At 71.8% G+C, this 57,671-nt stretch carries 43 protein-coding genes (2 of these 43 running past the window's edge); 18 read left to right on the top strand and 25 right to left on the bottom strand.

What is annotated here, in order from left to right:
• From OG594_RS32625 to OG594_RS32575, 11 genes are all read left to right on the top strand, one after another.
• Positions 1-202: the 3' end of a cytochrome P450 gene (locus tag OG594_RS32625; RefSeq protein ID WP_266605911.1), read on the top strand. The gene continues 989 nt to the left of window position 1, outside the view; 202 of the gene's 1,191 nt are visible here — the last part of the coding sequence; the start codon falls outside the window, past its left edge; its stop codon occupies positions 200-202.
• Positions 203-653: 451 nt separating this feature from the next.
• Positions 654-806, top strand: a complete 153-nt coding sequence (locus OG594_RS32620) for a thiazolylpeptide-type bacteriocin (protein WP_266605909.1) — start codon at positions 654-656, stop codon at positions 804-806.
• A 109-nt stretch (positions 807-915) separates the two neighbouring features.
• Positions 916-3,612 (top strand): hypothetical protein, encoded by a 2,697-nt coding sequence (locus OG594_RS32615; RefSeq protein WP_266605907.1) that lies wholly within the window; start codon positions 916-918, stop codon positions 3,610-3,612.
• A complete protein-coding gene (locus tag OG594_RS32610; protein WP_266605905.1) occupies positions 3,606-4,697 on the top strand; it encodes a hypothetical protein in 1,092 nt (363 codons plus the stop codon). Before OG594_RS32615 ends, OG594_RS32610 begins: the two co-directional genes overlap by 7 nt.
• Position 4,698: 1 nt before the next feature.
• Positions 4,699-6,237 carry a hypothetical protein gene (locus tag OG594_RS32605; RefSeq protein ID WP_266605903.1) on the top strand — a complete coding sequence of 513 codons (1,539 nt, stop codon included), beginning with the start codon at positions 4,699-4,701 and terminating at the stop codon, positions 6,235-6,237.
• A complete protein-coding gene (locus tag OG594_RS32600; RefSeq protein WP_266605901.1) occupies positions 6,234-8,312 on the top strand; it encodes a YcaO-like family protein in 2,079 nt (692 codons plus the stop codon). The genes OG594_RS32605 and OG594_RS32600 overlap by 4 nt, the downstream gene beginning before the upstream one ends.
• 163 nt (positions 8,313-8,475) lie before the next feature.
• On the top strand, positions 8,476-9,366 hold the full coding sequence (locus OG594_RS32595; RefSeq protein ID WP_266605899.1) for a hypothetical protein: 891 nt from the start codon (positions 8,476-8,478) through the stop codon (positions 9,364-9,366).
• Positions 9,267-9,890: a hypothetical protein gene (locus OG594_RS32590; RefSeq protein WP_266605897.1), complete on the top strand. Its 624-nt coding sequence runs from the start codon at positions 9,267-9,269 to the stop codon at positions 9,888-9,890. Before OG594_RS32595 ends, OG594_RS32590 begins: the two co-directional genes overlap by 100 nt.
• A complete protein-coding gene (locus OG594_RS32585; RefSeq protein ID WP_266605895.1) occupies positions 9,887-10,942 on the top strand; it encodes a lantibiotic dehydratase C-terminal domain-containing protein in 1,056 nt (351 codons plus the stop codon). The genes OG594_RS32590 and OG594_RS32585 overlap by 4 nt, the downstream gene beginning before the upstream one ends.
• Positions 10,939-11,688 (top strand): ABC transporter ATP-binding protein, encoded by a 750-nt coding sequence (locus OG594_RS32580; protein ID WP_266605893.1) that lies wholly within the window; start codon positions 10,939-10,941, stop codon positions 11,686-11,688. Before OG594_RS32585 ends, OG594_RS32580 begins: the two co-directional genes overlap by 4 nt.
• Positions 11,685-13,334, top strand: coding sequence for a DUF6297 family protein (locus OG594_RS32575; RefSeq protein WP_266605891.1), 1,650 nt, complete (start codon positions 11,685-11,687; stop codon positions 13,332-13,334). Before OG594_RS32580 ends, OG594_RS32575 begins: the two co-directional genes overlap by 4 nt.
• Before the next feature lie 87 nt (positions 13,335-13,421).
• On the opposite strand, the gene OG594_RS32570 is transcribed toward OG594_RS32575, so the two are convergent.
• Positions 13,422-14,240, bottom strand: coding sequence for a hypothetical protein (locus OG594_RS32570; protein ID WP_266605889.1), 819 nt, complete (start codon positions 14,238-14,240; stop codon positions 13,422-13,424).
• A gap of 128 nt (positions 14,241-14,368) precedes the next feature.
• Here OG594_RS32570 and OG594_RS32565 point away from each other — a divergent pair, with 128 nt between their 5' ends.
• Positions 14,369-14,593: a hypothetical protein gene (locus tag OG594_RS32565; protein WP_266605887.1), complete on the top strand. Its 225-nt coding sequence runs from the start codon at positions 14,369-14,371 to the stop codon at positions 14,591-14,593.
• Positions 14,594-15,197: 604 nt separating this feature from the next.
• Here the strand turns inward: OG594_RS32565 and drmC are convergent.
• The 7 genes from drmC to OG594_RS32530 all read right to left on the bottom strand — a co-directional run bounded on the left by drmC (position 15,198) and on the right by OG594_RS32530 (position 26,348).
• Complete coding sequence (gene drmC / locus OG594_RS32560) at positions 15,198-15,959, bottom strand: DISARM system phospholipase D-like protein DrmC (RefSeq protein ID WP_266605885.1); 762 nt, start codon at positions 15,957-15,959, stop codon at positions 15,198-15,200.
• Entirely contained in the window at positions 15,956-17,866 is a 1,911-nt protein-coding gene (gene drmB, locus OG594_RS32555; RefSeq protein ID WP_266605883.1) for a DUF1998 domain-containing protein, read from the bottom strand. Before drmB ends, drmC begins: the two co-directional genes overlap by 4 nt.
• Positions 17,867-17,868: 2 nt before the next feature.
• Complete coding sequence (gene drmA / locus OG594_RS32550; protein WP_266605881.1) at positions 17,869-21,735, bottom strand: DISARM system helicase DrmA; 3,867 nt, start codon at positions 21,733-21,735, stop codon at positions 17,869-17,871.
• A 121-nt stretch (positions 21,736-21,856) separates the two neighbouring features.
• On the bottom strand, positions 21,857-24,079 hold the full coding sequence (locus OG594_RS32545) for a hypothetical protein (RefSeq protein ID WP_266605879.1): 2,223 nt from the start codon (positions 24,077-24,079) through the stop codon (positions 21,857-21,859).
• A gap of 156 nt (positions 24,080-24,235) precedes the next feature.
• Positions 24,236-24,988 (bottom strand): hypothetical protein, encoded by a 753-nt coding sequence (locus OG594_RS32540; RefSeq protein WP_323185360.1) that lies wholly within the window; start codon positions 24,986-24,988, stop codon positions 24,236-24,238.
• A 329-nt stretch (positions 24,989-25,317) separates the two neighbouring features.
• Positions 25,318-25,521: a DUF397 domain-containing protein gene (locus OG594_RS32535; protein WP_266605875.1), complete on the bottom strand. Its 204-nt coding sequence runs from the start codon at positions 25,519-25,521 to the stop codon at positions 25,318-25,320.
• Positions 25,497-26,348, bottom strand: coding sequence for a helix-turn-helix transcriptional regulator (locus OG594_RS32530; protein WP_266605873.1), 852 nt, complete (start codon positions 26,346-26,348; stop codon positions 25,497-25,499). Before OG594_RS32530 ends, OG594_RS32535 begins: the two co-directional genes overlap by 25 nt.
• 114 nt (positions 26,349-26,462) lie before the next feature.
• On the opposite strand from OG594_RS32530, the gene OG594_RS32525 reads away from it, so the two are divergent.
• Both OG594_RS32525 and OG594_RS32520 read left to right on the top strand, forming a co-directional pair.
• Positions 26,463-26,690: a hypothetical protein gene (locus OG594_RS32525; protein ID WP_266605871.1), complete on the top strand. Its 228-nt coding sequence runs from the start codon at positions 26,463-26,465 to the stop codon at positions 26,688-26,690.
• Between the two features lie 145 nt (positions 26,691-26,835).
• On the top strand, positions 26,836-27,066 hold the full coding sequence (locus OG594_RS32520) for a hypothetical protein (RefSeq protein ID WP_266605869.1): 231 nt from the start codon (positions 26,836-26,838) through the stop codon (positions 27,064-27,066).
• Between the two features lie 28 nt (positions 27,067-27,094).
• Here the strand turns inward: OG594_RS32520 and OG594_RS32515 are convergent, their stop codons facing one another.
• The 5 genes from OG594_RS32515 to OG594_RS32495 form a co-directional block, all read right to left on the bottom strand.
• Positions 27,095-31,294: a type IIL restriction-modification enzyme MmeI gene (locus tag OG594_RS32515; protein ID WP_266605867.1), complete on the bottom strand. Its 4,200-nt coding sequence runs from the start codon at positions 31,292-31,294 to the stop codon at positions 27,095-27,097.
• Complete coding sequence (drmD, locus tag OG594_RS32510) at positions 31,291-34,551, bottom strand: DISARM system SNF2-like helicase DrmD (protein ID WP_266605865.1); 3,261 nt, start codon at positions 34,549-34,551, stop codon at positions 31,291-31,293. Before drmD ends, OG594_RS32515 begins: the two co-directional genes overlap by 4 nt.
• Before the next feature lie 127 nt (positions 34,552-34,678).
• Positions 34,679-35,830, bottom strand: coding sequence for a hypothetical protein (locus OG594_RS32505; protein ID WP_266605863.1), 1,152 nt, complete (start codon positions 35,828-35,830; stop codon positions 34,679-34,681).
• A complete protein-coding gene (locus OG594_RS32500) occupies positions 35,827-36,327 on the bottom strand; it encodes a DUF4365 domain-containing protein (protein ID WP_266605861.1) in 501 nt (166 codons plus the stop codon). Before OG594_RS32500 ends, OG594_RS32505 begins: the two co-directional genes overlap by 4 nt.
• A 144-nt stretch (positions 36,328-36,471) precedes the next feature.
• Positions 36,472-39,057, bottom strand: coding sequence for a DUF262 domain-containing protein (locus OG594_RS32495; RefSeq protein ID WP_266605859.1), 2,586 nt, complete (start codon positions 39,055-39,057; stop codon positions 36,472-36,474).
• Between the two features lie 100 nt (positions 39,058-39,157).
• On the opposite strand from OG594_RS32495, the gene OG594_RS32490 reads away from it, so the two are divergent.
• Positions 39,158-41,290, top strand: a complete 2,133-nt coding sequence (locus tag OG594_RS32490; RefSeq protein WP_266605857.1) for a UvrD-helicase domain-containing protein — start codon at positions 39,158-39,160, stop codon at positions 41,288-41,290.
• 392 nt (positions 41,291-41,682) lie between these two features.
• Here OG594_RS32490 and OG594_RS32485 read toward each other — a convergent pair whose 3' ends face one another.
• On the bottom strand, positions 41,683-43,020 hold the full coding sequence (locus tag OG594_RS32485; protein ID WP_266605855.1) for a class I SAM-dependent RNA methyltransferase: 1,338 nt from the start codon (positions 43,018-43,020) through the stop codon (positions 41,683-41,685).
• A 103-nt stretch (positions 43,021-43,123) separates the two neighbouring features.
• Entirely contained in the window at positions 43,124-45,187 is a 2,064-nt protein-coding gene (locus OG594_RS32480; RefSeq protein WP_266605853.1) for an APC family permease, read from the bottom strand.
• A 220-nt stretch (positions 45,188-45,407) separates the two neighbouring features.
• Here OG594_RS32480 and OG594_RS32475 point away from each other — a divergent pair, with 220 nt between their 5' ends.
• Together OG594_RS32475 and OG594_RS32470 are read left to right on the top strand one after the other, a co-directional pair.
• The gene (locus tag OG594_RS32475) at positions 45,408-46,076 is read left to right on the top strand and encodes a TrkA family potassium uptake protein (RefSeq protein ID WP_030016272.1); all 669 of its coding nucleotides are present in this window, start codon (positions 45,408-45,410) and stop codon (positions 46,074-46,076) included.
• Positions 46,073-46,735 carry a TrkA family potassium uptake protein gene (locus tag OG594_RS32470; RefSeq protein WP_266605851.1) on the top strand — a complete coding sequence of 221 codons (663 nt, stop codon included), beginning with the start codon at positions 46,073-46,075 and terminating at the stop codon, positions 46,733-46,735. The genes OG594_RS32475 and OG594_RS32470 overlap by 4 nt, the downstream gene beginning before the upstream one ends.
• Before the next feature lie 820 nt (positions 46,736-47,555).
• Here OG594_RS32470 and OG594_RS32465 read toward each other — a convergent pair.
• The 7 genes from OG594_RS32465 to OG594_RS32435 form a co-directional block, all read right to left on the bottom strand.
• On the bottom strand, positions 47,556-48,296 hold the full coding sequence (locus tag OG594_RS32465; protein WP_266605849.1) for a DUF3159 domain-containing protein: 741 nt from the start codon (positions 48,294-48,296) through the stop codon (positions 47,556-47,558).
• A gap of 3 nt (positions 48,297-48,299) precedes the next feature.
• Positions 48,300-48,719, bottom strand: a complete 420-nt coding sequence (locus OG594_RS32460) for an OB-fold nucleic acid binding domain-containing protein (RefSeq protein ID WP_094744607.1) — start codon at positions 48,717-48,719, stop codon at positions 48,300-48,302.
• 24 nt (positions 48,720-48,743) lie between these two features.
• Complete coding sequence (locus OG594_RS32455; protein WP_266605846.1) at positions 48,744-49,430, bottom strand: response regulator; 687 nt, start codon at positions 49,428-49,430, stop codon at positions 48,744-48,746.
• The gene (locus tag OG594_RS32450) at positions 49,427-52,135 is read right to left on the bottom strand and encodes a sensor histidine kinase KdpD (RefSeq protein WP_266605844.1); all 2,709 of its coding nucleotides are present in this window, start codon (positions 52,133-52,135) and stop codon (positions 49,427-49,429) included. Before OG594_RS32450 ends, OG594_RS32455 begins: the two co-directional genes overlap by 4 nt.
• Before the next feature lie 209 nt (positions 52,136-52,344).
• Positions 52,345-53,118 carry a DUF3710 domain-containing protein gene (locus OG594_RS32445; protein ID WP_266605842.1) on the bottom strand — a complete coding sequence of 258 codons (774 nt, stop codon included), beginning with the start codon at positions 53,116-53,118 and terminating at the stop codon, positions 52,345-52,347.
• Position 53,119: 1 nt separating this feature from the next.
• Positions 53,120-53,665, bottom strand: coding sequence for a dUTP diphosphatase (dut, locus tag OG594_RS32440; protein ID WP_266605840.1), 546 nt, complete (start codon positions 53,663-53,665; stop codon positions 53,120-53,122).
• Positions 53,665-54,249: a PaaI family thioesterase gene (locus OG594_RS32435; RefSeq protein ID WP_266605838.1), complete on the bottom strand. Its 585-nt coding sequence runs from the start codon at positions 54,247-54,249 to the stop codon at positions 53,665-53,667. The genes dut and OG594_RS32435 overlap by 1 nt, the downstream gene beginning before the upstream one ends.
• 58 nt (positions 54,250-54,307) lie before the next feature.
• On the opposite strand from OG594_RS32435, the gene OG594_RS32430 reads away from it, so the two are divergent.
• Positions 54,308-54,772: a DUF3093 domain-containing protein gene (locus OG594_RS32430; RefSeq protein WP_266605836.1), complete on the top strand. Its 465-nt coding sequence runs from the start codon at positions 54,308-54,310 to the stop codon at positions 54,770-54,772.
• Positions 54,773-54,825: 53 nt separating this feature from the next.
• Here OG594_RS32430 and OG594_RS32425 read toward each other — a convergent pair whose 3' ends face one another.
• The 3 genes from OG594_RS32425 to OG594_RS32415 form a co-directional block, all read right to left on the bottom strand.
• Entirely contained in the window at positions 54,826-55,758 is a 933-nt protein-coding gene (locus tag OG594_RS32425; RefSeq protein WP_266605834.1) for a hypothetical protein, read from the bottom strand.
• Between the two features lie 12 nt (positions 55,759-55,770).
• Positions 55,771-56,067, bottom strand: coding sequence for a DUF4193 domain-containing protein (locus OG594_RS32420; RefSeq protein ID WP_030008769.1), 297 nt, complete (start codon positions 56,065-56,067; stop codon positions 55,771-55,773).
• 381 nt (positions 56,068-56,448) lie between these two features.
• On the bottom strand, positions 56,449-57,671 hold the 3' portion of the coding sequence (locus OG594_RS32415) for a HAMP domain-containing sensor histidine kinase (protein ID WP_266605832.1). The gene runs 25 nt beyond the window's last position; 1,223 of the gene's 1,248 nt are visible here — the last part of the coding sequence; the start codon falls outside the window, past its right edge — the gene reads right to left on this strand; the stop codon is at positions 56,449-56,451.

Here is a 57,671-nt window from a genome sequence, read left to right as displayed (position 1 = left end):
CGCCGGCGGCCACCTCTCCTTCGGCCACGGCATCCACCGCTGCGCGGGCGCCCCCCTGGCCCGGGCCGAGGCGGAAGTCGCCCTCCGCGCCCTGGTGACCCGCTTCCCGAACACGCGCCTGGCCGTCCCCGCAGAATCCCTGACCTGGCGCCGAACCCGCCTCACCCGCGGCCTGACCACCCTCCCCCTCACCCTCGCCTGACCCGCCCCCGCCACTGCGCCGGCGCACCGGGAAGGCAAAAGCCCGCCGCGGACTCCCCGTTGAGGTGATCCGCGGCGGGCGTGGGAGCGGGGCACCGGGGATCGGCCCCTCGCCCGTGACCTCGAGGTGCATCCGTAGACGTCCCCCGAGCACGGGGCGGGCCTCCGTGCGCCCTGCGGGTGACTGAAATGGCATGCATCATTCCAGAAATTTCCGGCGGAGTTCAGCCATCCCCGAGCACCTTGCATCACTCAGGCCCCGGCCATAACGGCCCGGAAAACCGGGAGATCTCGGGCCTTTACGGACAGAAGCGGAATGTCTGATACGCCTCTTGGTCGCCAAGATCACCGGATCGTAGCGTCGGTGACCTGTCCACAAGAACCGGTCACCGGCCGCTCGTCGAGAACCCTTGACGTACCCGGTCGTGGGCCCACGAATCCAAGGAGGCGTCATGGACGCTCTGGACATCGACTTCGAGGAGTTCTCCCTCGAAGAGATCGCCATCGAGGATGTGCCCGACACCACCGGTCTGCCGGTGATGGGGGCCTCCAGCGGAGCCTCGTGCTGTCGGGCCAGCTGTTCCTGCTGCAGCAGCAGCAGCTGATTCGCCGCCGGGGGCCGGTCACGGCCCCCGGCGTGCCAGCCGACAGGAACCACTCCCGGCCGGGCCCCGCTTCCGGTGGGCCGGGCAAGCCAGAAGGGCACCGCCTGCCATGCGGCGATTCGTCGTGGCCGACACGGCCACCACACGGGTCAACCCCCTGCCGTACACCCCGCTCGTACGGCCACAGACCGCCGCCGCGTGGGACCGTCTCGCCGCGGCCGCGGACCGCGCCCTGGTGGCGGCACGCCTCGCCGACGGTTCCCTCGCGGAGTCGGCCGGCGCGGTCGGCGCCCCCGCCGCACACCTGCGCGTGCGCCGCAGGATCCGCGAAAAGCCCCTCACTCCGCTCCCCGCGGCGGCCCCCGGTGGTGACGCCGCGACCGTTCCGGCCGTCGCGGACTGGCAGGCAGCCGCCGAGGCCTACCGCACGCTGCTGGAGCAGGTCGCGCACGACCGGGCGGCCGCCGGGGCCCACGAGCGCCGTGCGCTGAGCCTGCTCTGCGCCGAGGAGGCGCTCGCCTCCTCCGTCGAACTGATCAGCCCCTCCCTGGGCGCCGCCGTCCGGCGGTACGCCGACTCCGGCGGCGACGACACCGTGCGGGCGGACCGCAAGTCCGAACCGCGCATCACCGCGTACGCACTGCGGGCCATGACCCGGACCAGCCCGCGCTCCCGGTTCACCGCGGTCGCCCTCTCGGCCGCGGAGGACGGGCCGGCGTCCGAAGCGGGGCCTGTGCCCGAAGCGGAGCCTGTGCCCGAAGCGGGGCCTGCGCCCGAAGCGGGCTCGGCGTCCGTGCCCGGGGCGTCCGCCGTCCGCTGGGCGACCGCGCCGCCCACCGTCGCGCTGCGCACGGTGGAGGTCCAGCGCGGCGCCGTGTTGTCCGCCCTGGAACCCGCGCCGCAGCCCGGGTGCCCCGTACGGCTGGCTCCGCTGCTGCCGGCCGCGCCCGGCGAGCTGGCGTTCATGGCCATCACCCCGGCGCATCCCCGCCCCCGCAAGGTGACGCTGCGCCGAGCCCGCGAACTGATCGAACTCACCGCCGTCGCCCGGTTCGGCGTCCACGCGTGGGAGGAGGTGGCCGGGCGGCTCGCCGAGGCCCTCGACTGCCCGGCCGCCCGGGCCGAACAGGTCATGCGCGCGGCGCTCCGGGCCGGGCTGCTCGGCTCCGCGCTGCCCGTGGACGACCAGGACCCCGACTTCCTGACGGCATGTCACGACGCTCTGCCCGAGACCGCGACAGGAGAGACCGGGGGCGCGGTCGAAGACGACGCCGCTCACGGCGGTCTGCGCGCCGTCGTCGCGGAACTGGCCGAGACCACCGCGCTCCTGGCCACCGACACCGCGGCCGACCGGCCCGCCCTGCACGCCCGGTTCCGTACGGCGGCGGCCCGGCTGCCGCACGCCGACGCGCTGGCACCGCAGCTGTACGAGGACGCCGTCGCCGTCCTGCCGCCCCTCCCCGGACCCGAGGCGTCCCCGGCCGCCGCTGCGACGGCCCTGCTGCCGGTGCTCGGGGCCTTCGACCTCAAGGCCGACCTGCGCATCGGCCTCCAGGCCGCGGTCCGTGCCCGCGGCGGGGCGGTCCGGCTGGTGGCCGAGGCCGAGACCCTCGCCGCCGAAGCCGCCCGGCTCGCCACCTCGGCCGCTGCCGGGGACGCCGACGCACCGCTCGACCCGGACAGCCGGGCGGCGGCGGTGGGCCTGTGGACCTTCCGGCGGCGCGTGCTGGCGGACCTGGCCGACCTGTTCGAGGCTGCCGTCGCGGCGGGGGACGGCGTCGATGCCGTCGTCGAGGACGAGCACCTGAGGACCTGGGCCGCCGCCCTGCCCGATCACCTCCACGCGGACGGCGCCTCGTACGCCCTGATGGCCCAGTACGCGGACGGCCAGTGGGCCGCCAACGGCTGGTTCGGGGGCTACGGCGCCACGGCGGCCCGGTTCCTGGCGGCCGATGCCGCCGCCGGCGGTGCCGCCACCGCCGGGCTGCGCGCCCGGCTGCGCCGCGTCCTGGGCCCCGCGGTCGCCGAGGACCGGGCCGCCCACGGCTTCAACACCGGCTGTCACCCCCCGCTCCTCGAGCAGGAGATGACCGCGCACGACTGGGCGGGCGCCGTCCTCGTCGACGAGGGTCCGGCCGGCCGACTGCGCTGGCGGACCCCGCGCGGCCTGCGCCCGATCACCGTCGGCTCCACCCGCTGGGACCTGATGCCCGCGCCCAGCCGGATCGCCCTGTGGCTCCAAGGCGGGGGCGTGATCGCGTGCGCCTACGACCACGTCTTCCGCGAGCGCGCCCGTCCCGGCGCCGACGGCGTGATCGCCGTGCCCCGGCTCCGCCACGGCAACCTGGTGCTCCAGCGCCGCCGCTGGTACCTGCCGGACGCCGGCGTCCTGACCGGGACCCACCGGGGATCGTCCGACGACCTGCACCGGCTGGTGCGGCTGCGGGCCGAACACGGCGTGCCCGCACGGTTCTTCGTCAAACAACTGCCGGAATGGGAGCGCGGCGAGGCGCTCGTGCCCGACGTCACCTCCCGCCCCGTGTCCCAGCCCAAGCCCCGCTACGTGGACACGGCCGGTGTGCTGGGCCTGGCCTCCTTCGCCAAGGACGCCGCCGACTTCACCCATCCGTACCTGGAGGAATGCCTGCCCGGACCGGTGGCGGGCCACCACGTGCGCGAAGCGGTCTACGAGTTCGACCTGGCCGGGGCGGACACGCCCCGCGCCGACGCCGCCTTCGGGTCCGAGGCCGGTCGAAGCGCCGGTCCCGGTACCCCTGCCTGCCACGAGGAGGGCTCCGCGTGCTGACGACCCTGCGCGTCCACGACTACCGTGCCGACACGCTGCCGCTGCTCACCGAGGGGGCGCTGCCCCTGGTCGCCGGTCTCGCCGCCGACCCGGCCCTGGAGGTGTGCTTCCCGACCCGGCACTGGGACGGCGGACCCCACCTGGCCCTGCACCTGGGCCACGCGGCCCCCGCCGCCGACGTCCTGGCCCAGGCTCGCCGACGGCTCGCCACCGCTTCCGGGCACGGCCGTGCCTGGACGCCCGAGGAGTACGCGCGCCGGGCTGGCGCACTCGCCCGGGCCGAGGGCGTGGCGGTCCGCCACGAGCTGCCCCACCCGCACGGGTCGGTGCTCGTGTCCACCGACACCGTGGTACCGGGCCCGGTGCAGGCCGTGCGGCACCGGTTCCTGACCGCGCTCGCCCGTGAGCTGGCCGGCCTGCTGCCCGCAGACCCGGCGGCCGCGCGGTCCAGGGCCCCGGGCGCCGCGCTGCGCTGGATGGCGGCTCTGGCGGCCTCGTACCCCGGGGGCGCGCGGTTCGGATCCCTGTCGTTCCGCTCCCACACCGAGGCGTTCCTCGCCTCCCGGCCCGACGGCGAAGAGCTGCGGGGCCGTTTCGCCGCCGCGGCCGGACGGTACGCGCCGCAGACCGGGCAGCTGGTCGACAGTGCCCTGCACCGGCCCGAGGAGCTTCCCGGGTACGCCGCCTGCGCCACCGCGCTCGCCGAGCTGCGCGACCCGCGGCTGCACGGGGACCTGGAGGAAGTGCTCGGAGGCCCGGCCGGCCCCGCCGGAGCCGGAGCCGACCCGGATGCGGGTGGTCCGGATGCGGGTCGTCCGGACGCAGGTCGTCGGGGCACCGGTCGTCCGGGCACCGACGGAGCGCCGAGCGCCTTCCACCGGCGGCTCGCCGAACTCGGCTTCGGCGAGCGCACGCCTCCGGCCTTCCAGGCGTACCGCGTGCTCGTGAACTGGCTCTACGAGACCCTGCAATGGCTCGGCGTCACACCGCTCAACCGATACCTGTACTGCCACTGCCTGGCCCACGCCGTCGACGAGCGGCTCGGCGAGACCTGGCAGGACCGACTCACAGCGAGGCCCTCCTGACATGCGCGTGAAACTCCGCCCCAGCACCGTGTACGGGGCCTACTCGGAGGGGGTGTTCGTGCAGACCCCGCGCGGGGCCTTCACCCTGCGCTTGCCCGCGCCCCTGGCCGAACCCGCCTGCGCCTGGATCCGGGCCCTGGAGCAGCCGCGTACGACGGCCGACCTGGTGGACGCGGCCGGAAACCCGAAGGCGGCGCCGTTCATCGAGCGGGTCATCGCCCAGATGCGGGCCCAGGGAGCCCTGATCGACGCGTACGAGGCGCCGCCCGGCCTCCCCGAGGAGGCGGTGGCGTACGTGGAGAGCTACAGCGACGACCCCGCCGCCGCACTGCGCGCCCTGGCGGCGGCCGAGGTGTCGGTCGGGGCGGCGTGGCCGCAGGCGGCGACCGTCGAAGCCGCCCTCGTCGCACGGGGCGTGCGCGTACGGCTGGTCGGCGGGACGGAGGAGGGCGACCGGGGTGCCTCCGGGGCCGCGGCCGTCACCGGCCCGGGGCTGGCCGTCCGGGTGGAAGCGGCCGGCAGTCGCACGTGGGTCGTCTCGTCCGCGCTGGCGGCCGCCCCGGCAGCCCTTGCGGCCCTGCGCGACCGGCTGACGACCGGAACGTCGGCCGCCGGTGCGCCTCCGGTGCCGGACGCGGCGGCCGCCGAACCCGCCGCCCGGCTCGCCGCCCAGATCGCCGCCGAGCAGGCGTTCAAGGAGATCACCGGACTGGTCGACCGCGGGTCGCGCACCGTGCACGTGGTGGACTCCCGTCCGCTGGGCTGGCGTTCGCTCGACCTCACCGACGCCGGCGACGCCGACGGCCCCGATGCGGCGGCACTGATCGGCCGGTACCGGACGGACACCCCGGCCGATTGGACCCAACTGCCGGTATGCCTGGCGCGTGTGGTCCCCGGGCCCGGCACGCCGGACGGTCGCGCCGCCGCGGGCTGGGGAGCCACCGGCGGAGAGGCGGACGACGCGGCGCTACGGGCCTTCCTGCGCGGCCCCGACCCGGAGGGCGGGGCCGGTACCACCGAAGGCGCGGCCCTGCTGGACGCGGCACTGCGGCTCGCCGCCCTCGACCGGCAGGCGGACGGGCGTGTGCCTTGGCAGGAGGGCGATGCGGGACGGACGGCTCCGCCCGGCGCCTCCTGGCGGTACCGCCTGCACGAGGCCCCCGGCGGCCTGGTGTGCGCCGAGGCCGCGCTCGTCCTGCCCGTCGGGGCGGAGGGCGACCGGGACGGCGGCGCGGCGGGACGGCCCGCGGAGTGGCACGGCACTGCCTGGGGCCGGGACCGCGCGGCCGCGTCGGAGGCGGCACGGGCCGCCGCCCGGGCCCGCGCACAGCTCGCCGGGCACGACCCCGAGCTGGCCGGGGCGCTCGGCCCGGACTGCCGCATCGCCGAGGAGCTGGCCGCATCGGCGCGGCCGCACGAACTGGCCGCCGAACTGCTCGGTCACGGCGTCGGGTTCCGGCCCGCCGCCCACGACCCGCTGCTCGGCGCGCACCCGTTGGTGCACGGCACGCTGGTCCGTGACGCGCGGGGCGACCGGTGACCGGGCGGCTCGCGGTGCACGCCGCGACCGGGACCGAGTGGCCGCAGGCCGCCGCCCTGCTGGCGGAACTGGTCGGAGAACGGGCCGCGCTGGTGGCGCTGGTGGCCGGCCACGACGCGGACTGGGAGCAGCAGCGGATGGCCGAGGCCCAACGCCTGGGCCTGCCCCTGCTGCCCGTGCGCCTGTGGGGCGCCGAGGTGGAGATCGGACCGCTGTGGCAGCGGGACGCGGCCGTCGGCTGCCCGCTGTGCCAGGTCTCCGCCCACCTGCGGACGCGCGGCATCACGGACCCGCCGCGACGGCTCTCGGCCGGGCCCGGCCTGGCCCGCGCCTCGGCCGCCGCGCTGGCCGCCGCCTGCGAGCTGGTCCGCCGACAGCCGCCGGGACCGGGGGAAACGGTCGTGGTGGGGCCGGCCGGTAGCTCCCGGCACCGGGTGCTGCCGCAGACCGGCTGCCCGGGCTGCGGGGGCGCCGCGCCGGGGGCTGATGCCGGCGCCGTCCTCGGTCGGCAAGCGGACGAGGTCCCGGGTCCGGATGCCGACGCGGAGTGTGGCGTGTACGCGGACGCGGACGCGGACGCAGGCCGCGGCACAGACGCAGGCCGCGGCACAGACGCAGGCCGCGGCACAGACGCAGGCCGCGGCACAGACGCCGACGTGGACAGCGGCGTGTACGACGGCGCCGGCCCGGGCGTGGACGACGGCGCCGGCCCGGGCGCGGGCTCCCGCCGCGGCGCGGACCCTACGCTCGACGGGGCGCTGCGGCAGGTACCGGGGCCGGACCTGTCGGTGTCGACGCTCACCGCATTGCTCGTCGACAGCCGCTACGGCCCGGTGATCGGCCTCCAGCCGGTTCCCGACAGTCCGGCCTCCCTGGTCGCGGCCGTCCACGCCCGGCACGGCAAGGCCTCCGAAGCCGCCGGCTACGGCCGTGGCCGCACCGTCGCAGCAGCCTCCCGCCTGGCGTTGCTGGAGCGCCTGGAGCGTTCCGGGTCGGAGGCCGTCGTCAGCGCGGCCCGGCCGGTCCGCGCCCCGTACCGGGAACTGCCCGGGCGCGCCCTGGACCCGCGTCGGCTCGGCCACCTCGCACCGGAGCAGTACGGCCACCCCTCCTGCCGGGTCGATCCGTTCTCCCCGGACGACGTCCTGCGCTGGATCCCCGCCCGCGCCTGGGGCACCGACGAGGAATGCTGGGTGCCGCTGGAGGCCGGCTCCTACCACGTCCATCCCGAGCCCCGGCCCGGACAGAAGTGGGGACGGGTGCTGTACGAGTCCTCCAACGGCTGTGCGCTCGGCGCCACCCTCGACGAGGCGGCACTGCACGCCCTGCTCGAGCTCCTCGAGCGCGACGCGTTCCTGCTGACCTGGTGGGCGGGGCGGCCGGTCCCCCGGATCGACTGGCGTTCGGTCACCGACCCCACCACCGTCGAACTGCGCGCCGCGATGCGCCGCGCCGGGTACGAGGTGGACCTGCTGGTCCTGACCCGGGACGTGCCGGTGCCGGCGGTGTGGGCGCTGGCCCGCAACCCCCGTTCGCCGGACAAGTACAGTCTGACGACGGCCGCCGCCCACCCCGATCCGGCCGAGGCGGTACGCGCGGCGGTCGCGGAACTGGCCCCGCTGGTCCTCGGGAACGTCATCGCCCCCTCACCGGAGCGGGCCCGCCGACTGCGTACGGACCGCTGGAACGTCACCGACCTCGACCACCACATCGAGTGGTACTCCGTGCCCGAGGCCGCCGACGCCTTCGAGCCGTATCTGGCGGGCCCGTCGGTGCCGTTGGCCGAGGCGTTCCCGCGTTCCCCGCTGCTCGGGGCCGCGACGCTCGGGCAGGCCCGGCGGCAGCTGCTGGGGCTGCTGGCCGACGCGGGCATGGACGAGGTACTGGTCGTGGACCAGACCGGGCACGAGCACCGGGCCGCCGGGCTGCGCGCCGTACGGGTCCTGGTGCCCGGAAGCGTCCCCCTGGCCTTCGGCTTCGCGCACCAGCGGGTGCTCGGCCTGCCCCGGCTGCTCGCGGCGGCGGGGGAAGGGGAGCTCTCCCTGGAACGGCTCACGGTGCACCCGTTCCCCTGACCGGCGTGCCGGTGCCGGGCGGGGCCCTGCGTACCCCGCCCGGTCCCGGACCCGGTCCCGGACCCGGTCCCGGTCCCAGTCGCAGTCCCGGTCGTCCGTAGTCGTCCGTAGTCCGTCTGCCCGTCCCCGTTCCGCACGAAGGAAAAGGAAGTGGCTGTCCTCCGTGGTCGTTGCGCCCCCTCCCCCTCCCGCCCCCGAGCCCGGCTCCGACCCGGCCCGCCACGCCTCGTTGAAGGCGATCCTCATGGCCGTGCCGTCCGGTGACACCCGGGTGGACCCCGAAGCACGCCCCGAGCGCCAGCGGGTGCGTTCGGCCGTCGCCGCCCTGGCGGCCGACGCGGTCGGTGGCGGCCTGCCCGCGCGCTGGGACCTGCTGGCGCGGACCCGTTGGCCGGCCGCGGCGCCCGCTTCGGAGGTGTCCCTGTACGAAGTGGCCGCCACCGTCAGTGCTCCGGTGCGCTTCGAGGTCGACAACCCGTATCCCGAACACCGGGCGTATCCGTCGCCACGGGCCAAGTTCCCGGTGCGGCTGGTCGCCCAGGAGGGCGGCGTCGGCCGCTTCCCGCGGCCCGAGGCGGGCGACGCCCTCGGCGTGCCCGGGGGCGAAGGCTACGGCGGAGGCGGCGACCACATCCGGACGTTCGCGCTCCCCGATGCCCTGCCGTCGTTCTACGGACCGCTGCGCACCGTGCTGACCGGCCTGGAAACCGGTCATGTCCTGGCCTCGCTCGCCCTGTTGGGCAGGGCGCTGGGCCGCCCGTTGAGCGTCGCGGGGCCGTCCGGAGCCACCGAGGCGTGGGCCGGATCGCTGCCGGGCGCGGCCGTGCCCGGCTACGTCATGACCCCTGAGCCGCAGGGCCCTCAGGGCCCGCCGGTCCCGTCGCCGGACCCCGGGGGAACCCCGTCACCGGACGCCTCGCCGTCCGCCGGTTCCGGTGCACGACGTGGAACCAGGTGGTCTGGGCGCGCAACAGCGGCCGGGCCCCGCGCGGTGTCTCCGGCTTCACCGGCGCCCACCGCCCGGCGCCCGCCGCGCTGTGGCACTCGGCCCTGAACACCCTCGCGGGCAGCGGCCGTGGCCTCGGCGCCCTGCTGCCCGCCCGCTCCACCCTCGGCCTGTTCTGCTGGGTGCGCGAGGTGGAGGACGTGGCGGACGGTTGCTACGAGATCGGCTTCGACGGCACGGCCCGCCGCGTCGGAGAGCTCGGGGCCGCGCGCGGTGCGCTCCTCGTCGACTCCGCCGCTGCACCCGGCCTCGCCTTCGAACTCGACGCGTGCAACCTGGTGTGGCTGGTCACCGCGGACCTGACGGCCGCCTGCCGTACGTCGGACGCGCCCGCGCCCCGGGTGGCGGCCGACCTGCTGGCCGCCGCGGGCTGGACGGCCCAGCACCTGTCGTACGCGATGGCCGCGCACGGGCTGTTCGCGCGGCCGCTGCGCAGTTACGACGCCGAGGGCGCCGCCACCGCGCTGGGCCTGGCACCGGACCGGGTGCCGGTCTACCAACTGGCCTGCGGGCCGAACCGGTTCACCGAGCCCGCCCTCGACGTCCGCCGCTTCCCCGGAGGCGCTGCATGAGCACCCCCGTCCCCAACCCCGACGGCTGGCTGTCCTGGCACGTACACGTACCCGCCGACGCCGAGGGTACGGACCGGCTCACGCCGCTGGTACGGGAGCAGCTCCCGGCGCTGCTCGCCCCGCTGCGCGCGGCCGGGCTGCTGCACCGGTGGTTCTTCATCCGCTACTGGGAGGGCGGGCCGCACCTGCGGATCCGGCTGCTGCCGCGGCCCGGTGCCGGCCGTGCCGCCATGCCCGACGCGCTGGACGCGGCGGTACGGCGGGCCTTCGCCGACGTGCCCCGCGACGGTCACGACCCCGAGGGCTACCTGGCCTCCATCGGCGACCTGGCGGCGGCGTCGGTCGCCTCCGACCCGACCGTGGACCGGCGGCTCGCCGCGACGGTGCTACCGCCCGGCGTGCACGCGGCCGGCTACGTGCCGGAGACCGACCGCTACGGCACCGGGGCGGCGCTGGAGGCGACCGAGGAGGTGTTCACGCTCTCCAGCGAACTGGCCCTGCGCGCCGCCGGGTCGGGGCTGGACGAGCTGCGGCTGCGGCTGCTGGGCATCGAAGTCCTGCTCAAGGCCGCGGCGTCGGCCGGCGCCGGGGCGCCGCAGGAGGGCGGGCAGGCGCAGGGGGGCGGGCAGCCGGACGGGGGCGGGCAGCCGGACGGCGGCGGCGAAGCCGATCCCGTCCTGGTTCAGTTGCGGGCCCACGCCGACTACTGGAGCGGCTGGTCCCGGTCCGCCCCGCAGGAGGTGTTCCCCTCGGAACTGCTGGCGCAGCACGCCGCCGACTGGGCCGAACTCCTGGTGTCGCGCGGGCGGGTGAGCGCTCCGGCGCTCACCGCACGGGCCTCGGCGGTGTCGCCGTGGGCCGAGGCGCTGGCCACCCTCCTGCCCCTCGGCCCGGCCGACGCATCGCTCCGGTCCGGCTTGTTGATCTCCCACGCCCATATGACCCTCAATCGCATGGGTATATTCGTGCATGATGAATACATTTTGGCGGAGGTCGCTGCCCGGTTGCTGCGGGCCACGGCCGGTGCCGGCCGCGAAGGGGGACGGGCGTGACTGACGCCGCCGAGGACACCGCCAACGACACCGCCGAGGACACCGCCCGGAACGCAGCCCTGCTGTACGCGCAGGACATCCACGTCGCCTACGCCGACGAGACCGTCCTGGCCGACGTCTCCCTGGCCCTGGAGCCCGGCGGTTGTCTGGCCCTCGCCGGCGCCAACGGCTCGGGCAAGTCGACCCTGTTGCGCGTCTGCGTGGGCCGCCAGCAGCCGGACCGGGGCGAGGTCCGCTTCGCGGGGGCCGCACCGCGCGAGGCGGACCCCGCCTTCCGGCGGGACGTCGGGCTGCTCCTCGACGGCGCCGAATGCTTTCCCGACCTCACCGTCGCGGAGCACATACGGATGGTCGCCACCGCCCACGGCCTGGGCACCCGGGCGGACGCCGTCGCCGACCGGGTGCTGGCCGAGCTCGGCCTGGACCACCGCGGCGACGCCTTCCCCGATGCCCTGTCGGCGGGGCAGCGCCAAATGCTGCTGCTCGCCTCGGTATTGGTCCGTCCGGCCCGCCTGATCGTCGTGGACGAGCCCGAGCAGCGCCTGGACACCGCCGCCCGGCGCAGGCTGGCCGCCGCACTGCGGGCGGCGAAGGCCGCCGGCACGGCCGTACTGCTGGCCTCGCACGACCGCGCCACCGTCGAGGAGACGGCCGACCGGGTACTGCTCCTGGACCGGGGCCGGACGGCCGCCCTGGGCACCCCCGCCGAGGTGACCGGCGTAGCGGAGGTCTCACCGTGGCGGTGACCACCGAAAGCGCCGCCGAGGGCCGGGACGCCACGGCCGCGGCCGTGGCCACCGCGGCGCGGGCCCGACGGGAACGCGGGGCCGGCCGGGCCCGGTTCGACGACGTGTGGACCTGGGCGTGCGCGGCCGTCTCCGCACTGGTGGTGCTCGCGGGCCTGGTCCAGGCGGCACCGGGCATCGGCCAGGGACTGGGATGGTCCGGCGGGGCGGCTGCCCGAGCCGGCGTGGTCGGCACCACGCTGCTGCTGTTCGCCGGCCAGATCGCCCTGTGCGTGCGGCTGGGGCCGGTACTGCTCAGCCCCGCCGAGATCACCTGGCTCCTGCCGCTGCCCGGCGACCGGGGCCGGCTGCTGCGCCCCCGGCTGGTGCGGGCCGTGGCAGTCGCCTGCGCGGTGGCCCTGCCCACCGGTGCGCTGACCGTCGCGCTCGCCCTGGCCCTACAGGGCGAGGAGCGGTACGAGGTCCTTCCCGTGGCGCTCCTCGCCCACCTGGCACTGGCCTGCCTCGCGGTCGGACTGGGCGCCGTGGCCGAGGCCCGCCCCGTCCTGGCGGGCCGGGTCCGGCTGCTCGGTGGCGGTCTGGCACTGGCCGGAGCGACCGTGCTCGCCTGCGGAACCTCGGCGCCCGAGGTGACCGAGGTGGCGGCCTGGTCCGGCCCCTGGGGCTGGGCGGGCGCGGCCGTCGCCACGGCGGCCGGGCACGGCCCGACCCTGGCCTGGGCGGCGGCGCTGGCCTGCCTCGCCGCGTGTGCGGCGGGTGCCCTACGGGAGGCGTTCCGTGCCGTGGCGGGCATCCCGACGGACGCGCTCCTCGCCCGGGCCCGCACCGGGCGGGAGGTCACCCGGGGGGCGACGCTGCTGGACCTGCGCGCGCTGACCCTCGTCCTGCAGTCGACCGGCGGACGGCGCCGGCGGACGGCCCGGATCCCGATGCCTAGCTCCCGGTGGGCGCTGCCGCTGTGGCGGGACGCGGTCGTCCTGCTGCGCCACCCCTGGCGCCCGGTCCTGGCCTGCGCCGCGCTGGTCGCCGGGTTCGCCCAGTTCCGCGTGGTGGCCGACTGGTTGACGGAGCCGGGCCACGCTGCGGTCAGCCCCGTGAAGGCGGCGTTCGTGGGCCTGCTCCTCGTCGTACCGCCGTACCTCGCGGCGGTCGCGCTGGCCGAACCCGCCTACCAGGACACGGACCGGCCGCGCCGCGCCCTGCTGCTGCCGCTGTCGCCCGGTGTCCTGGCCCTCTCCCACCTGGCGGTACCGGTCGCGTTCCTCTGGGCCGCCGGCGGTGTCGGCTGGGCCGCGGCCCTGCTGTCCGGTCCGCCCGCGGGACCGCTCGGTGCGTACGCCACGGCGCTGCTGCTCGCGGGTCCCGCACTGGTCGGCACCACCTTGGTGGGTGCCTACCGGGGGGCGCCCCGCTACGACCTCCTGGCCCTGTCCCTCGACTGGTACGCGGCCCTCCCGTTCGTCCTGTGGCGGCTGGCTCCCGCGCTGGCCGCGGGGTTCGTGACGGCGCCCTACCTGTGGCACGTGGCGTACCACCCGGCCGCCGGCCCTGACGGCGACACCCTGTGGCTGGCCGTCCGCTCCGCGGCCGTCCTGGCCTGGACGGTCCGCCGCATCAACCGCCAGGCCAAGGACCTGTACAGCTGAACCGCGAGCGTCACGCCGGACGACGCACGGCACACCCCGGCGCCAGGCCCCGCGGCGAAACCCGGAGGCCACCCGGACCTTGGGCTGTCACCGCTCGCCGGGCGACGTACGCGTGGATGAGACCTCCTCGGAGAAGAGGCTCGCTCCCTCTCGCAGTCCACGGATGAATCCGGCGACGGCCGCCCGCTCGCGGGCGGGCATCGCCTCGACCGCAGAGAGGATCCATGCCACGTCGGGCGCGATGGCCTCAGTGTTGGTCCTCGCCGCCGACTCGGACGGGACAGGTCGGGCCGCGGGTTCCGGGCACGCGAACGTGACCGTCGGCTCGAGGGGCCTGTCCGACTCGTCCCCGCCCGAATCCGTTGCCCGCAGTTCGATGACGACCGCTGCGCGGCGCCCGTCGACAGGGTCGCGGAGGCCGATCTCGCGTTTGTAGCCAACCTCCCACGAGTCGCCCAGCAGGCGCATCAGGATGCTGCGGATCGCCTCGGCGAGGGCGAACAGCTCCAGTGAGGGCTCATAGAAGTCCTCGTTCGGGGTCCACTTGCCTCTGGCGTAACTAAGGGCTTGGTTGTAGTCGAACTCTGCCTGAGGACTCGCCTCGTACTCCCGCCACCATCGGGGGACCGGCAGGTCCTCGGCCCAGATATCGATCCCGATCATCCCCTGCATCGCCCACCAGAGCTGAAGCAGAGCATCCTCGTCGAGTTCCAGGGCGGCGGCGTAGCCGCGGACCATCGCCTCGGTTTTGGGCGGGCGGCTGCCGCTCTCGGCCATCGAGACAGCGGCCACCGAGAGCTTGGGATCGAAGAAGCCGGCGACATCGCCTTGGGTCTTCGACCAGCGTTTGCGCACTGCCTGCAACACGCGGCCGAAGGCCACCGCCGAACTGGATCCCGCTTTCACTTCACCGACTCCTCGTGAACCGTGTAGCTTGTGTTTCACAGCACCGGTAATCCGTGAAATCTACCACGACGCGTCTCCTCGATCCGCGGGTGCGACGCAGTCACGCCCGCAGGAGAAAGAAGTTGCGCATGAACCGCCGGCTCACGATCGACCCCGTAGCGGACATCCGAGTTCTCGTCGACAAGGCGGAGCAGATCGCCCAGGAGCTCAGTCGGGCGGTGGCCGCGGTCGACGAGATCGTCGGCACCCTCAAGGCCTTCCACGAGGCCGTGGCTCCACTCGTCAAGCGGCTCAGGTCGACGCCGGCCGACCCTGAGGCCGAAGCCCAGGTGCCGGCCGCGACGAAGGAGTGAAGTTCCCGCCCGCCGAGCCGGACGGCCGGACACGCATGACGACTCGCCCAAAACGGTGCGGTCCGCGCGTCACGCCCAGACCGCACACTCGGAGAACGACAGGTCAGCGGGCCTTCTCGACGGGCTCCAGGATCGCCACGCACTCCACGTGGTGCGTCATCGTTTGCACGTCCCAAGGAGCGGAAGCCAGCATATTCGCAGGTCAGCTTAGGTTCGAACTGAGCGGCTGGCTGGCCGCCCGGAGCGTCAAGGCGCCAGTCGGACCAGCCCTTCTGCCTAGCCGCACTACCAAGGATTCCCCCCGAGCTCCGAAGTGGAGCGAGATCGGGCTCCGCCTATCCGCCGGCTGAAGACCCAGGCAGAAACCGGCTCAGCGCACTGTGGAGGGAGCGGGTGCACGGCATGCCCGCATCACCGCCGGTAGACCAGCGCATTCGGAGCGGTGAGATGCACGAGAGGAACCTACGCGTCGGGCGGACCCTCCCCCTTCGGAGAAGTCATGTCCATTGCCCGCCACGCGCCGGGAGCGTCGTCCGTGATCGGCAGGAACTTAGGTAAATGAGCGATTCGCATCGGTCCTGATCTCGTCCGGCCCGCAAGGACGTCACCAGAAGCGCTGGAGGACGCCCGTGCGCTGGAGTTCCAGCACGTGTTCCGCGGCCCGCGTCGGCGCGGAGCCCCCTCTGATGAGTGCTCCGGCCTCAATGTTGCGGTCCACTCCGGATTGCGTGAAGTTGGCGCTGGTGGTCAGGAGCGTGTGCCGGTCGGCCACGGCCAGCTTGGCGTGCGTCTTGGCTCCGAGCTCCATCCTCTTGTCCGGGGGCCAGTGCCATAGGCGTGCTCCCGGCACATCGGTGAACGCGCTCGCCGGCTCGTCGCCGGAAAGGGCGCTGCCTGCGCCTTGCAGGGTCTCCACGACGATGTCCAGGCCGACGCCCCGAGCCGAGGCGTCCTGCAACGCCTGTGTCAGGGGCGGGTACCGCCGTGCCGAATAGGTCATCAGGATCAGCTCTGTCCGTGCCTCGGCGATCAGCCCCAGGAGCGCCCGGTCCGTGGACCGTACGGGCACCCGGTGGGAGGAGGGGCCGCTCCACACCAGGGAGACCTCCTGTTCCCGGTCGCGCTGCGCGTAGCCGGCGGCCAGCCCGTGCAGGCAGGCCGCGGCTTCCTCCCGGGACAGGCCGTCCGCGTCCATCGCATCGAGCACGGCCGCCGCGGCCTCTGTGTAGGCGGAGGCCGACCGGACCGTGAGCAGCGTGGCGCGGGGCTGTCCGGCTGCTATGCCGTCGGCCAGTGCACCCAGCGCGAGGACTCCTGCGGCCGCCTCCGCCTCCGCGGCGGCCTTGAGCAGCCGTGCCCATCTCATGTGAGGCCCTTGAGGAGCACCAGATCCGGGTCGTCGATCGGCACTATGAACCGCCGGTCCAGGAACCGGTTTCCGCGCTCACAGGTCGTCTCCGACACGAACAGGCATACGTGGCATGCGGCGCCGTGCAGGAAGTCCTCGTGCGGAGGCCGGGGCAGCCGGTCGGCGCACAGCGGGTCGGAGGAGCACCGCTCGGCGTCGTGGAGCGCGCGCCGTACGACCCTGCTGAACTTCTCCGGTTCGGCCAGGGCCACCAGACCGCCCAGGGTCCCCTCGGCGTCGGGGACCGCAGTGTAGATCAGGATGCCGGTGCGCCGGTCGTCCTCGCGGCCTGCGTAGATCCGCTCGGAGAGGCTTGCCGAGGAGTAGCCGCATTCCAGCGAGATGGCCCGGATCAGCAGGTGCGACAGCGTGTGCAGCGCGATGTACCGCGCGCCCGGCCAGCCCCGCAACGGGTCGTCGGTGTCCTCGACACGGCCCGAGTAGCGGTTGCGGCGGAATTCCACGTAGGCGTCGCGGTGCGCCTTGAGCGCCGCCGTGTCGGCCACCCGCTGCTCCCAGTCGGCCATCAGCTCGTCCGAGACCCTCAGGAAGATGCCCTCGCCCCGCACCTCGCTGGCCGGCACCCAGGCGGGGACGCGGCTGCGGGAGAGCGGTGCGCGGGCCACCAGAGTGGGGTCTTCGGGGTCGGGGGCGTCGAGCCGGGTGAACCCGATCAACGCCCGTACTTCCCGCAGCCGCTCCGCCTGGACGACGTGGGAGAAGACCCCGTCGAGGGCCGGCGGTACGGGAACGTCGCGCAGCGCGAAGTCCTCGGTCGGCTCCGGGAGCTGAGGACTGGTGAAGATCTCCCACTCGGGGGTGAGCAGGTCCGGGTACGAGACGGCCTCCGAGGACTGGGACTCGGCACCCGCGGCCCGGTACGCCTCGATGGCTTCGAACACCTCGGACTGGCTCCACTGGTGCAGCGGCTTGAACTGCGGGAGCTCCCAGACCATGTCGAGGAACTCCTGCGACTTCGCCTTCTGCAGCTGTTCCCAGAGCTGTTCCACCTTGCCCTGCAGGGCGCTGCCGCTGGTCGGCGGCACCGCCAGGACGCTGAGCGTCTGCGCGAACCACTGGTTCGAGGCGCCGATGACGAGCGGCTTGGGCTGCTGCTTGCAGCCTGCCGGGTCGAAGGTCGCCAGGTGGGGGTGGCGGCCCCGGCAGTGGGGCAGGGTGATCTCGCCGCGCTGTCCCATGGCGTCGCGGATGTTGCGCTCGCTGTTGCAGTTCACGCAGCGCACCTTGACGTTGGCCGCCTGGTTGCCGCCGTGGTCGAGCATCTCCAGCCGCGGGTGGCTGGCCTCCGCGCAGTTCCCGCCGCGGTGGACGAACGACGCGTACGGGAAGTCGTCCAGGTGTCCGGCCTGGCAGACCAGGACGAAGCGCGCCGCGACGGCGAGCGGGCGCTTGCCCTTGCGCTTGGCGGTGCAGTTGTCGTGGAAGAAGCGTGCCTGGTCGGGGCGCCGGGGCTTGGCGTTCTCGAACTTGAAGATCTTCGAGTCGAGGCCGCCGAGGGCGTTGCAGGCGGTGCAGCGCAGCCACTGGGGGAAGGGCAGGACGGGGACGCCGACGCGGGATGCGGGGCCGTTGGGGTCGCTGTCCGTGCCGTCCATCCAGGGCGCGGGCCGCAACTGGGTGACCTGGGCGCCGTACGGGTCTCCTATCAGGCCGTTGACGGCCCGCAGCAGCCGCGGTTCCTTCAGGTCCGCCCACTCGAACGCGTCGTACTGCCAGTCGTCGATGCCCCGCACCAGGACGGCGAAGTTGGGCAGGTCGACCAGAGCGCCCACACCGCCCGTGTACATCAGGTGGCTGGGGCGTACGGATCCGACCCGGCGCCGGTGCTGTGTCTTGTCCGTCATGCTCACGCCTTCTTCCCCTGCCGGCCTGCCGTGGCGGCCTTGCCGTCCAGTACGGCGCCCGTTTCGTCTCCCTCGGGCGAGTCCTCGCCGTCGGCGCCGGTCTGGCCCGCCCCGGCCGCGTAGCTCCATGCGGGTGCTCCGCCGACCACGTCGTAGAGGCCGGCTCCCGGCACCAGCAGGTTGATCTCGTTCTCCGTCTCGCGCATCGACTGCGCGACCGTGAGCTCGTCCCAGGTGGCCCCGGTGGCCTTGTTGAGGAGTCCGCTGAGTCGCTGGCCCTGCCAGGCCGCCTCCTCGTATCCGAGGCGGGCGGAGCCCTGCTTCTTGTGTGCCCAGGCGTCCTTGAGGACTTCGATGCGCTCCCCGAGGTACGTGCGGGCGCGCGGCCCGCCGACGGTCTCGGCGCGGGCCAGGAACCGCTCGGTGACCTGCCGCGCGACCGGGCCGTCGAGGTCGATGTCGTAGGCGTCGTGGTTGCGGGAGTGGGGCGTGGTCGCGTTGCGCACGGCGGCGATCCAGGCCGCCGCCGTCGTCCGGTCCAGGGACCGGCGGGCGAACGGGGTGACGGAGAGGGCTTCGACCTGCCGGTAGAAGGTGGCGTGGTAGTGCCCGAAGTTCTCGAAGTGCGCCAGGTCCCGAGGCCGCGTCCAGTTGTAGAGCGCCACGACCAGTCCGGGGCGCTTGGCGTCACGGCCCACGCGCGAAGACGCCTGGATGTATTCGGCCGTGTTCTTGGGCTGGCCGACGACCATCATGAGGCCGAAGCGGGAGACGTCGACCCCCACCTGGAGCATGGAGGTCGCGATGACCGCGTCGACGGCTCCCGTGCCCTCGTTGCGCAGCCCGAGCTTCGAGACGTCGATGCGCTGCTTGTGCTGTGCGGCCGCCCGCAGTTCGTCGACCACTGCCTGTCGCCGCACGGTGGTGTCCATGGACTCGTCGAAGGACACCTCCAGACGGGACAGCACCTCGGTGATGTCCGCGGAGGAGATGCGCGAGGTCAGCTCCTGGACGGACAGCATCTCCGTGCGCCGCAGGAGGCGGTTCGACAGGCCCTTGCGGGTTCCGTGGATCCGTACGCGGGTGGCGATGTCGTCGTCGAGGAAGCGTCGCATGCCGGCGAGTTCCCGCGTGGCGTTGAAGTAGCCGACGAGCGTCATATAGGGGTCGGCGGGCTTGCCGTGCCGGTCGAAGAGGGTCTGGCCGGCCAGGAACAGGATCTCGGCGACCCTGATCTCGGCCTGCTTCATACGGACTCCGTGGGCGCAGATGCCCAGGTAGCGCCGCCCCGGCGCCTCCTTCGACAGCTCGACCTGCTGGGAGAAGAAGGTGTCGCCGATGTCGATGACCTGGGGCGGGAAGATCGCCGACTTCCGGGCGAAGACGCCGCTGATCTGGTCCGCCGACCGCTTGGTCGTCGCCGTCGATGCCACGATCTTGGGGCCGACCCGGACGGTGGTGCCGTAGGCGTCCTGCGCCGGCCAGCCGCACAGTTCGTCCACCGCCGCCTCGAAGAGGCCGACGGTGGTGCCCAGCGCACCCGAGATCAGGTGGAGTTCGTCCTGGATGATCAGGTCCGGCGGGCGCAGCCGTGTCACCGGCTTGCTCTTCACGGCCGCGTGCTTGCCCTTGGCCTGGTGCTTGTCCCCGCACTTGGTGCGGGTGTCGAGGTCCGCGTGCCGGTAGCCGTGCCGCGGGCAGAGGTCGGTGACCCGCCCGAACAGCATGCCCGCCTGGCCGCGCCAGGGCAGCTGCGCCAGCTTGTCGACGGTGGCGATCAGCAGGCTGGGGGCCAGCCGGTAGATCTCCTCGTCCACCGTCAGGATGGGCAGTCCCTCCCCCGGTGAGCGGCGCTGCGAGAACGGGCAGGCCTGCTTGCCCTCGCCGTTGGGGCAGTAGAGCAGGATGCGGCGCAGGTCGTCGTCGGCGTGCAGGTCGCGCTGGGCGCTCAGTGCGGAGCCGCACCAGGGGCAGGCCAGCGTCTGGAGCACCTTCGCGCCCTTGCCGTCCCCGGCGTCCTTGGCCTCGGCGATCTGCTTCTGGGCCTCGTCGAAACTGTTCGGGGAGACCGCACCGCCCACCCAGAGGCCGATCCGGAAGGGGGTGGTCCCCCAGCGGACGTCGCCGCCGTCGTAGGCCTCGCGGCGCAGCACCTCGGCGGCGCAGACGAGTGCCGCCGCCCGCTGGAACTGCTGGGCGGTCAGCAGCCGCAGGGTGTACCGCATCAGCACGGCGACGCCGGCCTCGCCACTGCGGGCGTCCTCCCCCGTGCCGATCGTCCCCTGGAGGCGGCGGATGGCGAAGGTGAAGGCCGCGAGACCGAGGTAGGCCTCGGTCTTGCCGCCGCCGGTGGGGAAGAACAGCAGGTCGACGATGCCGTCCGGACCCGCCTCGCGCTCCTTCAGCGTCGGGTCGGCGAGCGCCCGGATGTTGAGGAGGACGAAGGCCAACTGGAACGGGCGCCACGATGCGGCTTCCGCGCCCTTGGCGTCGATGCGCTTCTTGGCTTCCTGGAAGGCGATGCCCTCCCGCTCCCGCAGCGCCGCGATGGCGGTGTGCTTGCGCTGGAGGGCCATCGCCCGGTTGGCGAAGCGGAACGCCTCCAGCACCTCGGGGCGTTCGGGGTTCGAGAGGGCGTCCACGCCGAGGGTGATCCGGACGGCGACATCACGGGCCCGGCCCACCGCGTCGAGGGCGCTGGTGCGCAGCGCCCCGGTCAGCTGCTCCGCCTGAGCCTCTCGCTCGTCGAGCCAAGCGCTGTAGCCGTTGGCGAGCGGAGCCAGGGCGTCACTCAGCGCGGCCGGAGGGAGCACGGCGAGCTCGTCCATGGACAGCTCGATGCCCTCCAGGTGCTGCGCGTCCGCCCCGGACGGGGCGATCGTGGCCGGGACGTCGTGGACCGGCAGCCAGGTGGTCGTGAGGGCGTGGGCCCTGCGCTCCCCCCTCTCGATGGTGACCGCCACGGCCACGTTGCGGCCCGCCGCATGCTTCAGGTGGTTGCGGTAGAGCAGCGTCAAGTGCTGCTCCTCCAGGTCAGCCGCTCCGAGAGCGTCCTGGGCGGCTTCCTCGGCCTCGTCCAGCGGATCGGAGATCGGCAGGAAGACCGGCGCCTTGCCGTCGGTGGCGGTGACGTGCAGCTCGGCCTGGAACAACCAGGCCGCGTCCTTGGCCTGCTGGGGTTCGTCCTGCGCGTTGACGAGCGACAGCTCGACGACGCGGCTCGGTCCCGCGGCACCCGGCCGGTTGCGTACTTCCGCGACCAGCCGCACGCCGGGGGCGTCCTCTTGGTCGGCGGTGAGCGGCAGGACCTGGCGGGGCGCGCCGTCGACCGGGACGGTGACGAGCTTCTCCACCTGCTCCCGGGTCCAGGTGGCACGCGCGACGCCGTCGTCGCCCAGGACCTGCGACCGGTGGTACTGCCCCCATCGGACCCGCACGGTGACCGCAGCCGCATGGTCCGCCGCCGGGAGGGCAAACATCAGGCCCATCGACGAGGCCCACATGCGCCCCGCGTTCTGGGTGGTGAGCCGCTCCGGAAGCCCCTGGTCGGTACCGTCGCCCTCCCCGTCGGAGTCGTCGAGAAGCTGCTCGTCGGCGGCGGCGAGGGAGGTGCTCAGGGCCCGCTTCGGACCGATCCGCCCGACCAGGTACCGGTCGCGGGGGCCGGCGGCCCGGTGGTCGAACTCCTCGTCCGGTCCGTCCCACGGGCCGAGCAGGTCCCGGCTGATGAGCTCGCCCAGATCGTCCCGGATCTCGTACGAGGACGCCGGAACGAAGTCCTGCGCCACCTCGCGGACCCGCTGGAGCAGGTCCTCCTCCAGAGAGCCGCTCCCGCTCCCCGACCCTTCGGCGGTCTTGCCCGTCGCCATCAGTGCATCCCTCTTTCGTCCCTCGCGCGGTGCCCTCGCGGGCCCCTCCCCACAGCGCGGCCGACGCCGCCCGGACCGTGACAGCCGGTCGTGATCCCGATGCTAGCGAGCACGGCTGACATCAGAATGCCGGTACCGCCCCGGACAGGGCCCGTTCGAGCAGTTCGGCGATGTCCTTGTCCCCGCGCTCGGCCAGCCGCTCCAGCAGAGCGGGACCTTCCTGACCGGGCTCCATGCCGATCCGCCGCGCGATCACCTCCACCGCCTCCGCCGGGGTCACCGCGGCCGTCCAGCCGGTGAGCCGGGCGGCCCCCGTCTCGGGGCTGAGTCCGTCCGGAGGTGCGGGCAGCCGCAGTGCGTTGAGGTGGCAGTCGGTCACGTTGAGGAAGACCTGGTCTCCGGCGGTCGCCCCGATGTGCTCCAGCAGCGGCTTCACCGAGCCGAAGGTGGGCTGGGCGCGCCAGGTCAGGGAGGTCTCCCCGACGTCGTGGCGCAGCTGGAACGGTTCGCGGTGGGGGGCGCCGCCGATGTGGGCGGCCCAGCCGGCGGGCACGGGGAAGCCGGAGCCGCGCAGGTGGTCGGTGGTCAGTTCCACCCGGTACCACCAGCGTCCGTCGGCTCCGACGAAGCAGCGTCGCGTACCGGCGACGTCGTTGCGCGGTACGTAGGGTGCGTCCTGCTCGCTCGCCTGGTCGGCGACGCGGACCCAGCCGCGGCGGGTGCGGGCGAAGCCGGGTCCACCGAGGTTGGTGCGGACCGATGCCGCCGATACGTCGAAGCGGGCGCTGATGGCCTCTGCGATCGCGTTCACCTCGGCTTCCCCGCCCGCGTTGGCGATCTCTCGGGCGATCATCTCCCGGATGCCGAGGTACTCCTCGCCGCCCCACGCGCGCAGTCCGTACAGGTTGCGGTCGACGCGGAGGAAGCGCTCGTCGGTCCAGATCTGGTTGCGCATGCTGTTGATGGCGGTGCCGTCGGCGAGCTGTTCGTGGATGTCCTCCATGGACATCGGCTTGCCGTGCAGGGCGAGCACGGCGGCGGCGCGGTCGTTGAGCGACCGGCCCCAGTACAGCAGCCGTCCGTCCCGCACCTGGAAGCGTCCGAGGTCGGCCGCCCAGTCGGCGAGCACCTCACCCCGCACCCCATAACGCTGCCCGAGGGCGACCGCCTCGTCCCAGGCCAACGGGGTGTCCCCACAGGCGGCGAGCAGGTCCTCCTGCATGACCGCCCGCAGGGCTGCCGCGTCGCCCTGCACGACCCAGGACCCGACGAGCGTCCCGCCGGGCAGCAGCCGCGCCACGACGTCCCCGAGCGGAACGCCCAACGCCTCCACGGTGCGGACGTGGTCCGGGTGCAGCGCGTGCACCTCGGCCACCTGCCCCACGGTGCCGAGCCGTTCGGCCACGGCCGCCAGGTGCCCGGCGAAGGCCCGGCCGTCCTCGTCGACCACCATCCACTGCGTGAGCGAGTCCGCAACGGCGCGCTCCAACTGCCGGACCCGCTCCCGGCTGACGGAGAACCGCTCGCCCAGGTCCTGGAGCTTCACCGGCTCATCGGTGAACATCCGCTGCCCGGCGATCACGAGCGCGCGCTCGTCCCAGCCGCCGACCAGGCGCGTCAGCGCGGCGAAAGGCTCGGCCATCAGCGCAGGGTCGACCGACGGGCCCGCATCCTCGATGACGTCCGGCTCGTCGACCTCCGCGGCCGGTTCGTGGTCGTCGAAGGCCTCACGCGGCGCCGGAAGTTCCACGTCCTGAGGCTGCTCCCCGGCCGGCTCCTCGACGGCCCCGGAGCACTCCACCGGCAGCGGCACCGGCGCGTCCTCGGGCTGCTCCTCCAACCCCTGGAGCACGGCGAGCGCGGCACGCACCTCGGCCGGTGCGTCCGCCGGCAGCCACCGGGCGATCACGGACACCGCATCCCGTACGCGCGCCCCGTCGCTCTCCTCCCGAGGTACGCCGCGCTGGTGCAGCCGGTCGAGGATCGAGCCGAACACCGCCGCGAGCACCCGGTCCCCGTCCACGACCCCGGGCCCGGCTTCCCGAGCGATCTGCGCAACCGTCTTGCCCGGCTCGACTCCCGGGGTACCGAGCAGCCGCAGTACGGGAACCACGTCCCCGAGCTCCACGTGCGGCCACAGGGAACGCAGCGCCTGGGCCACCTGGTGGCTGAGCGCTTCGGCGCCGATGACCCGCTCGATCTCCATCAACGGTGTTGCGTGCCACCAGCCGAGCGGCAGCCGTACGTCTTCCAGCCGGGCGGCGAGGAGTTGCGGATCGGCGTAGCGGACGGCGGGCAGGAGGTCGGCGAGGGAGGTGGAGGCGTACGGCGCGGGGGACGTCATGGTCGGGCGACACTCCAGAGACGGGGGCAGGCGGCCACGGTCGGTGACTGACTCGCTCGACGTTACGGGCCCCCACTGACAGTCACTCCATGATCACCGTTCTCCCACGTCCTGACCAGGGCGAAGCCCACATCCGTCGGCAGCGGGCGCACTTGCTCACGCGACGGACCGGTCCGGCGCGGGCCCGCAGTCCCCGCACCGGGCGTCGGGAAGGTGGCTGCGGAAGGCACGTTCACAGCCGTCGCACGTGATGAGGGGCGCGGGCCGTGGGCGCTGCGGCACGGGCGCGGACACCGGTAGGGGCGGCGGCAGGAGGGTGGTGAGCCGGTGCTCCAGGAAGCGGGGCGGGTGATGGATGGGAATGGGCGCGGGCGGCAGGTTGGCGGTGAGGGTGCGGGTGATCTGCTCGGCGGTCGCATGCCGGGCGAGCCACTCCTCGACGGCGGGGCTCAGCCGCTGGACGTCCCGCACCGAGAGGATCAGGCGGGCGTCGACCGTCCGCAGCCGGGCCAGGAGGTCTGCCGCCGGTCCTGTGGGGGCGGTTGGCACGGGCTCGGCTTCGGTGCGAGGCACGGCAGGCTGCGCCGGAACTGGCGCGGCTTCAGGAACTAGGGCACAGCCTGGCTTGTCATACGCAAGGGTGCGGGTCGCAAACCGGCCGCCGCCGAGCGGAATCCGCCGCCGCTCCAGATACCCGGCTTCCTCAAGCTCGTTGAGAGCGCGCCGGATGGTGGTCTCGCCCTCGCGGAAGCGGAGGGTGAGGGCCTTGGCGGTCACGCTGACCCCGTCCGGAACGGACTGGATGTAGACGGCGAGCCCGAGCGCGACGGCGGAGAGCCGCGGATGCTGGGCCAGGTGGTTGCCGACGACCGTGAACCGGTCGGTGTGGCGGTGGCGGAAGTGGATCACGCCAGCGCTGGGGGCGTCTGTGGGGATCGGATTCACGGGGCGCGCGGGCGCGACCGCGTTAGACTGCGGATCAGCCATCGGGAAGGTCTCATCTTCCGGATCGGTCAGGCCCTCGTCAGGATTGCCGTCCTGTCGGGGGCCGTCTGCGTGTATGGGGTTGTTGCGGCCGACGGTACCCCACCGGTCAGGGTGCGTGCCGTGCCCTTCACCCGATCGTGTGGCGACGGGAGTTGGGACCCCGGTTTGGTTGGGTGGGTTCTCTCCCGTTCCTTTGAAGGGCGCCGCGCCGCACCGGGGTCCAGGATTCCGCGCCCCGGCAGCGACCCGCCCTACGCCTCCCGCAAGTGCTGCACGAAGGCGCTCCAAGCCGCGTTCCCGACGAGGATCACCGGCCCGGCGGGCGCCTTGCTGTCCCGCACGGGGACACCGCCCGGAACCTGGTCAGCGACCTCCAGACAGTCACCGCCCTCCTCGTTGCTGTACGTGCTCTTGCGCCACCTGGCGTTGCTCAGCTCACTTCGAGTGGTGCGCATGCTCGGTACTCCTCCAGGAAGTCATGGACGACGGCCAGCGACTTGTCCGGCGGCAGAGCACTGGCCTGCAACAGATCGTAGGCAAGGGCATATTCAGCGACTTCAGCCGCATCCTTCAGAAGTTCTCCACTGCGGACACCCTCGATGTAGACCACATCTGGTCCGCGCCTGAAGCTCATGATCGTCAGCGATCCCGACAGCATGGGGTGGCTGCCTGCCGCGGCGAACGGCAATACCTGCAAGACCACATGCGGCGTATGGGCCCAGGCGACCAGGTGGGCCAGCTGCTCGGCCATCACTAGCGGGCCTCCAATCGGCCGCCGTAGGACCGCTTCGTCAAGGATGCACCAGAGCAACGGCGGGCTGTCACCGCGGAGGACCGACTGCCGCGCCAGCCGCGCCTGCACCCGCTCTTCGATCCGCACGTCGGACTCGCGGGGATCACCAATGCGCATCTGTGCCCGCGCGTACGCCTCTGTCTGCAACAGACCCGGCACGACCTGCGACAGGAACTTCAGCATCTTGACGGCCTTGGGCTCAAGGTCCATGAACCTGCGCGCATACTGCGGATGCGGCATCGGCTTGACGTGACTCCACAAGTCGACGAGGTCGCCGTCTGCGGCAAGCAGCTCGTCCAGGCGGCGGTTGACGTCCTCCGGGGGCACCTCGTTGCCCAGCTCGAACTGGGCGATCCGACTGTGAGCGATCGGGATCTTGTCGCCCAACTGCCGCTGTGTGAGTCCAGCACGGACGCGGAGCTTGCGTAACTTCGAGCCGTAGAGCGCGGCAAGCGAGGCGCTTGGGTCGAGTTCCTTCGGTGCGGGCACTGGCGACTCCCGTTTTCGTTCCGATGCTCCGAAAACCGTTACCCCTGGTGAGCGTAGCGCTACGCCTCCATGCTCATCGCTGAAAGACAGTGATCGGCAAGGAGGCAGGCGGACATGAACGCGGGCATGAGCGTGCGCTCGGCGGAGAAGATGCGGGAGGCAGAGGCGGCACGGGACGAGTTGCGCGAGGCGTTGGCGGGGGTGGATGTGGTGCTGCCGTCGCTCGGGGTGGATCTGGTGTCGCTGACGAGCGACTACCTGTCGCCACTGGTGGAACTCGGTTGCTGCCGGGCTGATGTGGCGTGGAAGTTGGCGGCAGCCCTGAGGAAGTGCGCCCAGTGACCGAGGAGTCAGCGCCCGAGCCGGAGGAGGAGACCGACTCGGCCGAAGACGCCACGGTCGGCGTCACTTGCCATGAGGCACTCCTGGCCAAGGTCCGCGAGGCCAACAAGCGAAGCCTTGCGCCTCGGCGGTAGGAGGTCTGGACATGCAGCGCATGATGCAGACCCTGGAGGTCATGCCCGATGGGGTGCGGCGAGGGGATGTGATCGCCGTGGGCGGAATTCCGCACCGGGTGCGGGATGTAAGGGAGTTGCGGGGGCGGCGGAAACGGCTGGAGTTCGAGGACGGGAACGTCTTCGTTCTGGGCCCGTGGGTCGCGATCAAGGTGGCCCGCGACCGTAATGCCGGCGGCGGACCGGTACGCCACTGGCGCTGACCGGCCCACCGCGCCCCCGCCCTTGCCGTCAGAACAGGCTCGGCGGCTCCTCCACCGGAGGCTTCGACTTTCGCTGGGCCGGGGCCGCCACCTTCTTCTTGGCGCCCTTCTTGTCATGCAGACCGGCGGCGACTTCGGCCGCGTAACGCCGCTGGTTCTCTTCGAGCAGCCGGTCAAGAATCTCCTGCCGGACGACCGGGCCGACGGTATAACGGGGCCCCTGCCGGGTGTCATGGAACCCGTGATCAAGCCCGCCTGGCTGACTCAGGAGGTCGTCCCAGCCGTAGGCACGGGCAACCTCTTCGTCAATGCCTCGGTGGATCTCGCGGAGTTCGACGATGTCAACGTCCATGCAGCTCTCGTCATGGAGCAGGTTGTAGGTCACGGTGAGGCCACCTCGTTCAAGCATGATGGCTCGGCGACGTACATCCAGCTGGCTGCCCAGGCAGCGAAGGGGTTCCGTCAGCGAAGGGCGCGCCAGCGTTCCAAAGACATCAGTCGGCGCATACCGAAGATCACCCTTCATTGTCGATGATCGACTAATTGCCCACCAGTAGTGAGCCGAGCTACTCATGAACGCCAGCATCGCCACGTCGTCACTAGCAACGATCACGGTCGCTTCGCTCATAACCTGCCCAGTCGGAACCAGCACCGGCATAACAACCTTACTGACCCGCGTGATCACCAAAACTCGACTCATCCCTGCAATAGCCCTCTGCATCGCAGGAAGTTTTTCGGCGTACTGCCACCAGCGTTCGCGGTAAACCTTACGGTTGTTTCTATCTCGCTCCGGCTTCACCAGCCTTAGCACCCGATCATACGCTTTGGGATATTTCTTGGCCTCACCCTCACTCCAGTCGTGAAAATTAATCACCCAGCGACTTGGCGAGCTGTCTGGCCGAGAGTTTAGATCTTGGCCGTTAAGGTACGGGAACAGCACATCCCGGTATCTTTCATCCTCGGCAAGCAGTTCCTGAGCCTCCTCAGGCGAAAGAGTGAAACCCAAGCCAAGGACATATGATCCGATGAAGGCTAGGCCCTGGTTCTCAGCGAGCCTATGCGCTGCGCCGACCACGCGGGATTCAGCGTCGAGAGACGAAGTGATGCCCGGAACAGGCACCCCATCCGCTATCCGCAGTCCGGCTTCAGCAACAACTGATCTACTTGCCCACACCGCACAATATTCCAGTACGGCGCTCCGAGACGGCCAGGGAGAACTTTTGACTGATTGCCGAATCTCCACTCCCCAAGAAATGAGCTGATCAAGCCCGACCTCCCGAGTGTCACCCTGAGCCAGAGTGTTCGTTGCAATCACGCCGATTTGACCAATGTCGCTCAGCAAATCATTAGCCCGGAGGAGGAAGTAGGCCACCAGATCGGCACTTCCTCGCGCGCCGCACCCAATCTCCTTCACGAGATACTCTCGATAAGATTCTCCCGATGCGCCCGTCAACTTCTTTCCGCCCAGGAATGGCGGATTCCCGACTACCGCGTCGAAACCGCCCCGCTCCTCCCAGACCTCCGGGAACACCAGCGGCAAATGAACCGGCTCCCGCTCGAACGCGCCCGCCGGCTTGCCCGTGGCCAGCCAACCCCGCGCCAGCGTCTCCGCCCGCCCCAGCTCGGCAGCAGCCAGCTCCTCGTCGTCCCCCGCGTCGGACACCGCGTGCGCCGCCGTCACCGCGGCGAACGACAGCTGGTCCTGGTCCTTCTCTGCCCGGCCCGCACCGGCCAGCGCCGCGCCCACCACCAGGTCCGCGAAGACGCTCGCCTGGCGGGTTTTCTCCCGCACCGAGGCCAGCATGGCGCGCTTCTGTTCCAGCTCCTCCAGGCCCGTGCCCGGGATGCCGGCCAGCTTGCGGCGCTCCTCCGCTACCTCCGCGATGACCCGCCGCACGCCACCTGTGAAGTCGATGCCGTCGCCGTGAATGCGACGGCCCCGCACCGGATCCAGGTGCATGGCCTCCAGCTGCTCCACCGACGTGATGCCCAGCAGCGAGTCGCCCGCCACCAGGCGGTCGTCCAGGAACGTGAACGGCCGGTCCCGGTCCATGGAGACCAGCCACAGGGACAGCTTCGCCATCTCCACGGCCATCGGGTTGATGTCCACGCCGTACAGGCAGTGTTCGATGATCTGCCGACGCGCCTCCACCATCACCGGCTCGGCCTCGGCCTCCACCGCCGACGTCGACAGGGAGTCCGCCGCCTCCAGGTAGGCCAGTGCCCGCGCATCGCCCTCGCGGCTCCACGCCTCCACCAGCGCGCCCGCCAGGTAGCGGCACGCAGCCACCAGGAACGCCGCCGAGCCCATCGCGATGTCCGCGACCTTCAGCTTCAGAATGTCCGTCGAGGACTTGGGCCGCCACTGGTTCCGGTCCGCCGTCTGGAGCGGGCCGTACTCGTAGACGAGAGGCTCCAGCGCGCCGTCTGCGACCTGCTGGGCCAGGGACTTCGGGGTGTAGTGCGTCCCCGTGTTCTTCCGGAGCGAGGACTCCGTCACGTACAGCCCACCCGCGCCGATCACCACCGGCAGGTCCCGCAGGTCACGCCGGATCAGGCGATAGAACGGCAGCAGCCGGTCCGTCAGTTCGGTGTCGCTGCCCGTCGCCGCCAGTAGCTTGCTCCGCGCCGCGGCCCGCTCCACATCCGACAGCGGCTCCAGCAGCTTCGTCACCTTGGCCGCGCTGCCCAGCCCCGTCGTCTTGTTGTACTCCTCCGCCAGCACCGCCCCCAGCCCCTCGCCCTCCGTACGGGCCAGCGCCTCCAGCCGGGTCAGCAGCACCTCCGCCTCCAGGCCCGCCTTGCCGACGAGGCCCACGATGGTGTCCTCGGCGCGGCGGCCCTGGTACGAGAGGAGGCCCTCGTACACGTAGCCGATCTGCTCGACGTCCAGTGTCCGGAAGGTCAGCCGGCGCCGCTCCCGCTTCTTGCCCGTGCCGATCCAGACGTGCTGCACCGACTGGAGCATGTGCAGGACGGTCCGGTCGTCGATGGGCAGCGGGTCCGTCGGATCGCCGTCCGCCGTGCCCCGACCCTCCAGCCACGGGAAGGAGTTCGGGTCGAAGATCGAGCCGTCGTACGCGTGCATCCGCAGCGCCGGGTGGTCCACTCCCCCGTACACCGCGTTGAACAGCGCGATGAGCCGGTGCCAGCCGACCCCCGTCTGTTCCAGGTCGTCCTCGGTCGTCTCCCGCGCCCGGTCCTCCAGCTCCTGGCAGAGCCGGCCGGCCGAATAGGCCTGTACGTACAGCTCGTTGTCGCTCGGCAGCAGCCCGCGCTCCTCCGCAAAGAGGAGGAAGACGACCCGCATCATGACGGCGACGGCACCGCGATAGACGTCCTGGGCCGGTACGTCGGCCAGGCCGTTGCCGCCCCGCGCGCGCTCGGTGACGTCGGCGCGGCCGATGGCCTCCACCAGCAGTTCCACCGCCTGGCGGACCTGCACGCCGAGGGCGTCGGTGACGTCCTCCTGGCTGTCCAGGGACTCCTTCAGCAGCGGCAGCAGCATCTCCGCGTCCTCGACGGCGAAGAAGCGGCGGCGGCTGAGCAGGGAGAGGAAGGCGCGTACGACGACCCGTTCGACCGGCTCGGTCCAGGCGACCGTGTCGAAGAGCGCCGACGTCGTGACACCGCCGCGCGGCGCCCACACGAGGGTCCACCAGCGGCCGTCCGTCACCAGGCCGAGCTCCACGCCGTGGTGGCGGCACAGGTGTGCCATGCGGTCGACCGGGGTCGCCGCCCAGGCCGAGCCCGGAATGCGCTGGGACGGGTGGCGGCCCGCGGGGACGGTCATGCCGAGGATGGCGCAGTCGGCGACGAGTCCGGCCGTGTCCTGGGCGGTGCTGCCCGGTTCGAGGAGGGCGAAGGTGGGGGCGATGCGCTCGTCGTGCTCGGGGACGTCCACGGCGAGTGCCTCGGAGAACTCCGTGCCCTCGCGCAGCGCGTCGCCCCAGCCCAGGAGCTCGTTCAGGACGAAGTCCGTCCATGCCCCCTGCCCGGCCGCCGGATCCGACTGCCAGACGCCGTGCTCGTAGCGCAGTCGGGCCCGTAGCGGCTTGTCGATCGAGTCGAGCTGCGGCCAGGTCTTGAGCAGGACGGGCAGGGTCAGGAAGGGGCCGGATACGTCGACCAGGCTGAGCCAGTCCAGGTGGTCCTGCCGGCCGTCGGGGGCGGGGGCTCCGCTCCAGGTCTTGCCGCGGCCCGTGTTCGTACGGTGGGTGGTGCTCACTTCACGGCCTCCCGGCGGGGAACGACGAAGACGACGGCGACGGGGAACAGCAGGGCCTTGGGCCGCTCGTAGCGGGCGGCGATGGCGGCGAGCTCGCGCTGCTTCTCGCTCTCCAGCGCGTCCCGGCGCTGCTCCCAGTTCTCGCGGTCCCGGCGCTGCTGCTCGACCTCGTCGAAGGCCAGCTCCATCTGGCCGACCTCCTCCTGCTCCGCAGGCTTGCCGATGGCCCGGCGCAGGGACTCGCGGAAGCGGTCGATCTGGGCGGTGATCCGCTCGGCCTCGACGCGGCGGCGGGTCTCCAGACGGGTCTCCAGTGCGGTCTGGCGGTTGCGGGCCCGCCATTCCAGGGCCGAGACAAGACCCTCGCTCACGTGCGGCCAGGCATCGGCGAGCTTGCCGCGCAGGACCGGGGCGGCCTGGGTGGCGTGGTCGGCGAAAGCGTCGTCGAGGATGTCGCGGACCGTGGTGGTCTTCTCCAGGCGGCTGAAGCGGGGCTGACCCGCACCCTCCGCCTCGCGGAGCCAGCCGCCCGCCTGGAGGATCTCCTCGTGCAGGCGCACGCCGTCGGCGCCGACGAGGACGAACCGGGCGAAGGCGCCGACGAGGGTCGTCTCCAGTTCGGGGTGGTCGCTGATCACGGCGCTGACGCGGGCGAGGTCGATCTGCTCCTTGTTCCACACGGCGGCGCGCAGCAGCCGGGTGGACATGGCGACGAGGGGGTGCCCGAGGTGGGCGAGGACGACGTCGTCGCGGTCCTTGCCGTGGCTGTCCTTGAGCTTGGCCGCCTCGAAGGTGACCGGGCGCCGGATCTCGGGGCGCAGCTTGTCGGCGAGGCCGTGGGAGGCCCGCTCCCAGGAACCGGTGAGGGTGGGGACCTCGTAGAAGCCGTCGGCGCCGTCCTTTTCGTCGAGGACGGGCCGGATGTCCTGCTGGCGGGCGAGCGGCAGCGCGGTGGAGACCACGCGGGCGATCCGTTCGGGGGTGATGCCGAGGGAGTCCACCGTGCCCGCGACCTGCTCGCTCAGGCGCTGGGCCTGGGCCTGGGCGTCGCGCTCGGCGGCGACGTTCCCGCCGCCCTTCCTGGCCTTGCGGCCGGCGTAGACCTCGGCGCGCTCCACGTCGAAGTCGGTGCCGAGGTCGCCGGTCATCCGGCGCTGCACGGCGTCGGCGAGGACGGCGTTGACCTTGCCGAGGTCCTCTTCCATGCGGGCTACCTTCACCGCCACCCGGGCCAGGAATTCGAGGTCGGCCTCGTAGGTGTCGGTGCTCTTCTCGTAGCCGCTGCCGACGAAGTGCACGACCTCCGGGGCGGTGAGCTGGCCGTAGCGGTCGATGCGGCCGATACGCTGTTCGAGCTTGTTGGGGTTGAAGGGGATGTCGTAGTTGACCAGCCGGTGGCAGTGCCGCTGGAGGTCGATGCCCTCGCTGGCCGCGTCGGTGGCCAGCAGGATGCGTACCGGGTTCTCGGTGGGCTCCGCCTGGAAGGCCAGGCGGAGCTGCTCCCGGTCCTCGGCGTTCAGACCGCCGTGCAGGAGGGCGACGCGGTCGCCGCCGAGTCCGTGGTCGCGCAGCAGGTTCTGGAGCCAGACCTGGGTGTCGCGGTACTCGGTGAAGACGACGACGCGCTCGTTGAGCCAGTGCCCGCCCTCGGCCAGGCAGTTGGCCTTCAGGTAGGTGATCAGCTCGCGGGCCTTGGAGTCGGCCTGCGCCTGGTGGCGCTGGGCCCACTCGCGCATCTGCTCCAGCAGGGCCGACTCGTCGCCGTCGGTGCCGGGCTGGAGGGTCGTGGCGCGGGCGATGGCGTCGTCCTCGGCCTCGGCGAGGGGCTCGTCGTCGTAGTCCGCGTAATCGTCGAAGAAGGTCTCCTGCCAGTCCTCGACCTCCTCGGCCGCCTGCTGCTTCTTGGTCCGCAGCGTCTCCAGGTAGACCTCGATGGTGCGGGCGAAGGCGTCGGGCGAGGAGAACAGCCGCTTCTTGAGCAGCAGGGTGACCAGGTCGGCCGCCTTGCGGCCGCCCTTGAAGCGGGTGCCGAGCTTGGCCCGGCGGAGCTGGGCGTACTCCTTGAGCAGGGCGTGGATGCGGCGCTCGTCCTCGGTGTACTCGACGGGCAGCGACGTGGTCTTCCGCTCCAGGAAGCGGCGCTCGCCGGTCTCCGGGTCGCGGATGTCGGTCTTGAGGCGGCGGACGACGGTGTCCTCGACGGCCTGCGGGTCCGGCTCGACGCCGCGCGCGAAGCGCTGGTTGTCGATGATCTCCAGGAGGGCCGTGTACGACTGCTGGTAGCCGTTGTGCGGGGTCGCCGACAGGAACAGCCGGTGCTCGAAGTGCGGGGCGAGCCGGCGGATCAGCTTCGTCTGCTGGGAGTCGACGGGGTAGTACTGCTTGGGCGCGGAGGGCGCCACGTGGTGGGCCTCGTCGAGGATGAGCAGGTCGAAGGCGCGCTTTCCGGGGACGACCGCTTCGGCGTCCTGGGCGGGGAGCACCTCGGCGAGCAGCCGCTGGGCCTTCGGGCCGCGCAGCCAGGGCAGGCTCACGATGCACCGCGGGTGGATGTTGAAGGGGTTCGCGGCGCTGCCGTGGGTGCGGCGGACCGCGGCGGCCCGCTCGGAGTCGATGATCGTGAAGTCGAGGCCGAACTTCTCGGCCATCTCGTCACGCCACTTCACGGTGAGGCCGGCCGGACAGACGATCATGATCTTGTGAGCACGGTTGCGGAGGATCAGCTCCAGCGCGACCAGGCCCGCCTCGATGGTCTTGCCGAGGCCGACGTCGTCCGCGAGGAGCAGGTTCACGCGGGGCGCGGCCACGGCCCGGGAGACGGGTTCGAGCTGGTACGGCTCGACGGCGACGCCGGAACGGAAGGGCGCCTGGAGGGTACGCACGTCGGCCGAGGTGACCGCGGACCACCGGACGGCGTCCAGGAAGGCGGCCAGGCGCTCCGGCGGGTCGAAGCGCTCCGCGGTGACCTCGGGGAGGGAGCCGGCGAAGAGACGGCGGCGGCCGGGTTCGATCTCCCAGATGACGGAGAGGGTGTCGTTGTAACGGCCGTCCTCGACGCTGTTGAGCGTGACGAGGGTGCCGGGCGCGCTGATCGCCGCGGAACCCGTGCCGTGATCGACGTCGGCCACGACCCAGCGCTGCCCGCGGACCTCGACGAGATCGCTGATCTCGGGTACGGCGGTGTGGTCCTGCGCGTCGGCGCGGCGGCGTACCGCCCGCTGCGCCACCCCCGCCAGGTCGGTGGTCGGCGTCGTCATCGGGTCTCCGCCCCTCCATACCGCCCCGTGAGGGCGATTTTCACGTCAATCACAGTCATTCAAACACGTACGAAAGCCCGCCCGGCCACGCTCGTGGAACTTCGGTGCACCGGCTGCGGCCGGGCCGTCACAGCACGTCGAAGGCGGTGATGCGGGTCAGCTCGTAATAGGTGCCCCGGCGTGCGAGATCGCCTTCGATCTTGAGCGTCCGGCCCTGCGCATGGGCATCGGTGGCACGGGTGTACTCGTCCTCCGCCAGGCTCACGTGGATCTGGCGCTTCGGGCCCACCTCGCCCTCCGCTCCGAGCACGATCGCCTCGACGGTCACCTCGCCGGGGCCGTACTCCGCGGCACGTTTGAGCTTGGTCGAGCGGCCGATGACCGTCACTCCGGGCTCCGGCTCCTGTCGGCGCAGGTCCTGGGCCCCGTCGCGCAGGACGTGCACCAGGCGGGGCGAGAAGGGCGCCACGGATTCCATGGGCGGCACGTGCCATCTCGGCGACCAGGCGAAGTCGATCGAGAAGGCGTGCGCGGTGCCCGCACCCCGGCCGTCGTTCCCGCCGATGCCTGCGAGCGCCTCGCACAGGTCCGCGGAGACGCCCTGCCCCACGGCATCCGCGAAGGGGGCCGAGTCGTCGGCGTCCATCGCGTCCTCGGCTGCCGTGCGGGCCGCCGCCACGGCCCGGTACATCCTGCGCGAGACGCTCCGCGCGAAGGGTTCCGGGTCGTCGCCGAAGAGTGACGGCTGTAGGTCCCGTTCCGGCAGCGGCACCTGCACGCTCAGGATGTAGCTGCCCGGCACGGTGGGTCCGAAGCGGGCGCTGTCCACGAAGTCACGCGCGGCTCGCGGCTTCCGGCGCGACTGGACGAGCCGCGGCTCGATGGTGTGGCAGGCCGCCGCCATCAGCAGGTCCCGGGCGCTTGTCACGGCGAGCACTCCCGCTTGCACGGGGATCGTGCCGGACGGCGTGCTCGGCATGGTCCGGATGTACTGCACATCGAGACCGGTCGCCCACAAGTCCTGCACAACGGCGGTCGGCGGCCGGGCCTCCAGCTCGGCCAGTGCTCCGACCAGATCCGCCATGCGGTCCGCGAAGTCCGCCAGGCCGGTGTCCATGGGCAGCAGCAGGCGCCGCGCCCGGCCGGCCCAGTCCCTCTCCCAGCGGCGGCTATAGCGGACCCGGCCGGCTTCCTGCCAGCCCCTGCTGCGGAGGTAGTGCGCGACGTCATGCGGTCGCAGCCGCTCCAGCTCGTCCTCGGGTACGCCGATCGTGGTCATGGTGCGGGCACCTCCTCACACGCCCGGGCGAAGAACTCGTGCAGAGCGTCGACCGTGAGCAGATTGTCGCGCGGAACAGTGACAGTGACGCTCTCCCGGCCGGCTTGTGCGGGGACGTGGTGTTCGAGCGAGACCCAGTACGCGCAGCGGCGCAGCACGAGGGCGTCCTCGTCCGTGCGGATGTAGTCCGCCGGGTCCTTCGGCACGAGCACGACGACCAGGTAGACGGGCACCTGCCGCTTGCCGCGGAGCCGTTTGAACTGCGACACCGACAGTGTGATCTTGAACCCGGTCACCGCGTCCGGGATGCTCTCCACCCGGTGCGTCTTCACCTGGAGGGCGATCTGGACATCGAGCTCGGGCTCCTCGTGGTCCCGGCCCAGGATCAGGTCCTTGCCGATGTCCGGATACGGCACAGCCACCTGGAATCCGGCCGCCGCGGCGATCGCGGCCACGAAGGTCTCTCCGTACCAGCCCTGGTGGTTGTTGTGCTCCATGCGCCCCCGTGCTCCGGTCGCAGGCCACCCGCCACGCACCCACGTCCGGAGTGACACCGATCACTGCCCGGGCAGGCTACCCGAGCAGTGATCTTCCGTTAAGGGCGGAATCCGGCCAGGTGGGGCACTCCGGCCGCCACCGGGTCAGAACACCGCCGGGTCGTCGTCGATCGGGCGGCGGGCTTCCGCCAGGGCGACTTCGTGGATGAACCACTCCAGTACGGACCGGATCTTCTCGGCGTGCGCGGCGAAGACCTCCAGCGGGAAGGAGGGGCGCAGGTCGAGCTTCGCCTCGGCGAGGTCGATGCCGTCGATGGCGTTGAACCGCTCCATCAAGGCGCGGCGCAGCGGCTCGTCGTCGAACGGCGGGCGCCGCTTGAGGTACTGGAAGACGACCTCCGCCGTCCCCGTCACCGGGTAGATGCCGATCGGCCACAGAGCCCGCGGGGCACCCGGCCCGCCGGCGTCGACGGTCGGGAAGCAGCTGGTCTCGTTCGCCTTCCCGTAGACGTGGTGGCCGCCCTGCTCCTCCCAGAAGCGAAGTGCCGCCAGGACGCCTTCGACGACCTCCGGTGTCTGGTTGGCCCGCAGCAGGGCCTCGAAGCGGGTCCCGGCCTCGTCGGCACCGGTCTGCGGTGCGGCCGACCCCGCCGGGGTCTCCTCCGGCAGCTCCCTGCCCACCAGGACCGCCAGGTCGGCGCTGCTCAGCCGGTGGGCCTTCGAGGCGCGGCCGTTCTCGTCGAAGGGCACGCCCTCGGCTTCCAGGACGTCCTTCGGGTCACCGGAGTGCCGGCCGTCGGTCCATCGGAATCCGCCCGCGATCCGGCCGTCGGCGGTCAGCACGCGGTAGGCACAGTGCAGTCCGGTCCTGGCAGCCATGTGGTTGCCGACCGCGATGGCGCTGGTGCCGATGAGGGCGGCCAGCTCACCGTACGACGTCCAGGTCCCGGCCGGCACGGCGAGCAGGATCTCCCTCAACTCCCGCCAGCCCGCCCACTCGTCGTCCGCCTGCACGGCCTCCTCCAACGGCCCGGGCCACAGCCCCACGGCCCGGTCGGCCAGTTCGTCGGCCCTGGCGAGGATCTCCCGGCGGCCCCAGGCTTCCTGTGCGGCGATCTGCTGGTTCATCCGCAGCGCGCTGGAGTCGAGCAGTTCCTGTTTCCGGTGGAAGGGGTGGTTGGAGAGGCGTGCGTTCTCACCCGAGAGAGTGAGGTTTCCGAGGGTGTGGACGAGCAGGTTGTGGATCTCCTGGGGGCTCTCGCCGTCCGCGGCTTCCTCGGCCAGCAGGTCGAACCACTGCTGGGCCGGGCTCTGGGGCAGGACGTGTTCGACGGTCAGCGGTGCCTTGTCGTAGTCGACGGGCTCGCTCGACCCGTAGCTCTCCTCCAGCCGGCGCAGGATCTGGAAGCGCTGGTTGCTGCGGCCGGTCTTGTAGAAGGGGCGGGTGCGGACGGCTTCACGGACCGCTTCGTCGCCGGGCCATACGCGAGCGCCCGTGCGGGGGCGTGAAAGGAACCGGCGTACCACCTCGGCCGGGGAGCCGTCCTTGTCCAGCTCCTTGGGGAGTTCCATGAACACCCGGTTGCTGCCCGTCGTGGACAGGCCCGCGAAGAGGCGCCGCACCATGTAGCTCTCCGCGAATCCGAGGGCCTCCGCCGCCTCCGAGGCCGTGGTCCTGCCGTCGTCCACGAGGTCGAGGAGGTGCAGGGCCAGCGGGTAGTGAGTCTGACCGCCCCACCGCGACAGGCGCTCCAGTACCGCCCGCAGCCCGGGGTCGGCTTCCCTCGCGGGCTCCAGGATCCGCATGAGGCGGTCGGCGCGCAGGGAGAACCGGGCGATCTCGGCCTCCAGCGCGGCCTCGTCCCCGCTCAGCGGCTCCAGGCGCTTCTTCTGGTCCCGGTAGATCTCGCTCTGCCTGGCCCGGCTGTTCCCTCCGACGACGAGGTCCAGCCACACGAGCAGCTCCAGATGGGCGGGCCCGAGCAGCTCCTGCATGGGGAGCCACCGCTTGCGGTAGACGTCCTCGCCCCTGCTCGGAAGGCACATGAAGAGGTAGTTGCGCAGCAGGTCGCTCTGGCTGAGCCCGACACCGGTGTTGTTGATGGACTCGAAGATTCGGTAGACGTTGTCGCCCTCGGCAGCGGTGATCGCAACGATCGACAGGCCCTCGCCCAGCACGGACTCCACCGCGTCCATCCAAACCTCACCACCGCTCTCGGCGCCGTCGGCGAGGGCGGCGACGAAGAAGCGGTAGGCAGCTCCGACGTTCCCGGCTCCTCCGGCCTTCGGGAGGCTGTCCACGCAGGCCGTGTAGGCCTCGCGGTCCGCCTGCGTCGGCAGCAGCCGGTAGCCGTCGTGCCCGTCCTGGTACGTGTTGACCAGGATGAGGTCGTTGATCCGGGCGGCCCGCTTCGCCGAGCCCCGGTCCCGGTGGTGGTCCCGCAACGCCGTGAACGCGAGCATCAGGGTGGTCATCCGCTGCTGGCCGTCGACGACGAGCCAGCGCTGCATCCCGCCCGCGGCCACCCGCTCGGGCGCCAGCACGACCGAACCGAGGAAGTGACCCGAGCCGGGCCGCCCTTCCAGCCCGTCCTCGACCAGCTCCTGCACGTCGTCCCACAACTGCCGCAGCTCGTCACGCTGCCAGCTGTAGGTGCGCTGGTAGAGCGGTACCTGGAACTGCTGCTCCCCCTGCACCAGCCTGCTGAACGTGGTCTCCTGAGCGTGCACGCGCGTCCTCCCCAAATCCTCGGCGCCGGCCTGACATTGTCGCCCCATACCGTACGGTGATCAGTCGAAACGTCGGATCACGCACGGCCCGGGGGCACACATGGCGACACTGGGAATCCACAAGGACTTCCTCCTTGAGTTCGCCAAGCTGGAGAAGCCCGTCCAGAAGCGGGTCCACGAGGTCTTCGACAAGTTCCGCGAGCACCGCCATGCCGGGCTCCACCTGGAAAAACTGGAGAACCCCCGGGACTCCCGGATCCGCACCATCCGCGTCAGCAGGTTCATGCGCGGCGTCGTTCTCGCACCGGACTCCGGAGACAGTTTCCTCCTGCTGAAGGTCATGGCGCACGACGCCGCCATCGCCTGGGCACTGAGCCATCGGGCGACGGTGAACTCTGCGACCCAGGGCATCGAACTGCGCGACGACATCGCCTTGGAGCGAGCCACCGCCGACGTGCACCACGCCCCGACGGCGGCGGAAAGCCTGCTCTTCGCCGAGATCGCGGACAAGGAACTGACGCGCCTCGGCATCGACCCCGATCTGCTCCCGCTCGTGCGGAACCTCAGCACCGAGGCTCATCTCGACGCGCTCCGCAAGATCCTGCCCGAGCAGCAGTACGACGTGCTCGCCGGCCTGGCCGCGGGGCTGTCCCCGGAGGACGTCTGGCGCGAGTCCGTGGCCGTACACGCCGAACGCGCCGCCGCCACCGAGGCGCAGCAGACCCCGGCCGAAGACGAACTCGCCGCCGCCATGGCCCGCTCGCAGGGGCGCATCGCCCTACTCTCCGGGCCCGAGGAGCTGCTGGACGTCCTGTCCCGACCGTTCGACGCATGGCGGATCTTCCTGCACCCCAGTCAGCGGCGCATCGCCTACCACCCGTCCTACAACGGGCCTGCCCGGGTAACCGGGGGCCCCGGCACCGGCAAAACCGTGGTCGCCCTGCACCGCGCTCTTCATCTGGCGCAGCAGTTGCCTGACGACGCGCCCGACGAATCGGTGCTGCTCACGACCTTCACCAGGAACCTCGCAGCCGATCTGCGCCACGGACTCGAACTGCTCATCCCGGACGAGGCGCTGCGTGCGAAGATTCGCGTCGTCAATGTCGACGCCCTCGCGAATCAGCTCGTGCGCGAGGACCGGGGCGGCCCGCTGACCATTCTGACCAGCCAGAAGGAGATCAACTCCCGCTGGAACGCCCTCGCCCGCCGCCTCGGGCTCGACTACAGCGACGTCTTCCTCGACCAGGAATGGCGACAGGTCGTCCTGGCCCAGGACCTGCGCTCGCCCGAGGCGTACCTCAAGGCGTCGCGCAGCGGCCGGGGCACCTCGCTCAGTCCGCTGCGGCGCGCCCAGGTCTGGCGTGCCGTCGAGGGGTTCACACGGGAACTGCGCCAGGCCGGGGAATGGACCTTCCTCCAGGTGTGCGCCGAGGCCGCCCGGCTGCTGGAGCCGCGTACCGACCGCCCTTTTCGCCACGTGGTGATCGACGAAGCCCAGGACCTCCACCCGGCGCAGTGGCGCCTGCTGCGGGCATCGGTCGCCCCCGGACCCGACGATCTGTTCATTGCCGGAGACACACACCAACGCATCTACGGCAACAAGGTGTCACTGCGCAGCCTCGGCGTGAACGTGACCGGCAGATCCCACCGGCTGCGCATCAACTACCGCACCACACACGAGATCCTGCAGTGGTCGACCTCCCTGCTCAACGGGCAGAGCTTGGACGACATGGACGGCGGGACCGACTCGCTGACGGGGTACCGGTCCGTGCTGAACGGCGGGAACCCGGAGCTGAGGGCATCGGCCGACAGGGCGGACGAGATCGCGGACCTCACGTCTTGCATCGCCCAGTGGGTGGACGGCGGTGTGGAACCGAGCGAGATCGGGGTGGCCGTTCGACACCTGCAACTGGGCAAGGAGATCGCGCACGCGCTCGAACAAGCAGATCTGCCCGTTCGTCTCCTCGGCACGGCTCAGGCGTCCGGCGACGGCGTCTCCATCGGCACCATGCACCGCATGAAGGGTCTGGAGTTCCGTTCCGTCGCTGTCGCCGGTGTGAGCGACAGTGTCGTCCCTCTGGCCTCGGCCCTGACACCCGCAGAAGTGGACGCTCAGCAGCACCGAGAAGATTTGCTCGGCGAGTTGAGCCTCCTTTTCGTCGCCTGCACTCGCGCACGTGAGGTCCTGCGGGTCTCCTGGCACGGCGCACCGAGCCCGTTCCTCGCACCGTGACGCACACGCCGGTGTACATCGGGGTGCGAGAACTCGGGCGAAAGGCCCCTATCAGCCCGACGAAGGGTCGCTGAGGCACCTCGGCAGCAGGTGGTCGAGAACCAGCCGCGTTGGACCCCTACGAGAGCTCCGCGGACTGTTGCAGGTCGACACCCGGCAACCACGGGCCCCTATCAGCCGAGCCACACGGCGACGTCGAACCCCGCCCGCCCAACGTGATGGGCTTTCAGAGCGAGCGTCAAGAACCTGTGGGGCGAGCAGCCACGGCGTGCAGTGACATCACCGACCCCAATATGTCCGCAGGTTAGGCGCGTATAGCCGACCAGTCACACGCTTCACCTGTTGGACGGGCGGAAACAGGTGAAGCGGACGGCGACCCCACAAACCGCAGGTCAGGCGCCCTTCGCGATCGGTTCAAGGATCGCGACGCACTCCACGTGGTGGGTCATCGGGAAGAGGTCGAAGACGCGGAGGGTGCGGACCTTGTAGCCGTTCTCCTTGAAGTAGCCCAGGTCGCGGGCCAGGGCCGCCGGGTCGCACGCCACGTAGGCGATGCGGCGCGCCGAGAGGCCCGTGATGTGGCGGACCGTCTGCTTGCCCGCGCCCGCGCGCGGGGGGTCCAGGACGACCAGGTCGCATTCCGTGATCCCGGTCTTCGGGAGGATCTGCTCGACCTTGCCCTGCTCGATGCGGACCCGCGGGAAGTCCGCCAGGTTGTGGCGGGCGTCCTCCACCGCGCGCTTCGTCGACTCGATGCCGAGGACGGCCCCGGTCTCGCCGAGGCGTTCCGCGAGGGCTCCCGCGAAGATGCCGACGCCGCAGTAGAGGTCGAGGGCCATCTCGCCCTTGCGCGGCATCAGGCCCTGCATGACGGCCTTGATCAGGGTGTCCGCGGCCTGCGGGTGGACCTGCCAGAAGCCGCCCATGCCCACGCGGTACGTACGGCCGTCGGCGCGCTCCCGTACGAAGGGGCGGCCGTGGACGCGGTGGACCCCGCCGTCCTTCTCCTCCACGCGCAGGACGGAGACCGGCTTGTCCAGCTCCACCAGGGGGAGGCGGCCGCCGGGGCGGGGGGTCAGGACGACCTGGCGGTCCTGGGAGCCGGTCGCCGCGATCGCCTCGACCGTGGCCATCTGGGGCCAGTCCTGCTTCTCGATGCCCAGTTCGCTGACGCCCGGCGCCGCGATCATGCAGTGGTCGATCAGTTCGATGTCGTGCGAGCGGTGCTTGCGCAGGCCCGCGTTGCCGTCCTCGTCGATGGCGAACTGTACGCGGGTGCGCCACTGCGGGACCTGGCCCGCCGGCAGCTTGTCGCCCTCGGCCGGCATCACGGTGCCGTCCCAGCCGGCTTCCTCCGGGGTGAGCCCCGCGAGCCGCTTCAGCTGCTCGGCGACGACCTCGCCCTTGAGCCGGCGCTGGGCGCCGGGCTTGGCGTGCTGCCAGTCGCAGCCGCCGCACTTGCCGGGGCCGGCGTACGGGCAGGGGGCCGCCACGCGGTCCTTGGAGGCGTCGAGCACGGTGATCGCGTCGGCGCGCAGGTAGCGGGAGTCCACGTCGCCCTCGGTGACCTTGGCGATCACCTTCTCCCCCGGGAGGGTGTGGCGGACGAACAGGACCCGGCCGTCGGCGGTGCGGGCGATGCAGTGGCCCCCGTGCGCGACGGGGCCGACCTCGACCTCGTACTCCTCCCCGACCAGTGACTGCTTCTCGTTCTGCTCGGCGCTCGTCATGGTGGGGAGACTCCAAAAAACTGAAAAGGAAAACGGCCGGACGACCGACCCACCAGTTTACGTGGATCTCGTCCGGCCGTTCACCAACTTGCCTGGCACCTGCCTAGCCCTTGGAGGAGGGCTCCTTCGGCGGCGAGGACCTGACGGGGCTGTCCACCGGGCCGCGGCGCACCGCACCCGGGGCGTTCCAGTCCTGGCGCTTCTTCGCCCGCCGCTTGGCGAGCTCCGAGGACTCCAGCTGGTAGGGCACCGAAGTGACCATCACACCGGGCGTGAAGAGCAGCCGGCCCTTGAGGCGCAGCGCGCTCTGGTTGTGCAGCAGGTGTTCGTACCAGCGGCCGACGACGTATTCGGGGATGTAGACGCTGACCGCGTCGCGCGGGTTCTCGCTGCGCAGGCCCTTGACGTACTCGATCACCGGGCGGGTGATCTCCCGGTACGGCGAGTCGAGGATCTTGAGCGGGACGTTGATCCCGCGCCGGTCCCATTCCTCGCGCAGGGCCTTGGTCTCGGCCGGATCGACGCTGATGCTGAGCGCTTCCAGGGTGTCCGAGCGGGTCAGCTTGGCGAACGCCAGGGCGCGCAGCGTGGGCTTGTGGACCTTGGAGACCAGGACGATCGAGTGGACCCGGGAGGGCCGGACGCTGTCCTCGCTGGGGCCTTCGGCGGCGGCGATCTCCGCGGAGACGCGGTCGTAGTGCTTGCGGATCGCGGTCATGGTGCCGTAGAAGATCACCATGCCGAGCAGGGCCACCCAGGCACCGTGCGTGAACTTGGTGGCGAGGACGACGGCCAGCACCATGCCGGTGAAGAAGGCGCCGAAGGTGTTGATGGCCCGGCTGCGGTGCATCCTGCGGCGGGCGGCGGCGTCGCGCTCCGTCTTCAGGTGCCGGTTCCAATGCCGGACCATGCCGATCTGGCTCAGGGTGAAGGAGACGAACACACCCACGATGTAGAGCTGGATCAGCTTGGTCGAGTCGGCGTCGTAGATCCACACGAGCAGCATGGCCGCGCCCGCGAGGAGCACGATGCCGTTGGAGAAGGCGAGCCGGTCGCCGCGGGTGTGCAGCTGGCGCGGCAGGTAGCGGTCCTGGGCGAGGATCGAGCCGAGCAGCGGGAAGCCGTTGTACGCGGTGTTCGCGGCCAGGAACAGCACCAGCGCGGTGGCCGCGGCCAGCAGGATGAACAGGAAGCTGCCGTTGCCGAAGACGGCCTCGGCGACCTGGGAGATGACCGGGTGCTGGACGTATTCGGGGCCCACGGGGACGCCGTTGTCGAGCAGGTCGGTCGCGGGGTTCTCCGCCATCCGCACGTCGGTGGCCATGGCCAGGCCGATGATCCCGCAGAACATGGTGACGGCCAGGGCGCCCATGAGGGCGAGGGTGCTGGCCGCGTTCTTGCTCTTGGGCTTGCGGAAGGCGGGGACGCCGTTGCTGATGGCTTCGACGCCGGTCAGCGCGGCACAGCCGGAGGAGAAGGCCCTCAGCAGCAGGAACACCATCGCGAAGCCGGCCAGGCCCTGCTGCTCGGGCTTGATCTCGAGATTCGCGGTGGGGGCCGTCATGGTGTCGTCGAGGACGATGCCCTTCCAGGCACCCCAGCCGATCATGACGAATACGGCGGCGACGAAGACATAGGTCGGGATCGCGAAGAGCTTCCCGGATTCCTTCACACCGCGCAGGTTCATCAGTGTGAGGAGAAGGATCATGACCATCGCCGAGAGCACCTTGTGCTCGATCACGAAATCCACCGCGGAGCCGAGATTCTCGACCCCGGAGGAGATCGACACGGCGACGGTCAGGACGTAATCGACGAGCAGGGCGCTGGCCACGGTGAGGCCGGCCCGGGGCCCGAGGTTCGTGTTGGCGACCTCGTAGTCGCCGCCACCGCTCGGGTACGCGTGGACGTTCTGGCGGTAGGAGGCCACGACGGTGAACATCAGCACGACGACCGCGAGCGCGATCCAGGGGCTGTACTGGTACGCCGACACGCCCGCGATCGACAGGACCAGCAGGACCTCGCCCGGGGCATATGCCACGGAGGAGAGCGGGTCGGAGGCGAAGACGGGAAGGGCGATCCGCTTGGGAAGGAGTGTTTCTCCGAGGCGGTCGCTGCGTAGCGCCCGGCCGATCAGGATCCGTTTGGGCACGTCGGTCAGTTTGGACACGCAGAGGATCGTAAGCGTTCGAAATCAGCCTGACGAACCCTGCACCCCCTCATACCGCAATCCCGCCGCAATTCCTCCCCACCCGCAGCACGACTGCGACGCAAGAGACCCCATCGGTGACCGCCCGTGTGTAGCTTGGGCCATGGTCTGAGACCCTGTTAAACCAGAGCATGCAATGAGGCTGGGAACCAGCGAGTCGCTGACAGCCGGAAGGACGGCCGTGCACATCGTCATCATGGGTTGCGGAAGGGTGGGCTCCGCCCTCGCGCAAACCCTGGAACAGCAGGGGCATACGGTCGCCGTCGTCGACCAGGACCCCACCGCATTCCGCCGGCTCGGCGCCGGATTCGGCGGCCGCCGCGTCACCGGGGTCGGCTTCGACCAGGACACCCTGAGGGAGGCGGGAATCGAGGACGCGGGCGCCTTCGCCGCCGTCAGCAGTGGTGACAATTCCAACATCATCGCTGCCCGCGTGGCCCGTGAGATGTTCGGCGTCGAGAACGTCGCGGCCCGCATCTACGACCCCAAGCGCGCCGAGGTCTACCAGCGCCTCGGCATCCCCACCGTCGCCACCGTGCGGTGGACCGCCGACCAGATGCTGCGCCGGCTGCTGCCCTCGGGCGCCGAGCCGCTGTGGCGCGACCCGAGCGGCGGGGTGCAGCTCGCCGAGGTGCACACCTCCGCCGCCTGGATCGGCCACAAGGTCAGCAAGCTCCAGGACGAGACGGGCGTCCGCGTGGCGTTCCTCACCCGCCTGGGCGAAGCGATGCTGCCCACGTCGGCGACGGTCCTGCAAGAGGGCGACCTCGTCCACGTGATGATGCGCACGGACGAGATCGACAAGGTCGAGGCGGCGTTCGCCGAGGGGCCTGAGGAGGCACACGCATGAGGGTCGCGATCGCCGGTGCGGGCGCGGTGGGTCGGTCCATCGCGGGCGAACTGCTGGAGAACGGCCACGAGGTGCTCCTGGTCGACAAGGCCCCGACCGCCATCTCGGTCGAGCGGGTGCCGCAGGCCGAATGGCTGCTGGCCGACGCCTGCGAGATCACCTCGCTGGACGAGGCGGCGCTGCAGCGCTGCAACGTGGTCATCGCGGCCACCGGTGACGACAAGGTCAACCTCGTCGTCTCACTGCTCGCCAAGACCGAGTACGGGGTGCCGCGCGTGGTGGCCCGCGTCAACAACCCGAAGAACGAGTGGCTCTTCAACGAGTCCTGGGGCGTCGACGTCGCCGTCTCCACGCCGCGCCTGATGTCGGCCCTGGTCGAGGAGGCCGTGAGCGTCGGCGACCTGGTCCGGCTGCTGCGCTTCAGCCACGGTGACGCCAACCTCGTCGAGCTGACCCTGCCGGCCGACTCCTCGGTCGCGGGCACCCAGATCAGCGACATCACCTGGCCCGAGGACACCTCGCTGGTCACGATCATCCGGGGCAACCGGGTCCTCACCCCGCACGGGGAAGAGACCCTGGAGCCGGGCGACGAGCTGCTCTTCGTGGCCGCCCAGGCCCGCGAGGAACAGCTGGAGGACCTCCTCCAGGCCCGCCGCTAGCCCTGCGGGCACGCTTGACGACGAAGGGGGCGCGCCCTGCGGGGCGCGCCCCCTTCGGGCTTCCCGGCTGCCGGGGCCGGCGCCTCGGCTCCCAGCTACCGCTGGGAGAGCCCCGGGCGCCCCGACGACCTGGGGTCCCCCAGACGGAGTCCGGGAGGTGAGGTTCGGGGCCGGGCGGCGCGGGTCAGGCAAGGTCCTGAAGGGACGGCCTCGGAGTCCCTGCGCCTCGACGCTGCAACCGCGGACCCTCGCTCCCGCGGCGGTCCGGGCCGGAGAGGCCGGGAGGCCGGGAGGCAGCCTGCCAAGGCCTCCGGCCACTGGGACTCGACCTGTACCAGGGGCCGCCCCGCCCGGCGGGCGGCCGGGCGGCGCTCCTGCGGCCGTCCACGGCACGCTGGGGCCCGCGACACGCTAAGGCCCGCCGCACGCTAAGGCCCACCGCACCCTGGCGCCCGCGGCACCCTGGGGCCCGCCGCACGCTGGCGCCCGCGCACGCTGGAGCCCGCGGCACACCGCACGCCCGGCCCTGCGTGCCGCAGGCCTTCGGTCCTGCCGCGATCCCGCCGCCCGCGGATGCGGCTGCTCACCGGCCGCCGGGATCGCCGCCCGGGCGGCCGCCCGGGCCGTCCGTCCTGCGGGCCCGCCCCGGTGCCCGCAGGACCGGGGCCGCCGGGATCAGGGGCCGGCCAGCAGCGCGTCGTGGGCGGGCGGCCGTCCGAGCCCGTCCCCGCACCCCGCAGATGCGCGCGCGAGCGCGGCAGCACGAAGGGGTGGGACCGGCCTCCCGGGCCGGTCCCACCCCTTCGTCGACTACGGGCCGTCAGGCCTTCGGCCCCTTGGCGGCGGCCTCCGCCGCCTCCTTGGCCTCCCACTCCGCGATCACGTCGATCGGCGGCGGCGCCTTCGCCAGGAAAACCCAGGTGAAGTACACGGCCAGCACCATCGGCGGGAGCTTCAGCGCGATCAGTACCCAGCCCAGCTGCGTCGCGTCACCCCACCAGTACAGCGGGAAGAGGATCGCGTACTTGGCGAGGAAGATCAGGCCCCAGGCCAGGCTGGCCTTGACGTACGCCTTCTTGCGCCCGGGGTTGCGGGTGCGCCAGGAGAGGTTCTCCTTGAACACCGGGCCCAGGATCACGCCGAGCAGCGGGAAGCCCACCAGCGCCGAGATCGTGAAGGCCACGCCGAGGCCGACGCCGTAGATCATGCCCGGCAGGTAGAAACCCTTCGCGTCGCCCGTGAACAGGGCGAAGGCCACGCCCACACCCACGCCGAAGACCCCGCTGAAGGCGTGCTTGACCGTGTCCCTGCGCAGCAGCCGCACGATCACCAGCAGGACCGCGACCGCGCCGGCCGCGATGGCCGACGACTTCACGTCCTTGTTGATCGTGTAGATCATGACGAAGAGCAGCCCGGGCAGCATCGTCTCCACGGTGCCCCGGATACCGCCGAAGGCATCGAAGAGCGCCGCCTGGGTCACGGCCTTCTGGTCGGCGGAAGGGGTGGCGGCATGGCGCGGCCCCGTCGAATCCGGGGTGGTCGGTTTGTCGAGTGACGTCACCGGTCAGTGCTCCTGTCCGAGCGGGCGGAGTTCGTACTTCGGGTTGAAGAGCACCCGACGGCCGTGGGTCATGGAGATGCGCCCCGAGGCGATCATGCGTCTGCCGGGCTCGATTCCCACGATCGAGCGACGCCCGAGCCAGACCACGTCCAGCGCGGCCGAGCCGTCGAAGAGCTCGGCCTCCAGGGCGGGAACGCCTGCGCGCGGCCGCAGGGTGACCGTACGCAGGGTTCCGGTCACCTTGACTATCTGACGGTCGTGGCAGTCGCAGATCCGCGTGCACCCCGCGGCTTCTGCGTCCTCCTGCAGCTCCGCCGAATGCAGCTCCTCCTGGGAGGTGGACAGCCGCTCAATCATCCGGCGGAACCGGCCCGCAGGCCTGGCCGGCTTCGCGGACTTCTCGGGACGCGGTTCAGCACTCATAAAGGAAGCGTACCGGCGCGCCCCCTACCGCTCGAAGCGGTAGCCCATGCCCGGCTCGGTGATGAAGTGCCGCGGATGCGAGGGGTCCGCCTCCAGTTTGCGCCGCAGTTGGGCCATGTAGACCCGCAGGTAATTCGTCTCGGTGCCGTACGAGGGCCCCCAGACCTCCTGGAGCAACTGCTTCTGGCTGACCAGCTTGCCGCTGTTGCGGACCAGGACCTCCAGCAGGTGCCACTCGGTGGGCGTCAGCCGTACGTCGCGGCCCTCGCGCACGGCCTTCTTGGCGGCCAGGTCCACCGTGAAGCCGTCCGTCTCCACGATCACCTCGTCCTCGCCGGAGCCCGCGGCCGGCTCGGCCCGGCGGACGGCGGCGCGCAGCCGCGCCAGCAGCTCGTCCATGCCGAAGGGCTTGGTGACGTAGTCGTCGGCGCCCGCGTCCAGGGCCTCGACCTTCTCGTCGGAGCTGTGCCGCGCGGAGAGGACCAGGATCGGTACCCGGGTCCAGCCGCGCAGGCCCTTGATCACCTCGACCCCGTCCATGTCGGGCAGTCCGAGGTCGAGCACGACCACGTCGGGGTGGCGGGCGGCCGCGAGCTCCAGTGCGCTCGCGCCGTCGGCCGCGGCGTCGACCTCGTATCTGCGCGCCTTCAGGTTGATCACAAGCGCTCGGACGATCTGCGGCTCGTCTTCCACCACGAGCACCCGGGTCATTGAGGTCCTGCCTTCTGTCGCGTCATCCGATCACGGTCGTGATCAAGTTCGATCTGTTCCACCGGCTCAGCCGGCTCAGCCGGTTCAGCCGGTTCCGCCGGTTCCGCCGTCGAGCCCGCGCCCGCCTCAGCACCGGCCCCGGCCCCGGCCCCGGCCCCGGCGAAGGTGCCCGCACCCACCGTGGCACGCTCCGGCGTCCCGCCGCCGCCCACCGCGCGCAATGTGAGCACCATCGTCAGCCCGCCCCCGGGGGTGTCCTCGGCCGTCAGGGTCCCGTCCATGGCCTCGGCGAACCCGCGGGCGACGGCGAGCCCGAGGCCCACGCCGGCCCCGCGCGGGGCGTCCCCGTACCGCTGGAAGGGGGCGAAGATCCGGTCCTTGGCCTCGTCCGGCACGCCCCGCCCGCGGTCGACGACGCGGACCTCGACCCGGTCGCCCAGGCAGCTGGCCGCGACCAGGACGGGCTCCCCCGCCGGGCTGTACTTGACGGCGTTCTCCACGACGTTGGCCACGGTCCGCTCCAGCAGCCCCGGGTCCACCGCCACCATCGGCAGCGCCTCGGGCACGTCCAGCAGCACGCTGTCCTCCGGTACGCCGCCCAGCGCCATCGGGACCACCTCATCGAGGTCGATCTCGCGGATCAGCGGGGTGACGGTGCCGGTCTGCAGCCGGGACATGTCGAGCAGGTTGCCGACCAGGTGGTCGAGGCGGTCGGCGCCGTCCTCGATGCCTTCGAGGAGCTCGGCCCGGTCCTCCTCGCTCCACTCCACGTCGGCGGAGCGCAGGGAGGTCACGGAGGCCTTGATGGAGGCCAGCGGCGTGCGGAGGTCATGGCTGACGGCGGCCAGCAGCGCGGTGCGGATCCGGTTGCCCTCGGCCATCCGGCGGGCCTCCTCGGCCTCGCCGACCAGCCGCTGGCGGTCCAGGACCACGGCCGCCTGCGCCGCGAAGGCGCCGAGCACCCGGCGGTCGTCGGCGGGCAGCACCCGGCCGGACAGGGCCAGTGCCATGTGGTCCCCGATGGGCATGTCCACGTCGGCATCCTCGGGCCGGGCGACGGGGTCGGGGCCGACGCTGCCGGCCGGTTTCCAGGGCTCCAGGTCGTTCGCCCGTTCCAGCAGGGCCACGGACTCCATGGCGAAGGTCTCGCGCACCCGCTCCAGCAGCGCGTCCAGGGTGGTCTCGCCGCGCAGCACGCTGCCGGCGAGGAAGGAGAGGATCTCGGACTCGGCGCGCAGCCGGGCCGCCTGGTGGGTGCGGCGGGCGGCCAGGTCCACGACCGAGGCCACCGAGACGGCGACCCCGAAGAAGACGGCGATGGCGACGATGTTCTTGGGGTCGGAGATCGTGAGGCGGTGCAGGGGCGGCGCGAAGAAGTAGTTCAGCAGCAGCGAGCCGAGGGCGGCGGAGGCCAGGGCCGGCCAGAGCCCGCCGAGCAACGCGGCCGCCACCGTCAGTGCCAGGAAGAGCAGCATGTCGTTGGCGAGGCCGAGGTCCGCGTCGACGTGCGTGAGCAGCAGGCACAGCAGTACGGGCAGGACCGTCCCCACCACCCAGCCGGCGATGATCCGGGGCCGCCCGAGCCGGGCCGCCGAGGGGACCACGGGCAGGCCGCGCCCCTTGGCCACGTGTTCGTGCGTGACGATGTGCACGTCGAGGTCGGGCCCGGAATCGCGGGCGACGGTCGCGCCGACGCCGGGGCCGAAGACGTACTGCCACGAGCGGCGGCGGCTGGAGCCGAGCACGATCTGGGTGGCGTTGACCCCGCGCGCGAAGGCGAGCAGGGCGTCGGGGACGTTGTCGCCGATCACATGGTGAAACGTTCCGCCCAGGTCTTCGACCAGGGTCCGCTGGACCGCGAGCTCCTTCGGCGAGGCGGCGGTCAACCCGTCGCTGCGGGCGATGTAGACGGCCAGGATCTCGCTGCCCGAGCCCTTGGCGGCCATCCGCGAAGCGCGCCGGATGAGCGTGCGCCCCTCCGGCCCGCCGGTGAGCCCGACGACGATCCGCTCCCGCGCCTGCCAGGTCGAGCGGATGTCGTGCTCGCCCCGGTACTGCTGGAGGTACTCGTCCGCGCGGTCGGCCACCCACAGCAGCGCCAGTTCGCGCAGCGCGGTGAGGTTGCCGGGCCGGAAGTAGTTCGACAGGGCCGCGTCGACCTTCTCGGGCTTGTATATGTTCCCGTGGGCCATGCGCCGGCGCAGTGCCTGCGGGGACATGTCGACCAGCTCGACCTGGTCGGCCCGGCGGACCACCTCGTCCGGCACGGTCTCCCGCTGCCGCACCCCGGTGATCGACTCGACCACGTCCCCGAGCGACTCCAGGTGCTGGATGTTCACGGTGGACACGACGTCGATGCCGGCCCGCAGCAGCTCTTCCACGTCCTGCCAGCGCTTGGCGTTGCGCGAGCCGGGCACGTTGGTGTGCGCGAGCTCGTCCACCAGCGCTATGGCGGGCCTGCGGGCGAGGAGGGCGTCCACGTCCATCTCGGTGAAGGCGGCGCCCCGGTAGGACAGGGGCTTGCGCTCGACCTGTTCGAGGCCGTGGAGCATGACCTCCGTCCGCGGCCGGCCGTGGTGCTCGACGAAGCCGACGACGCAGTCCGCGCCCCGCTCCACCCGGCGATGGCCCTCGGAGAGCATCGCGTAGGTCTTGCCCACACCGGGTGCCGCGCCGAGGTAGATCCTGAGCTTGCCGCGTCCCATGCGCCCCATTCTCCGGGACGTCCACACCGCGCACGCACCGATCCGTGCCCCGGCGCCGATCCCTGACGGATCCCTGACGCAGGGTGCAGGACGCCCCCGAGGCCGCACGGACAAGCCGGTGGGCCCCACCCCCGAAGGAGTGGGGCCCACCGGCCGAAAATGCACGACGAGCCCCCCTGTGCGCGGGGGCCGTCCGAGGTCGTCCGAGGTCAGCGGACCTCGGTGATCTCCGGGCCGCGTTCGAGCTGCCCCATGCCGCCGCCGAAGCGGGAGCCTTCCTGGTCGTCCGTCTGCACGCCGTCCGGCACCATCTGGGCGTCGTTCGGCAGCTTCAGGACGATCGGGTCGCGCGGGGCCATCGGGCCGTCACCGCGGACGACGACGGTGTCCCGGAAGATCTGCTCCAGCACACCCGCCGACTCGGGGCGCACCGCGCCCTGGCCGGAGATGACGCCGCGCAGGAACCAGCGCGGACCGTCGACGCCGACGAAGCGGACCAGCTGGGCGCCGGTCTGCCCGTCCGGGAGCGGTACGGGCACCTGGGCGCGCAGCTCCCAGCCCAGCGAGCCCTGGGCCTCGTCGATGATCCCGCCCTGCTGGGTGATGCCCGCGGCGATCTCCTCGCGGACCTCGCCCCAGATGCCCTCCTTCTTGGGCGCGGCGAAGGCCTGCAGCTGCACGGCACTGTCGCCCAGGACCACGGTCGCGGCCACGATCGCGTCACCGGCGACCTCGACGCGCAGCTCCATGCCCTCGACGCCGGGTACGAGGATGCCGCCCAGGTCGACCCGACCGTCGGCCGGGTTCCCGAGCACCTCGGAGACGTCCCAGGGGCCGTCGGGCCGCGGGGCCGGCGGCAGGTTCACCCGGCGCGGGGCAGCACTCTCCTCGCCCGTGTCGTCCTGCTCGGCGACGCCGTCTACGACCTGCTCGGCCGCGCCGCCGTCATGGGCGGAGTCGTTCTTCTTGCGACGTCCGAACACGTCACTGTCCTTCCCGGTCGGTTACGACCGAAGCGTAGCCATTCCCACCCTGCTGACCAGCCCCGGATCCGGCCACGGCCGCATGCCCGCCGGTGGAGCCGAAGCCCCCCTCGGCCCGGGCCGAGCCGGGAAGTTCCGCCACCTCGTGGAAGCGCACCTTCTCGACCCGCTGGACAACCAGCTGGGCGATGCGGTCGAAACGCTCGAACCGGACGCTCTCGCGAGGGTCGAGATTGACCACGATCACCTTGATCTCCCCACGGTACCCGGCATCCACCGTCCCCGGGGCATTCACGAGCGCGAGCCCGCAGCGTGCGGCCAGGCCGGACCGCGGGTGCACGAACGCCGCGTACCCGTCGGGCAGGGCGATCGAGACACCGGTGGGCAGGACGGCGCGCTCGCCGGGCTCCAGCTCGGCGGCTTCGGTGGTGACGAGGTCGCAGCCGGCGTCGCCGGGGTGCCCGTATGCCGGAATCGGCACCTCCGGGTCGATGCGACGGATCAGTACGTCGACCGGCCGGTGGGAATCGTGGTTGCTCTGGGACATCAGGGGTTCACCTCAAAGGCGCGTGCGCGCCTGACCTGGTCCGGGTCGGCCATCGCCGCCTGGATCTCCTCGGGCCGTCCGTTGTCGATGAAGTGGTCCACCTTCACCTCGATGAAGAGGGCGTCGGCACGAACGGCGACCGGGCCCTGCGGTCCGCCTATCCGACCGACGGCCGTGCAGTAGATCTTCCGCCCGGCGACGGCGGTGACCTCGGCCTCCAGGTACAGCACGGTGTCCACCGGCACGGGCCGCACGAAGTCGGTCTCCAGCCGCCCCGTCACCGCGATGACGCGCAGCAGCCAGTTCAGGGAACCCAGCGTCTCGTCGAGCGCGGTGGCGAGCACCCCGCCGTGGGCGAGACCGGGTGCGCCCTGGTGTGCGGGCTTGACGGTGAACTCGGCGGTGACGCGCACGCCCTCGCCCGCACGGGCCTCCAGGTGGAGTCCGTGGGGTTGGCCCTCGCCGCAGCCGAAACAGTGCTCGTAGTGCGCACCGAGGAGCTCGCCGGGTGCGGGCGCGTCGGGGTGCCTGACCGGCGCGGCGGCATCGGCCGGGGGCGTCAGCCCTGTGTTTCGTCCACTCACAGCCGCAGACCTTACCCGCGCGGCTACCCACCGGTCGCCTCGTGGCAGGCTTGACCACATGCAGCCCTCCACCGCGCACCACGACGAACGTCTGACCGCCCCCCGCTCCTGGTGGGGCATCGCCGTACTGCTCGGCCTCGCGTGCGCGCTGATGCTGCTGCCGCTGGGCACGTTGCCGCTGCTGGCCGGTCTGGTCGGGGGCACCGCGCTGGCCGGGTTGGCGGTGAGCTCGTACGGCTCCGCGCGCGTGCGCGTGGTGGGCGGTGCGCTGGCGGCCGGTGACGCGCGGATCCCGGTGACGGCCCTGGGCGAGCCCGAGGTCCTGGACGCCGAGGAGTCGCGCGCCTGGCGCACGTACAAGGCGGACACCCGCGCCTTCATGTTGATGCGCAGCTACGTGCCGACCGCGGTCCGCATCGAGGTCACCGACCCGACCGACCCGACCCCGTACTTGTACGTCTCCACCCGCGAGCCGCAGGCCCTGGTGGCGGCCCTGCTCGCCGCCCGGACCCAGGCGGCCTGACCGGCCCGTGGGGCCGGTGGCCCGACCGGGGCGGACCGCCCCGGCGGAGGACCTCAGCCGTGCGCGGAGGGATCCGCGGCCTCCAGCGCGATCCTGGTGGCCTCGGGAAGGGGTTGTACGGGCCGCTCCAGGGGCGGCAGGGAGCTCAGGGTCTCCCAGCCCACGGCCCGCCTCCGCAGGTCACCACGGACCTTCTCGGCGAGCTTGCGGGTGTCCCGGCGGTTCATGACCGCACCGACGGCGGCGCCCACCATGAACGGCATGAGGTTCGGCAGGCTGCGGAACATCCGCTTCATGATCTGCTGGCGCAGTTCGCGCTTCATCTGCCCGCCGAGCGCCGCGTTCAGCGTGGTCGGCTTGGTCAGGTCGACCCCGCGCTCCTCCGTCCAGGCGGTCAGGTAGGCGAGGCTGCGCTCCCCCCGGCCGCCGTGCGGTCGCTGGCCGTAGACCTCGTGGAGTTCGGCGATGAGCTTGAACTCGATGGCCGCGACCGCGGTGATCTCGGCCGCGAGTTCCGCCGGCATCGCGGGCGGCACGGGCAGCATGGCCGCGGCGCCGATTCCCGCGCCCACGGTCGAGGTGGCGGCGCAGGCGCCCGAGACCAGCTTTTCGGCGAGCTGCTCGGGGCCGAGGCCCGGGAACTGCGCGCGCAGCGTCGCGAGGTCCCGAACCGGAACGCGCGGGGCGTTCTCGATGATCCTGTCGGTGACGTACTGGGTGGCGTCCTTGATGCCCTCGCCGCCCTTGCGCACGCCGTTCCTGACGGCTTGCATCCGACGAGCCCCGGAGCCGTGCCGGGACCCCTCGTCGGGATCGGCTTGCGACGGCACCGCCGGGGCGGTGTCGCACGGCACGGCGATCGCCGCACTGGCGGAGCCGCCGGAAGCCCCAGGAGCCGTTTCCGGATCCATGGGTGCCACCTGCGTCTCCGCCGGATCACCAGATTTCCGGAAGCGGCGCTTCCGAAAGGGTGTGGAGCCAGCCATGGCCGACGCCTATCAGTCGCAGTCGCGACAGATCGGCTGGCCGTTCTTCTCACGTGCCAGCTGGCTGCGGTGGTGCACCAGGAAGCAGCTCATGCAGGTGAACTCATCGGCCTGCTTGGGCAGGACCCGGACGGCCAGCTCCTCATTGGAGAGGTCCGCACCGGGAAGCTCCATGCTCTCGACAGAGTCGAATTCGTCCATGTCTGCGGACGAGGTCGACTTCTCGTTGCGCCGGGCCTTCAGCTCTTCGATGCTGTCGTTGTCGACGTCATCGTCGGTCTTGCGCGGGGTGTCGTAGTCCGTTGCCATTGTTCGCTCTCCCCCTCTGGGTGTTAGCGGTGTCTCAGCGCACGTAACGCACGAGAGGCCGGACTTGTGCCCGACCTGAGGCGGAGATTTTGCCTCACATCAAGGTCTGTTACTCAATCGACACCCAGCCCCCCGCCCGAAGGACGATTGGCTGGGATGACGAGCGGGACCGTACACGGTCCGAGGGCCGTCATGCACAAACGCCACCCCGTGTATTTCCCGCCATCCGAGGGGCCGGAAACCCGGACTTCCCGGGCGTTCCGGCCGCGACGGGGTCACTGAACGCACATGGGCAGACACCGGCCACTGTGATCGATCACACAGGACCGATTGTTTTCACAGGACAGGTATTCAGCCAAAAGCGAACACGGGCTCGCGTTCTCACAAGGGAAGAGTGACACGCATCACGAGGCCACCGCCTTCCCGCGGCATCGCCTGGATCCTGCCGCCGTGTGCGCGCGCCACGGAGCGCGCGATCGACAGACCCAGCCCGACACCCTTGTCGCTGCCCGTGCGCTCCGTACGCAGCCGCCTGAAGGGCTCGAAGAGGTTGTCCACCTCGTACGCGGGAACAACGGGACCCGTGTTCGATACCAACAGGACCGCCTGATCGTGCTGGGCCTCGGTGACCACCTCCACCCAGCCGCCCTCCGGCACGTTGTACCGGACGGCGTTCTGCACCAGGTTGAGGGCGATCCGCTCCAGCAGCACCCCGTTGCCCTGTACGACGGCCGGCGCGCGCTCGCCGCGGATCTCCACGCCCTTCGCCTCGGCCTCGCCGCGCACCTGGTCGACGGCGCGCGAAGCGACCTCCGCCAGGTCCACGGGTTTGCGCTCGACGATCTGGTTCTCGCTGCGGGCCAGCAGCAGCAGGCCCTCGACCAGCTGCTCGCTGCGCTCGTTGGTCGCGAGCAGGGTCTTGCCGAGCTGCTGGAGCTCGATCGGCGCCCCCGGATCGGAGAGGTGCACCTCCAGCAGGGTCCGGTTGATCGCGAGCGGGGTCCGCAGCTCGTGCGAGGCGTTCGCGACGAACCGCTGCTGGGCCGTGAAGGCCCGCTCCAGCCGGTCGAGCATGTCGTCGAAGGTGTCGGCGAGCTCCTTGAGCTCGTCGTCCGGCCCGTCCAGCTCGATCCGCCGGGTCAGGTCGGAGCCCACGACCCGGCGGGCGGTCCGGGTGATCTTGCCGAGCGGCGAGAGCACCCGGCCGGCCATCGCGTAGCCGAAGGCGAAGGCGATGATGCTCAACCCGAGGAGCGCCATCAGCGACCGGCTCAGCAGGTCGTCCAGGGCGTGCCGGCGCTGTTCGAGGACGCACTGGTTGATCGCCGCGGTGAACTGCTCGAACGGCTGGTTGGTGCCGCTCACACCGGAGCAGGTGGTGCTGGTGACCTCGATGTTCTGACCGCGGACGATCGTGAACGGGATCGCGTTGCCCTGCCGCAGTGCCTGCGCCGCCAGCAGGTAGATGATCGACAGCAACAGGATGCCGGCGATCAGGAACATCCCGCCGTACAGCAGCGTGAGCCGTATGCGGATGGTCGGCCGCAGCCACGGGAAGGGACCCTCGGGCTGGCCGGGGTCCCATGTCGGTTTCGGTGGCGCCG

Source organism: Streptomyces sp. NBC_01214, assembly GCF_026340975.1.
Classification (GTDB): Bacteria; Actinomycetota; Actinomycetes; order Streptomycetales; family Streptomycetaceae; genus Streptomyces.
The sequence above is the reverse complement of the archived record's forward strand: the minus strand, read 5'-3'. Positions and strand labels throughout refer to the sequence as shown.

Excerpts from the sequence above, each read along its gene's own strand:
- OG594_RS32620 (WP_266605909.1), top strand. The coding sequence starts at position 654 with ATGGACGCTCTGGACATCGACTTCGAGGAGTTCTCCCTCGAAGAGATC.
- OG594_RS32615 (WP_266605907.1), top strand. The coding sequence starts at position 916 with ATGCGGCGATTCGTCGTGGCCGACACGGCCACCACACGGGTCAACCCC.
- OG594_RS32605 (WP_266605903.1), top strand. The coding sequence starts at position 4,699 with ATGCGCGTGAAACTCCGCCCCAGCACCGTGTACGGGGCCTACTCGGAG.
- OG594_RS32585 (WP_266605895.1), top strand. The coding sequence starts at position 9,887 with ATGAGCACCCCCGTCCCCAACCCCGACGGCTGGCTGTCCTGGCACGTA.
- OG594_RS32565 (WP_266605887.1), top strand. The coding sequence starts at position 14,369 with ATGAACCGCCGGCTCACGATCGACCCCGTAGCGGACATCCGAGTTCTC.
- drmC (WP_266605885.1), bottom strand. The coding sequence starts at position 15,959 with ATGAGATGGGCACGGCTGCTCAAGGCCGCCGCGGAGGCGGAGGCGGCC.
- drmB (WP_266605883.1), bottom strand. The coding sequence starts at position 17,866 with ATGACGGACAAGACACAGCACCGGCGCCGGGTCGGATCCGTACGCCCC.
- drmA (WP_266605881.1), bottom strand. The coding sequence starts at position 21,735 with ATGGCGACGGGCAAGACCGCCGAAGGGTCGGGGAGCGGGAGCGGCTCT.
- OG594_RS32545 (WP_266605879.1), bottom strand. The coding sequence starts at position 24,079 with ATGACGTCCCCCGCGCCGTACGCCTCCACCTCCCTCGCCGACCTCCTG.
- OG594_RS32535 (WP_266605875.1), bottom strand. The coding sequence starts at position 25,521 with ATGCGCACCACTCGAAGTGAGCTGAGCAACGCCAGGTGGCGCAAGAGC.
- OG594_RS32525 (WP_266605871.1), top strand. The coding sequence starts at position 26,463 with ATGAACGCGGGCATGAGCGTGCGCTCGGCGGAGAAGATGCGGGAGGCA.
- OG594_RS32520 (WP_266605869.1), top strand. The coding sequence starts at position 26,836 with ATGCAGCGCATGATGCAGACCCTGGAGGTCATGCCCGATGGGGTGCGG.
- drmD (WP_266605865.1), bottom strand. The coding sequence starts at position 34,551 with ATGACGACGCCGACCACCGACCTGGCGGGGGTGGCGCAGCGGGCGGTA.
- OG594_RS32505 (WP_266605863.1), bottom strand. The coding sequence starts at position 35,830 with ATGACCACGATCGGCGTACCCGAGGACGAGCTGGAGCGGCTGCGACCG.
- OG594_RS32500 (WP_266605861.1), bottom strand. The coding sequence starts at position 36,327 with ATGGAGCACAACAACCACCAGGGCTGGTACGGAGAGACCTTCGTGGCC.
- OG594_RS32490 (WP_266605857.1), top strand. The coding sequence starts at position 39,158 with ATGGCGACACTGGGAATCCACAAGGACTTCCTCCTTGAGTTCGCCAAG.
- OG594_RS32485 (WP_266605855.1), bottom strand. The coding sequence starts at position 43,020 with ATGACGAGCGCCGAGCAGAACGAGAAGCAGTCACTGGTCGGGGAGGAG.
- OG594_RS32470 (WP_266605851.1), top strand. The coding sequence starts at position 46,073 with ATGAGGGTCGCGATCGCCGGTGCGGGCGCGGTGGGTCGGTCCATCGCG.
- OG594_RS32460 (WP_094744607.1), bottom strand. The coding sequence starts at position 48,719 with ATGAGTGCTGAACCGCGTCCCGAGAAGTCCGCGAAGCCGGCCAGGCCT.
- OG594_RS32455 (WP_266605846.1), bottom strand. The coding sequence starts at position 49,430 with ATGACCCGGGTGCTCGTGGTGGAAGACGAGCCGCAGATCGTCCGAGCG.
- OG594_RS32450 (WP_266605844.1), bottom strand. The coding sequence starts at position 52,135 with ATGGGACGCGGCAAGCTCAGGATCTACCTCGGCGCGGCACCCGGTGTG.
- dut (WP_266605840.1), bottom strand. The coding sequence starts at position 53,665 with ATGTCCCAGAGCAACCACGATTCCCACCGGCCGGTCGACGTACTGATC.
- OG594_RS32430 (WP_266605836.1), top strand. The coding sequence starts at position 54,308 with ATGCAGCCCTCCACCGCGCACCACGACGAACGTCTGACCGCCCCCCGC.
- OG594_RS32425 (WP_266605834.1), bottom strand. The coding sequence starts at position 55,758 with ATGGCTGGCTCCACACCCTTTCGGAAGCGCCGCTTCCGGAAATCTGGT.
- OG594_RS32420 (WP_030008769.1), bottom strand. The coding sequence starts at position 56,067 with ATGGCAACGGACTACGACACCCCGCGCAAGACCGACGATGACGTCGAC.